49 protein-coding genes, 1 tRNA gene and 1 riboswitch (1 of these 51 running past the window's edge) are annotated in these 57,295 nt (G+C 57.6%); of the genes, 25 read left to right on the top strand and 25 right to left on the bottom strand.

Going from position 1 to position 57,295, the window contains the following annotated elements; all coding sequences use genetic code 11:
- On the top strand, positions 1–386 hold the final stretch of the coding sequence (locus ACXAEW_RS01675) for a SpoVR family protein (protein WP_474939651.1). 1,129 nt of this gene lie to the left of the window's left edge; 386 of the gene's 1,515 nt are visible here — the last part of the coding sequence; the start codon falls outside the window, past its left edge; its stop codon occupies positions 384–386.
- 80 nt (positions 387–466) lie between these two features.
- Here ACXAEW_RS01675 and ACXAEW_RS01670 read toward each other — a convergent pair whose 3' ends face one another.
- A complete protein-coding gene (locus ACXAEW_RS01670; protein ID WP_474942980.1) occupies positions 467–1,600 on the bottom strand; it encodes an S-(hydroxymethyl)glutathione dehydrogenase/class III alcohol dehydrogenase in 1,134 nt (377 codons plus the stop codon).
- A 331-nt stretch (positions 1,601–1,931) separates the two neighbouring features.
- On the opposite strand from ACXAEW_RS01670, the gene ACXAEW_RS01665 reads away from it, so the two are divergent.
- From ACXAEW_RS01665 to ACXAEW_RS01650, 4 genes are all read left to right on the top strand, one after another.
- On the top strand, positions 1,932–4,376 hold the full coding sequence (locus ACXAEW_RS01665; protein WP_474939650.1) for a heavy metal translocating P-type ATPase: 2,445 nt from the start codon (positions 1,932–1,934) through the stop codon (positions 4,374–4,376).
- 50 nt (positions 4,377–4,426) lie between these two features.
- Positions 4,427–4,834, top strand: coding sequence for a Cu(I)-responsive transcriptional regulator (cueR, locus tag ACXAEW_RS01660; RefSeq protein WP_474939649.1), 408 nt, complete (start codon positions 4,427–4,429; stop codon positions 4,832–4,834).
- A gap of 387 nt (positions 4,835–5,221) precedes the next feature.
- Positions 5,222–6,859, top strand: coding sequence for a transcriptional regulator (locus tag ACXAEW_RS01655; RefSeq protein ID WP_474939648.1), 1,638 nt, complete (start codon positions 5,222–5,224; stop codon positions 6,857–6,859).
- Between the two features lie 179 nt (positions 6,860–7,038).
- Positions 7,039–8,790: a sugar phosphorylase gene (locus tag ACXAEW_RS01650; protein ID WP_474939647.1), complete on the top strand. Its 1,752-nt coding sequence runs from the start codon at positions 7,039–7,041 to the stop codon at positions 8,788–8,790.
- On the opposite strand, the gene ACXAEW_RS01645 is transcribed toward ACXAEW_RS01650, so the two are convergent.
- Positions 8,768–10,003, bottom strand: coding sequence for a glycosyltransferase family protein (locus ACXAEW_RS01645; RefSeq protein WP_474939646.1), 1,236 nt, complete (start codon positions 10,001–10,003; stop codon positions 8,768–8,770). The two genes, ACXAEW_RS01650 and ACXAEW_RS01645, sit on opposite strands and share 23 nt — an antisense overlap.
- A gap of 13 nt (positions 10,004–10,016) precedes the next feature.
- Positions 10,017–10,784 (bottom strand): HAD-IIB family hydrolase, encoded by a 768-nt coding sequence (locus ACXAEW_RS01640; protein WP_474939645.1) that lies wholly within the window; start codon positions 10,782–10,784, stop codon positions 10,017–10,019.
- A 290-nt stretch (positions 10,785–11,074) separates the two neighbouring features.
- A riboswitch (guanidine-I (ykkC/yxkD leader) is annotated at positions 11,075–11,185 on the top strand.
- A 98-nt stretch (positions 11,186–11,283) separates the two neighbouring features.
- On the opposite strand from ACXAEW_RS01640, the gene ACXAEW_RS01635 reads away from it, so the two are divergent.
- The 6 genes from ACXAEW_RS01635 (at position 11,284) to ACXAEW_RS01610 (ending at position 15,863) form a co-directional block, all read left to right on the top strand.
- Positions 11,284–12,351 (top strand): putative urea ABC transporter substrate-binding protein, encoded by a 1,068-nt coding sequence (locus ACXAEW_RS01635; protein ID WP_474939644.1) that lies wholly within the window; start codon positions 11,284–11,286, stop codon positions 12,349–12,351.
- 67 nt (positions 12,352–12,418) lie between these two features.
- Entirely contained in the window at positions 12,419–13,231 is an 813-nt protein-coding gene (locus tag ACXAEW_RS01630) for an ABC transporter permease (protein ID WP_474939643.1), read from the top strand.
- A complete protein-coding gene (locus ACXAEW_RS01625; RefSeq protein ID WP_474939642.1) occupies positions 13,228–14,001 on the top strand; it encodes an ABC transporter ATP-binding protein in 774 nt (257 codons plus the stop codon). The genes ACXAEW_RS01630 and ACXAEW_RS01625 overlap by 4 nt, the downstream gene beginning before the upstream one ends.
- The gene (locus ACXAEW_RS01620) at positions 13,976–15,250 is read left to right on the top strand and encodes an agmatinase family protein (RefSeq protein ID WP_474939641.1); all 1,275 of its coding nucleotides are present in this window, start codon (positions 13,976–13,978) and stop codon (positions 15,248–15,250) included. Before ACXAEW_RS01625 ends, ACXAEW_RS01620 begins: the two co-directional genes overlap by 26 nt.
- A complete protein-coding gene (locus ACXAEW_RS01615) occupies positions 15,247–15,708 on the top strand; it encodes a hypothetical protein (RefSeq protein ID WP_474939640.1) in 462 nt (153 codons plus the stop codon). The genes ACXAEW_RS01620 and ACXAEW_RS01615 overlap by 4 nt, the downstream gene beginning before the upstream one ends.
- A complete protein-coding gene (locus ACXAEW_RS01610) occupies positions 15,705–15,863 on the top strand; it encodes a peptidase M23 (protein ID WP_474939639.1) in 159 nt (52 codons plus the stop codon). The genes ACXAEW_RS01615 and ACXAEW_RS01610 overlap by 4 nt, the downstream gene beginning before the upstream one ends.
- A gap of 285 nt (positions 15,864–16,148) precedes the next feature.
- Here the strand turns inward: ACXAEW_RS01610 and ACXAEW_RS01605 are convergent.
- Both ACXAEW_RS01605 and trpS read right to left on the bottom strand, forming a co-directional pair.
- Positions 16,149–16,225, bottom strand: a tRNA-Met gene (locus ACXAEW_RS01605).
- A 206-nt stretch (positions 16,226–16,431) separates the two neighbouring features.
- Positions 16,432–17,460 carry a tryptophan--tRNA ligase gene (gene trpS / locus ACXAEW_RS01600; RefSeq protein WP_474939638.1) on the bottom strand — a complete coding sequence of 343 codons (1,029 nt, stop codon included), beginning with the start codon at positions 17,458–17,460 and terminating at the stop codon, positions 16,432–16,434.
- Positions 17,461–17,562: 102 nt separating this feature from the next.
- Between trpS and ACXAEW_RS01595 the strand changes: the two genes are divergently transcribed.
- Positions 17,563–18,246 carry a rhomboid family intramembrane serine protease gene (locus tag ACXAEW_RS01595; RefSeq protein ID WP_474939637.1) on the top strand — a complete coding sequence of 228 codons (684 nt, stop codon included), beginning with the start codon at positions 17,563–17,565 and terminating at the stop codon, positions 18,244–18,246.
- Here ACXAEW_RS01595 and murJ read toward each other — a convergent pair.
- From murJ to ACXAEW_RS01580, 3 genes are read right to left on the bottom strand one after another with little or no spacing between them, the layout of a single operon-like run.
- A complete protein-coding gene (gene murJ / locus ACXAEW_RS01590; RefSeq protein ID WP_474939636.1) occupies positions 18,243–19,790 on the bottom strand; it encodes a murein biosynthesis integral membrane protein MurJ in 1,548 nt (515 codons plus the stop codon). The two genes, ACXAEW_RS01595 and murJ, sit on opposite strands and share 4 nt — an antisense overlap.
- A complete protein-coding gene (locus ACXAEW_RS01585; RefSeq protein ID WP_474939635.1) occupies positions 19,787–22,618 on the bottom strand; it encodes a [protein-PII] uridylyltransferase in 2,832 nt (943 codons plus the stop codon). Before ACXAEW_RS01585 ends, murJ begins: the two co-directional genes overlap by 4 nt.
- Entirely contained in the window at positions 22,578–23,750 is a 1,173-nt protein-coding gene (locus ACXAEW_RS01580; RefSeq protein ID WP_474939634.1) for a penicillin-binding protein activator, read from the bottom strand. The genes ACXAEW_RS01585 and ACXAEW_RS01580 overlap by 41 nt, the downstream gene beginning before the upstream one ends.
- Before the next feature lie 88 nt (positions 23,751–23,838).
- On the opposite strand from ACXAEW_RS01580, the gene rsmI reads away from it, so the two are divergent.
- From rsmI to gshB, 3 genes are all read left to right on the top strand, one after another.
- A complete protein-coding gene (rsmI, locus tag ACXAEW_RS01575) occupies positions 23,839–24,699 on the top strand; it encodes a 16S rRNA (cytidine(1402)-2'-O)-methyltransferase (protein ID WP_474939633.1) in 861 nt (286 codons plus the stop codon).
- 1 nt (position 24,700) lies between these two features.
- Positions 24,701–25,078, top strand: a complete 378-nt coding sequence (locus ACXAEW_RS01570; protein ID WP_474939632.1) for a YraN family protein — start codon at positions 24,701–24,703, stop codon at positions 25,076–25,078.
- Positions 25,079–25,141: 63 nt separating this feature from the next.
- Positions 25,142–26,074, top strand: a complete 933-nt coding sequence (gshB, locus tag ACXAEW_RS01565; protein ID WP_474939631.1) for a glutathione synthase — start codon at positions 25,142–25,144, stop codon at positions 26,072–26,074.
- A 6-nt stretch (positions 26,075–26,080) separates the two neighbouring features.
- Here the strand turns inward: gshB and ACXAEW_RS01560 are convergent, their stop codons facing one another.
- The 4 genes from ACXAEW_RS01560 to cobU all read right to left on the bottom strand — a co-directional run bounded on the left by ACXAEW_RS01560 (position 26,081) and on the right by cobU (position 29,704).
- The gene (locus ACXAEW_RS01560; protein ID WP_474939630.1) at positions 26,081–27,589 is read right to left on the bottom strand and encodes a YifB family Mg chelatase-like AAA ATPase; all 1,509 of its coding nucleotides are present in this window, start codon (positions 27,587–27,589) and stop codon (positions 26,081–26,083) included.
- Positions 27,590–27,717: 128 nt separating this feature from the next.
- Positions 27,718–28,395, bottom strand: coding sequence for a glutathione S-transferase (locus tag ACXAEW_RS01555; protein WP_474939629.1), 678 nt, complete (start codon positions 28,393–28,395; stop codon positions 27,718–27,720).
- Positions 28,396–28,475: 80 nt separating this feature from the next.
- Positions 28,476–29,054 carry a histidine phosphatase family protein gene (locus tag ACXAEW_RS01550; RefSeq protein WP_474939628.1) on the bottom strand — a complete coding sequence of 193 codons (579 nt, stop codon included), beginning with the start codon at positions 29,052–29,054 and terminating at the stop codon, positions 28,476–28,478.
- Positions 29,051–29,704 carry a bifunctional adenosylcobinamide kinase/adenosylcobinamide-phosphate guanylyltransferase gene (gene cobU, locus ACXAEW_RS01545; RefSeq protein ID WP_474939627.1) on the bottom strand — a complete coding sequence of 218 codons (654 nt, stop codon included), beginning with the start codon at positions 29,702–29,704 and terminating at the stop codon, positions 29,051–29,053. Before cobU ends, ACXAEW_RS01550 begins: the two co-directional genes overlap by 4 nt.
- A 116-nt stretch (positions 29,705–29,820) precedes the next feature.
- Here cobU and ACXAEW_RS01540 point away from each other — a divergent pair, with 116 nt between their 5' ends.
- The 5 genes from ACXAEW_RS01540 to ACXAEW_RS01520 all read left to right on the top strand — a co-directional run bounded on the left by ACXAEW_RS01540 (position 29,821) and on the right by ACXAEW_RS01520 (position 35,735).
- Positions 29,821–30,699 (top strand): RNA polymerase factor sigma-32, encoded by an 879-nt coding sequence (locus tag ACXAEW_RS01540; protein ID WP_474939626.1) that lies wholly within the window; start codon positions 29,821–29,823, stop codon positions 30,697–30,699.
- Between the two features lie 114 nt (positions 30,700–30,813).
- Complete coding sequence (gene coaBC / locus ACXAEW_RS01535; protein ID WP_474942979.1) at positions 30,814–32,016, top strand: bifunctional phosphopantothenoylcysteine decarboxylase/phosphopantothenate--cysteine ligase CoaBC; 1,203 nt, start codon at positions 30,814–30,816, stop codon at positions 32,014–32,016.
- A gap of 11 nt (positions 32,017–32,027) precedes the next feature.
- Entirely contained in the window at positions 32,028–32,498 is a 471-nt protein-coding gene (gene dut / locus ACXAEW_RS01530) for a dUTP diphosphatase (RefSeq protein WP_474939625.1), read from the top strand.
- The gene (locus tag ACXAEW_RS01525; protein ID WP_474939624.1) at positions 32,498–33,550 is read left to right on the top strand and encodes a HesA/MoeB/ThiF family protein; all 1,053 of its coding nucleotides are present in this window, start codon (positions 32,498–32,500) and stop codon (positions 33,548–33,550) included. The genes dut and ACXAEW_RS01525 overlap by 1 nt, the downstream gene beginning before the upstream one ends.
- 166 nt (positions 33,551–33,716) lie before the next feature.
- The gene (locus ACXAEW_RS01520) at positions 33,717–35,735 is read left to right on the top strand and encodes a M3 family metallopeptidase (protein WP_474939623.1); all 2,019 of its coding nucleotides are present in this window, start codon (positions 33,717–33,719) and stop codon (positions 35,733–35,735) included.
- Positions 35,736–35,822: 87 nt separating this feature from the next.
- On the opposite strand, the gene ACXAEW_RS01515 is transcribed toward ACXAEW_RS01520, so the two are convergent.
- The 7 genes from ACXAEW_RS01515 to ACXAEW_RS01485 are packed head-to-tail and all read right to left on the bottom strand — an operon-like array spanning position 35,823 to position 42,815.
- On the bottom strand, positions 35,823–36,749 hold the full coding sequence (locus tag ACXAEW_RS01515; protein ID WP_474939622.1) for a 2-hydroxyacid dehydrogenase: 927 nt from the start codon (positions 36,747–36,749) through the stop codon (positions 35,823–35,825).
- Positions 36,746–37,156 (bottom strand): VOC family protein, encoded by a 411-nt coding sequence (locus ACXAEW_RS01510; RefSeq protein WP_474939621.1) that lies wholly within the window; start codon positions 37,154–37,156, stop codon positions 36,746–36,748. The genes ACXAEW_RS01515 and ACXAEW_RS01510 overlap by 4 nt, the downstream gene beginning before the upstream one ends.
- 18 nt (positions 37,157–37,174) lie before the next feature.
- A complete protein-coding gene (gene rodA, locus ACXAEW_RS01505) occupies positions 37,175–38,314 on the bottom strand; it encodes a rod shape-determining protein RodA (RefSeq protein ID WP_474939620.1) in 1,140 nt (379 codons plus the stop codon).
- The gene (mrdA, locus tag ACXAEW_RS01500; protein ID WP_474939619.1) at positions 38,311–40,260 is read right to left on the bottom strand and encodes a penicillin-binding protein 2; all 1,950 of its coding nucleotides are present in this window, start codon (positions 40,258–40,260) and stop codon (positions 38,311–38,313) included. Before mrdA ends, rodA begins: the two co-directional genes overlap by 4 nt.
- Positions 40,260–40,796 (bottom strand): rod shape-determining protein MreD, encoded by a 537-nt coding sequence (locus ACXAEW_RS01495; protein WP_474939618.1) that lies wholly within the window; start codon positions 40,794–40,796, stop codon positions 40,260–40,262. The genes mrdA and ACXAEW_RS01495 overlap by 1 nt, the downstream gene beginning before the upstream one ends.
- Positions 40,789–41,721 (bottom strand): rod shape-determining protein MreC, encoded by a 933-nt coding sequence (gene mreC, locus ACXAEW_RS01490; protein ID WP_474939617.1) that lies wholly within the window; start codon positions 41,719–41,721, stop codon positions 40,789–40,791. The genes ACXAEW_RS01495 and mreC overlap by 8 nt, the downstream gene beginning before the upstream one ends.
- Before the next feature lie 47 nt (positions 41,722–41,768).
- Entirely contained in the window at positions 41,769–42,815 is a 1,047-nt protein-coding gene (locus tag ACXAEW_RS01485) for a rod shape-determining protein (RefSeq protein ID WP_474942978.1), read from the bottom strand.
- Between the two features lie 257 nt (positions 42,816–43,072).
- Between ACXAEW_RS01485 and ACXAEW_RS01480 the strand changes: the two genes are divergently transcribed.
- Positions 43,073–43,861 carry a 23S rRNA (adenine(2030)-N(6))-methyltransferase RlmJ gene (locus ACXAEW_RS01480; RefSeq protein ID WP_474939616.1) on the top strand — a complete coding sequence of 263 codons (789 nt, stop codon included), beginning with the start codon at positions 43,073–43,075 and terminating at the stop codon, positions 43,859–43,861.
- A gap of 16 nt (positions 43,862–43,877) precedes the next feature.
- Here ACXAEW_RS01480 and ACXAEW_RS01475 read toward each other — a convergent pair whose 3' ends face one another.
- The 3 genes from ACXAEW_RS01475 to pdxR all read right to left on the bottom strand — a co-directional run bounded on the left by ACXAEW_RS01475 (position 43,878) and on the right by pdxR (position 48,638).
- Positions 43,878–45,302 (bottom strand): tetratricopeptide repeat-containing sulfotransferase family protein, encoded by a 1,425-nt coding sequence (locus ACXAEW_RS01475; protein ID WP_474939615.1) that lies wholly within the window; start codon positions 45,300–45,302, stop codon positions 43,878–43,880.
- Between the two features lie 153 nt (positions 45,303–45,455).
- A complete protein-coding gene (locus ACXAEW_RS01470; protein ID WP_474939614.1) occupies positions 45,456–47,030 on the bottom strand; it encodes a 2-isopropylmalate synthase in 1,575 nt (524 codons plus the stop codon).
- A gap of 210 nt (positions 47,031–47,240) precedes the next feature.
- The gene (gene pdxR / locus ACXAEW_RS01465) at positions 47,241–48,638 is read right to left on the bottom strand and encodes a MocR-like pyridoxine biosynthesis transcription factor PdxR (protein WP_474939613.1); all 1,398 of its coding nucleotides are present in this window, start codon (positions 48,636–48,638) and stop codon (positions 47,241–47,243) included.
- A 100-nt stretch (positions 48,639–48,738) separates the two neighbouring features.
- Here pdxR and ACXAEW_RS01460 point away from each other — a divergent pair, with 100 nt between their 5' ends.
- Complete coding sequence (locus ACXAEW_RS01460; RefSeq protein ID WP_474939612.1) at positions 48,739–49,401, top strand: pyridoxamine 5'-phosphate oxidase family protein; 663 nt, start codon at positions 48,739–48,741, stop codon at positions 49,399–49,401.
- A 68-nt stretch (positions 49,402–49,469) separates the two neighbouring features.
- Here ACXAEW_RS01460 and ACXAEW_RS01455 read toward each other — a convergent pair whose 3' ends face one another.
- The gene (locus ACXAEW_RS01455; protein WP_474939611.1) at positions 49,470–50,909 is read right to left on the bottom strand and encodes an MORN repeat-containing protein; all 1,440 of its coding nucleotides are present in this window, start codon (positions 50,907–50,909) and stop codon (positions 49,470–49,472) included.
- 167 nt (positions 50,910–51,076) lie between these two features.
- Between ACXAEW_RS01455 and ACXAEW_RS01450 the strand changes: the two genes are divergently transcribed.
- Positions 51,077–52,735, top strand: coding sequence for an NAD+ synthase (locus ACXAEW_RS01450; protein WP_474939610.1), 1,659 nt, complete (start codon positions 51,077–51,079; stop codon positions 52,733–52,735).
- Positions 52,736–52,916: 181 nt separating this feature from the next.
- Here the strand turns inward: ACXAEW_RS01450 and ACXAEW_RS01445 are convergent, their stop codons facing one another.
- Complete coding sequence (locus tag ACXAEW_RS01445; RefSeq protein WP_474939609.1) at positions 52,917–53,849, bottom strand: MBL fold metallo-hydrolase; 933 nt, start codon at positions 53,847–53,849, stop codon at positions 52,917–52,919.
- A 417-nt stretch (positions 53,850–54,266) separates the two neighbouring features.
- Here ACXAEW_RS01445 and gltX point away from each other — a divergent pair, with 417 nt between their 5' ends.
- Positions 54,267–55,592: a glutamate--tRNA ligase gene (gene gltX, locus ACXAEW_RS01440; RefSeq protein WP_474939608.1), complete on the top strand. Its 1,326-nt coding sequence runs from the start codon at positions 54,267–54,269 to the stop codon at positions 55,590–55,592.
- Between the two features lie 68 nt (positions 55,593–55,660).
- Here the strand turns inward: gltX and ACXAEW_RS01435 are convergent, their stop codons facing one another.
- Entirely contained in the window at positions 55,661–56,227 is a 567-nt protein-coding gene (locus ACXAEW_RS01435) for a gamma-glutamylcyclotransferase family protein (RefSeq protein WP_474939607.1), read from the bottom strand.
- 95 nt (positions 56,228–56,322) lie between these two features.
- Between ACXAEW_RS01435 and ACXAEW_RS01430 the strand changes: the two genes are divergently transcribed.
- Positions 56,323–56,772, top strand: a complete 450-nt coding sequence (locus tag ACXAEW_RS01430) for an RrF2 family transcriptional regulator (protein WP_474939606.1) — start codon at positions 56,323–56,325, stop codon at positions 56,770–56,772.
- Positions 56,773–57,295 lie beyond the last annotated feature (523 nt).

Here is a 57,295-nt window from a genome sequence, read left to right as displayed (position 1 = left end):
TTCTGCGCCATGCCTGGGCGAATTACCGGGATGAGAGTTTCATCCAGCAGTTCTTGTCGCCCAATCTTATTCGCAAGTTCAAGCTGTTCACCCTGACGGATGAGGCGACACAGCCCAACCTTGTTGTCAGTCAAATTCATAACCGGGCGGGATACAAGACAATCCGCAGGGATTTGGCCAAGCAATACGACCTGGCCTATATCGAGCCGGATATTCAGGTGACGGATGCGGATCTTAAAGGGGATCGTGAGCTGAAGCTGACCCATACCGTGCGAGATGGCATTCATTTGCACGAGGAAGACAAGGAACACGTCCTGCTGCATCTGCGCCGCCTTTGGGGATATGATGTCAGTATGGATACAGTGGAGTTGGAGGTTTCCTCCTGAACATCGGGTCCAGATGTTCAAAACGGAACAGCCGCAGGAGCGATCCTGCGGCTGTTTCAGATAGAACGCTACTGGGGAGCTCAGAACTCCACGACGGCGCGGATGGATTGGCCCTTGTGCATGAGGTCGAAGCCCTCGTTGATCTGATCCAGGGTGAGCTTGTGGGTGATCATCGGGTCGATCTCGATCTTTCCATCCATGTACCAATCGACAAAATGCGGCACATCGGTGCGGCCCTTGGCGCCGCCAAATGCGGTGCCTTTCCAGACGCGGCCGGTGACCAGCTGGAAGGGGCGGGTGGAAATTTCGGCTCCTGCAGGGGCCACGCCGATGATCACCGACACGCCCCAGCCCCGGTGCGAACATTCCAGCGCATCGCGCATCACCTTCACATTGCCGGTGGCGTCAAAGGAATAATCCACGCCGCCAAACTGGTCCTGCTCGGTTTTGGTGAGCGCGATGATCGCCTCGGTCACAGTCTGACCGTCCAGCTTGGACGGGTTCACAAAATCGGTCATGCCGAATTTTGTGGCCATCTCTGCCTTGTCGTCGTTCAGATCCACACCGATGATCTGACCCGCGCCCGCCATCCGCAGACCCTGGATCACATTCAGCCCGATGCCGCCGAGGCCAAAGACCGCCGCCGTTGCGCCTTTTTCTACTCCGGCCGTGTTGATCACCGCACCGATGCCGGTGGTGACGCCGCAACCGATGTAGCAGATCTTGTCAAAGGGCGCGTCCTCGCGCACTTTCGCCAGTGCAATCTCGGGCAGGACCGTGTGGTTGGCAAAGGTCGAACAGCCCATGTAGTGATAGATCGGCGTGCCATCCAGCATCGAAAACCGGGTGGTGCCATCGGGCATCAGACCCTGACCCTGCGTGGCGCGGATCGCCGTGCACAGGTTGGTCTTGCCCGATTTGCAGGCATGACAGGTGCCACATTCCGGTGTGTAGAGCGGGATCACGTGATCGCCCGGCTTCAGCGTGGTGACGCCTTCGCCCACTTCCAGCACAACCCCCGCGCCTTCGTGACCCAGAATACAGGGAAAGATCCCCTCGGGGTCATCGCCCGACCGGGTGAATTCATCCGTGTGGCACAGGCCCGTGGCTTTTACCTCGATCAGAACCTCGCCCTGTTTCGGGCCCTCAAGGTTCACTTCCATGACTTCCAACGGTTTACCGGCCTCAAGGGCAACGGCCGCGCGTGTACGCATCATAATCGGTTCCTTTGTTTTGGTCGGAGCGGCTGGGCCTTGTCTTGACCGGTGCGCAGAAATTAACAGATTTTGCATCTATGATCAGCGTCACCGCTACCCCGCAAAGAAGGGGCAGGCAATATCTTGTCTCTTAACCCGTCATTTAAAAACCTTATCGCGAGAAGCTGTTTCGGAAGGGACTTCTGGGTGGTTGCTTATTGCGTCAGGAAGCTCTGTCCAGAATTTGCGTTAAATCGACGTTGTCATTCTTGACCTTCCCCTTGCTGGAACCCCCATATCCAGCCAGTGCGAGCAATCGTTCAGACTGTTCACCTACTTAAAGGACACGATGGTGACACATCAGGAATATAGGCTGCCTGTGACCGGGCTGAATTGTGCAGGTTGTGCAGGTCGGGCAGAGCGTGCCTTTCAGGCCGTCCCCGGTGTGCGGGTGGCCGCTGTCAATTTTGCCACGTCAGTTGCGACAATCGAGGCAGAGCGCGACCTTACGGCTGAAACATTGGTCGCAGCCGCCAAGGCGTCGGGATATCCCATTGGCGAGCGGGATGTCGTTCTGAAACTTGACGGAATGCACTGTGGGTCCTGTGTTCGGCGTGTTGAAACCGCGCTTTCTGCGGTGAGCGGCGTGTCTTCGGTCAGTGTAAACCTCAGCGATGAAACGGCGCGCATTCGGATCGTCGAGGGCGTCGTCTCTGTTGAAGACCTACAGAACGCGTCGAAGCAGGCAGGATATGACGCGATCGAGCGGGCTGAGGCTGCTGGGCCAGATGCCTCTGCCCATGACAAGCTGCGGCGGGACTCTTGGCTGGCTCTTGTTCTGACATTGCCTGTGTTCCTTGCAGAGATGGGCGGCCATGCCATTCCAGCCATTCATCATTGGCTGATGAGCAATGTCGGACAGGTTAACAGCTGGACGGTGCAGGCGGTTTTGACAGCGGCTGTCTTGATCGGTCCGGGGCGTCGGTTTTTTGCCCGTGGCCTCCCAAGTTTGTTGCGGGGCGCGCCGGATATGAACACGCTGGTTGCCATCGGAACGGCTGCCGCGTTTGGCTATTCGGTCCTGGCAACCTTCCTGCCTGCGGCGCTGCCGGGCGGGGCTGTCCAAGTGTATTATGAATCCGCTGCGGTCATTGTCACTCTGATCCTTCTGGGGCGCCTGCTGGAATCGCGGGCAAAGGGGCGCACTGGGGCAGCCGTTCGGGCGCTCGCGGGTCTCCAGCCCGAAACCGCGATCGTTGTGACCAAGGAGGGCGCGCAGGAGCGACCAATTTCCCATATTCAGCCCGGTGACCGCGTACGGTTGCGCCCGGGAGAGCGGGTTGCGGTGGATGGTTCGATTGCTGCCGGGCAAAGCGATGTGGATGAAAGCATGTTAAGCGGTGAGCCGCTGCCCGTGCAAAAGTCGGTTGGCGACCCGGTCAGCGCTGGAACGGTTAACGGCTCTGGCGTTCTTGAGATCGCCGTGACAGGCATTGGGGCTGATACGCGTCTGGCGCAGGTCATCTCTCTTGTTGAGCGGGCGCAGGGGGCGAAACTGCCAGTGCAGGCCGTGGTCGACCGGATCACCTTGTGGTTCGTGCCTGCTGTACTGGCCGTGGCGCTGTGCACCGTTCTGGTTTGGCTTGCTCTTGGGCAGGGGCTCGCCCCGGCGCTGGTCTCAGGTGTTGCGGTGCTGATCATCGCGTGTCCCTGCGCCATGGGGCTTGCGACCCCGACCTCAATCATGGTGGGGCTGGGGAGAGCGGCCCATCTTGGAGTGCTGTTCCGCAAAGGGACTGCGTTGCAGCAGCTGGAGCGTGTGAAACTGGTGGTATTTGACAAGACAGGGACATTGACCGAAGGGCGGCCCAGCCTGTCCGGGGTTCTTTGTGAACCAGAGTGGAGCAGGAGCCAGGTTTTGCCAATTGTTGCCGCTGTTGAAGCGCAGTCTGAACACCCGATTGCCCGTGCGATCGTGGCAGCTGTCGCAGAAGGGGATGTGCCAACGGCCGAGGATGTTGTTGCAGTTCCAGGCAAGGGCGTTCTGGCCCGTGTGGCGGATCAAGAGGTTGTGATTGGGCGACTGTCGTTTGTTGCAGAACATGTTTCAATTCCTGACGGATGGCAGCAGGAACTGGACGTTATGACCGCGCGTGGAGAGACGCCAGTGGCGGTGGCCATTGGCGGAAGGGCGGCTGCGATGATTGCTGTAAGCGATCAAATTCGCGAGGACGCAGCACAGACCATTGCCGCTCTGAGGTCGCAGGGGCTCGCGGTTGCTATGATCTCGGGGGACGCAGAAGGGACCGCCCGGCATGTGGCCCGCCAACTGGGGATCGATATTGTCCACGCCGAGTGTCTGCCAGATCAGAAGCTGGCGGCTCTGGAGCAGTTGATGGATCGTTTCGGGCGGACTGCATTTGTCGGAGATGGAATCAACGACGCGCCTGCGCTTGCGGCCTCTGACTGTGGGATCGCCCTGGGCAGCGGAACTGACGTCGCCATTGAGGCCGCCGAAGTGGTTCTGTCGTCGGGCTCCCCTCTGGGCGTGCTCAATGCGCTGGCGATCAGCCGCGCAACCTTGCGAAATATTCGTCAAAATTTGGGCTGGGCCTTTGGGTATAATATTCTTCTGGTGCCTGTTGCAGCCGGCCTGTTGGTGCCATTTGGCGGTCCGCAGCTGTCTCCGGCCCTGGCGGCCGGCGCGATGGCAGCCTCCAGTGTTTTGGTTCTGACAAATGCCTTGCGCTTGCGAAAATTAAAACCGCGCATACATGAAAGAAGACACGCGTAAGGCAGGGTTGGGACGTTTTGAGTCCGTAGCCCGTGTAAGGAGGGCTCTAAATGAATATCGGTGATGTTGCAGAACGTTCGGGCCTGCCTGCAAAGACGATCCGCTACTATGAGGATATCGGACTGATCCGCCCCCATCGCAGTGCAAATGGATACCGGTGTTTTGCTGACGCGGATCTGCATAAACTGGCGTTTCTGGCGCGCGCACGGGCCTTGGGCTTTACAATAGAAGACTGCCGCACGCTTTTGGGATTATATGAAGACGAAACCCGCGCCAGCGCTGACGTCAAACACCTGGCGCTGGAGCATTTGAAGAAGATCGAGGCAAAGATCACGGATCTGCAGGCGATGTGCGACACGTTGACAGATCTTGTTCAGTGCTGTGCCGGTGATAGCCGCCCGGACTGTCCCATTTTGAAAGATCTGGCCCGCGAATCTCGGTGTTCCGAGGACCTGTAGCGAACGGTTCGAGTGCCAAGTTTCCTGCGCCCGAGGCATCGGTGAAAAACGGAGTTGGCAAGACTTTGCCACTGTCAGGGGGAGAGTGGTGAAATTCCGCTTGTTTCGCAGATGAAAACAGACTTTTGCGAAAATTTGAACGTTCCCGACGTGTTTACCGCCTCTCTTATCAGGCTGTATTGATGGACACAGGTCAACCTTTGCGGTATTTTTTCGGACATGGAACGTAAAATTTTGATTTTTTAAATTACGTCAGTGCATTTTTTTTGCACTGCTTTGTTGTTGTCTTGATTTATTTACACAATTATAGGTTGCATGGGTTGTGGAGGGGTGATTTTTGCACAATACTCAATTTAAAGGTGTTTTTGCTTATGGCGGGGATATGAGATGGTTGTATTATTAAAAGTGCGTCACTTTGGAGCGTTTGGCGTCTTTGACGCGAACGGGCGTAGCATTCCGCTTGGGGCAAAGCATCAAGCGCTACTGGCTCTGCTTACCACCGGAGAAGGAGGGGTCAGAACACGTAGCTTTTTGGAGAATACCCTTTGGTGCCTGTCGCAACCGGAACAGGCCAAAGCCAGTTTGCGGACCGCTCTGTCGACGTTGAAACGGTATCTGGGCCCGGAAGCCGCCAAGTTACTGGTGGCAAACCGCGAAAGAGTCACATTGAATATCGAATGTGTCGAAATCGACGATGATACCAGTAAGGGTGAGTTCATGGAGGGCTTTGAGCTTTCTCATGAAGAAAAGTTCGCCCAATGGTTGGAAAAAATGCGGGGGCAGACCCAGAAAACTTCGCGTGTGTCTTTTGGTCACGCCAATAGCGGAGCTGGTGGGCTGCGGCGGAGTAAAGACGGTGTTTTGCCCTCCATCACAGTGTTGCCGTTCCAGATAAATGTCTCGGACGGTGCGCCGAAACCGAATGTATCCTTCCTAACCGAGGATCTGACACGCTGTTTGGCACGCTCGCAGGCCTATAGTGTGACCTCTTACATGGTGGCAAAGGACTATGATCCAACCGCGCCCTCGCAGACAGCTGCCGCGCGGGACCAGGCCGCTTTTGTTGTTGGCGGGTATGTGTCGATCGAACGGGACCATGTTACCATTGATTTGGACCTGCATGATACGCGGCGTCAGAAACTGATTTGGTCGCGTCGCTATGAGGATGACGCATCAACGCGTCAGGGAGGAACCTTTGTCCATACACAACGAATGGTGCGTGATATCTCGCGCACAATTTGGGGTGATGCGATGGATACGGTCTCACTGTCTCAGCTGGATGATCTTGAAAACCACACGTTGCTCTTGTCCGCCATTTCCATGATGCAAATGGGTCAACGGGCGATGTTTGATCAGGCCAAGGAAATTCTGAATACCTTGTCCGAGCGCGAACGGAATCACCCCACGGTGCGCTGTTGGCGCGGTATTTGGCATGTGCTGCGCTTTGAACATGGCCTTTCGGAAAGCCGTGCGGCAGATATGGCTGCTGCACGACATCACGCCGAAGCGGCGCTGGCTGTGGATCCGCTCTATTCCCTGGCCCATGCGCTTAACGGGATGATCGACTGTCAGATGGCGTATAACTTTGATGCGGCCTATGCGTCGTTTGAGCTGGCGTTGGAAGACAATCCCAACGAGGCGCTTGCGCTTGGCCTGAAAGGGTTGACCTGTGCCTATCTTGAAATGTCGCAGCAAGCGATCGATTTGACAGAGGCTGCACGGGAATTGCTGCCGATTGGCCCGCAAAAATACTATTTCGAGACCCTGTCAGCGGTTGCTCATCTGTCGGCAGGCTCCTTTGACAAAGCCTCGGAGCGTGCAGAATCCGCCTTGTCTGAAAACCCCGGTTTTGCACCTGCGATCCGGGTTCTGAGCGTGGTCAATCAGGCGCGGAGAACCGGCGGCAATGGTCGGGATGCGCTGCGCTTGTTGATCAGCATGCTGCCAGAGTTTTCCATGCGTGCGCCACGCCGTGGATTTGGCGATATACCAATTGCAGAGCCTGCGATAACCGGTATCAGATAAGATCGCGGTTTGTCGGTCTCGGGCTCAGGTCGAGAAATGATTACAGAATGGACGCAACCCGTGCTTTTGGCGCGGGTTGCGTACTTTTCGGCTCAGTTTTTCGGCATCATATTGACAGCCTCGTGAAAGGGCCAAACACTTCAGCTGTAGTTTTCACCACCAGAATTGAAATAGGCCCAGTGTCCCCTTCCAGTCTTTCTCTATCTCGCCGCCTGTGTGACCTTCTTGGTCAGGTTTATACCGAACACGATGTTGAAACGCTGGCGGAGCAGGTGATCGATGCCTTCTGGCCGGAAGGCTCTCATCGGCGCAAACAGGGGCGAAAGCCCGGAAACAACCTCTGGTCCGAGAAAGACAGCGTTCTTATTACCTATGGGAACTCCATTGTCGACAAGGCGCACAAGCCGCTGGATGTGTTGCATGATTTCTTGAAGCGGCACCTCAAAGGGGTGGTCCACGGCGTTCATATTCTGCCGTTCTTCCCGTATACGTCGGACGATGGTTTTGCGGTAACCGATTATCGGTCGGTGAACCCGCAGTTAGGGGATTGGCCGGATATTCAGCGGATTGCCGATGATTTCCATTTGATGTCGGATCTGGTGCTGAACCACATGTCCAGCCAGAGCCCCTGGTTCAACAATTACCTGCAGGGCAAGCCACCTCATGATCAGTTCTTTTATGAGGCTTCGCCCGAGGATGATCTGAGCGCGGTTGTTCGGCCCCGGACGACGCCCCTGTTGCGGGAGGTCGAAACCAGCAGCGGCACGCGGCATGTGTGGTGCACGTTCAGCCATGACCAGATTGATCTGAATTTTGCAAATCCGGAAGTGCTGTTGGAGATGCTGCGGATCATCCGGATGCATATCGACAATGGCGTGCGGATTTTGCGGTTGGATGCGGTGGCATTCCTGTGGAAAGAGGTGGGTACGACCAGCATTCACCTGCCACAGACCCATGCAATTGTTCAGCTGATGCGCGTCCTCTGCGACTACACCCAAGAGACGGTGGTATTGCTGACGGAAACCAATGTGCCGCGGACGGAGAACCTCAGCTACTTTGGCAACCGGAACGAGGCGCACGCGGTCTATAACTTCCCGCTGCCGCCGTTGATCCTGCATGCGATGCAGTCGGGGTCTGCGGAATATCTGCTGCGCTGGCAATCTGCGATGCCGCCCGCGCAACTGGGATGCGCCTATCTGAACTTTACCGCAAGCCATGACGGTATTGGAATGCGCCCGGCCGAAGGTGTGCTGCCGCCGGAAGAAAAAACACGCATGATTGAAACCGTGCGCGGCATCGGCGGTCTTGTCTCTATGCGGGCGCTGCCGGGTGGGGGCGAAGAACCCTATGAGCTGAACTGCAGCTTTTTCGAAGCGATGCGGGCGACCTTCAAGGGTGAAGATGTCTATCATCTGGCGCGGTTTATTTCGTCCCAAACGATTGTGATGTCCTTGGAAGGCATTCCGGCGTTTTACATCCATTCCCTGCTTGCAACGCCCAATGACCACGAGGCCGTGGAGCGGCGGGGCATGAACCGGGCCATCAACCGCCACCGTTGGGATTACCCCGAATTGAACGCGCGTCTGGCGGATCCGGGCTCGAACCAGTCCCTGGTTCTGGCGGAGTTGTCCCGGCGTCTGCGCCTGCGCGGAGAACAGCCCGCATTTCACCCCAATGCAACCCAATTTACCCTACGTCTGGATGACCGGGTCTTTGGCCTGTGGCGGCAAAGTCTGGACCGGGATCAGTCGATTTTTGCCCTGCACAATGTCTCGGATGAAACCGTTGGGATCAGTCCGATGGCGGTCAATCTGATTGAGGGGGATGATTGGATGGACCTTTTGACCGGTGAAGTGATTTCCCCCACCGGTGAAGACATTGTTCTGGCGCCGTATCAGTGCCGCTGGATCACGAACCGGAAGGCGGGCTGAACTCGGTCAGATCCTCATCAACAGCGCGGTGCATATCCGGCAGGAAGCTCATGTCTGCGGAATGCACCCGGTTCCAGGTCGGGATAAACGGCGTCTCATGGGGATTGTCCAGGAACACCTGACCCGCCACCAGAATGTTTTCGGCAAAGAGCTCAATGGATTTTTCTTCCTTGTGGCGGTCAAGCTCCAGCCCGTTCATCTTGGCATCGTTGTAATAGCCTTCCAGAAGATCCAGCGCAGAGCGATAATAGGTCGCCTTGAGCGTGCGGAAGATATTGGGGGTGAACACCGTTCCGTCAGCGGCCAGTTTGCGAAAGATCGCCTTGCAGATATCAACCGACATGCGGCTTAGCCCCTTGGTGGCATCTTCGGGGGACAGATCTTGGTGCTTGTGGTCATAAGCATCTGAAATTTCGACCTGACAGACGGATTTGGGGGCCAGATTGCGCCAAGCCTCGGACAGGACGCCGATTTCCAGGCCCCAGTCGGAGGGGATGCGCAGATCCGGCAGGATTGGCGTGCGCATGGCAAATTCGCCGGACAGCGGGTAGCGGAAGCTGCGCAGGTAATCAATGTAATCCCGATCTCCGATGACCCGTTTCAAAGCAATCAGCAGGGGGCTGACCAGCAGGCGTGTGACCCGACCGTTCAGCTTGCCATCTCCGATGCGCGGATAGAAGCCTTTGGACATTTGATAGGGGAAGGCCGGGTTGACCACGGGATATACAAGGCGCGCCAGCATTTCGCGATTGTAGGTGACAATATCGCAGTCGTGGATTGCCATGATGGAACTGTCTGCGCAGGCAATGAGATAGCCGATGCTGGACCAGACATTCTTGCCCTTACCCGGTTCCTGCGGGCCAAGGCCAAGGGCCGTCAGCCGGTCTTGCAGGGCCAGCATGCGCGGACTGTCGTTCCAGATGACCACATGCTCCTGCGGCAGCCGGGAAAAGAAAGCGCGGGCCTTGCGATACTGGTCTTCGTCCGCACGGTCGAGGCCGATGATGATGCGGTGGAGGTAGGGCACCTTGGCCAGCTCGTCCAAAATGTTCGAAAGCGCAGGCCCTTCCAGTTCCGAATACAGGCAGGGCAGGATCAGGGTGATCTTGCGCGCTTCTGCGACGACCGAGATTTCATGGTCCAGGCTGCCCAAGGGACGCTGCCGCAGATTGTGCAGGGTGGTGATATTGCCGTTTTGGTGAAAGTCAGCCATGTGCGGATGTGCCTTAGGTCAGGTTTAGGTCGTTCAAAAGAGACAGAATAGCAAGGTTCCAGCCCAGCGGGCCGTGTTCGGTGGTGCGGATCAGCCGGCTTTCGTCTGCAAGCGGTGGAAGGGTCGGGGCAGAGGGGTTTGCCACCAGCACGCCATGGTCTGCTGCGGCCAGCATTTCGAGGTCGTTGGGAGCATCGCCCAGGGCGATTGTGGTTTGCGGGTGCAGCCGCGCGACAACTTCGGCCATCGCATCGGCCTTGGTCCGACCAAAGGAGAGGGTCAGAAACCGCCCGCCCTGGCGCGCATGAATACCGACCGCGCTGGCGGCATCCAGAAATTCGGGCAGGGCGTCCTTGGGACCGCGCCACAGACCGGGTTCACTAAAGCAGCGTTGACGCGCATTGCGCGCGCCCTCAAGCGACAGGCCGGTTTCATTTACCACATCCTGATCGGACATATCGCCGAAACCCACAAAGCCCCGTGGCAGGTCCTTCAGATGACTGCGGAGCTCGTGGTATTTAGAGGTATCAAATGTTCCATTGCCCGCATCCCAGATCACGCCTGAGCCGTTTTCGACAATGGCGGGCCAGGCCAAAAGCCCCATGTCGTGCTGTAAGACCTGAATTTCAACCGCGGTTTTGCTGCTCGCCAGAACGACGGCTGCTCCGCAGTTTGACAGGGCGCTCAGCGCGGGCCTTGCGGCCTCCCAACTGTAGCTTTGGTGATCCAGTAATGTGCCATCAAGGTCGGAAAAGACCATCAGGGGAAGTGCGCTCGTCATAACTCTACCCTAACAAGGTGCATCTGCTCTGGCCATCGCAGGGCGAAAAAGCGACAGTGGCGACCTTGTATGAGTGCCTAAAAAGTGAGCAAACAAGGGTGCTGGGCCAAAGGTGTTGGGGGACAATAGCGGCTCCCAATGTCTGTTTGGCGACAATTTTCAGTCAAAACATGCTCAGCTGCTGTGCATTTGGCTCCACGCAGGGGCGAAATTTCATGCAACGGCGTTTTGGCGGGGGCATTTGGGTGCCCCATTTTTGACAGAATCCAAGGGATTGCCGCCTACTGGAACTGCAGGGTGCTTAGGGTTCCGTTGTCGTAAACTGACAAGTCTGGTCCGAGAAGCGCCACCTGTGGGGCAAATTCCCCTTAGGCACACGGCGGGCCAAAATCCCGGGAGAGTACTGCGTAGGTTTCGTCCGCGCCCTATCTCTTTGTTCCGCCAGCGGCCCGAAATCCAACCAAAAAAACTTGGGCGGGACGCGACAACGGGGAAAGTCATGACAAAGACCAAGTTTCTGTCCGCCACCGCACTGGCATTGGGTGTGCTTGCTGGCGCTGCCTCGCCGCTGGCAGCCGAAGAAAAGTCCGAATTTAAACTGGCCTGGTCCATCTATGTGGGTTGGATGCCGTGGGGCTATCTCGAAGAGAGCGGCATCATGGACAAATGGGCCGATAAATACGGCATCGACGTCGAGATCGTACAGATCAACGACTACGTGGAATCGATCAACCAGTACACCGCCGGCGAATTTGACGGGGTCTCGGCCACAAATATGGACACGCTGTCGATCCCCTCGGGCGGTGGTGTCGATACCACTGCGCTGATCATTGGCGATTACTCCAACGGCAATGACGCGGTAATCCTCAAGGGGGCAGGCACGCTGGAAGACCTGAAAGGCGCGCCGGTCAACCTCGTGGAGCTGTCGGTCTCACACTACCTTCTGGCGCGCGGGTTGGACACCGTTGGCCTGAAAGAGGCGGACCTTGGCGGGGTCATCAACACTTCGGACGCGGATGTGATCGCGGCCTATGCGACCTCGGACGTGAAATCGGTGGTGACCTGGAACCCGCTGGTGTCCGAGATCACAGGATCAAACCCCGATGCAACTGTGCTGTTTGACAGCTCAAAAATCCCCGGTGAAATCCTGGACCTGATGGTGGTGAACACCGAAACCCTGGCCGACAATCCGGCGTTTGGCAAAGCAGTGGCGGGCGCATGGTATGAGGTCATGTCGCTTATGGCAGCGGGTGATGAAGCCACGTTGACGGCAATGGCAGAAGCATCGGGCACAGATCTGGCGGGCTACAAAGCGCAACTGGCCGCGACCGAGATGTTCTTTGATCCCGCAGATGCCGTCGCGCAGGCTCAATCAGCCGATTTGCCCACCACGATGACCAATGTGGCAGAGTTCCTGTTTGACAAAGGGATCCTGGGCGAGGGCGCGCCAAGTGCGGATTTTGTGGGCATTGCGTACCCCGATGGCAGCACAACCGGTGATGCGGGCAATGTGAAGTTCCGGTTTGACGCGACCTATATGCAAATGGCGGCCGACGGCGCGCTCTGATCCCTCGCGGGGCTGCGGCTATGCGGTGGCCCCACCACTCACGGACCAACTTAGCGAGGGTTTCACCATGCGATTGATGAACCAAATTCCGGCGCGTCCCGGGGCGGTGGCCTTGGCAATGCTGCCATTTATACTTGTGCTGGCCGCCTATGCCATCGGCTCTGAGATCCGATTGACGGCCAACCCGTCGGACAAGCTGCTGCCAGCGCCAAGCACGATCTGGGACACGGCGGTGCGGTTGTTCACCGAACCCGACCGGCGCAGTCAGGACATTTTGTTGTGGAAAGACACATTCGCCAGCCTCGCACGCCTGATGGGGGGCGTTGTGATCTCGGCCACGATTGCGCTGATAATTGGTATGGCGATCGGCCTTTTGCCTTATGCCCGCAGCGGCCTGTCCGGCTTTGTCGCGGTTCTGTCCATGGTGCCACCTTTGGCGCTGTTGCCGATCCTGTTTATTGTCTTTGGGCTGGGCGAAGTGTCCAAAGTGGTGCTGATTGTCATTGGCATCACGCCCTTCATGACGCGAGATCTGTCACAGCGGGTGCTGGATATTCCCCGCGAACAATTTGTGAAGGCGCAGACCCTTGGCGCATCCACCTGGATGGTGGCGCTGAACGTGGTCTTGCCGCAGCTGCTGCCGCGTTTGATTTCAAACATCCGTCTGTCGCTGGGGTCGGCCTGGCTGTTCCTGATCGCAGCCGAGGCGGTGGCGTCAAACGTGGGCCTGGGCTACCGGATCTTCCTGGTGCGCCGTTACCTCGCGATGGATGTGATCCTGACCTACGTCATCTGGATCACGCTTCTGGCCTTTGTCATCGACTGGCTGTTGAAGGCCCTGTCCCGCAAGGCCTTCCCATGGATGGAGGCGGGTCTATGAGTTTTGTTGATGTCTCAAACGTCTGGCAGGCTTATGGCGACCGCTCGATCCTGGAACGGGTCAATGTCACCGTGGACGAGGGGGAGTTCATCTCAATCGTTGGCGCGTCAGGCTGCGGCAAATCCACCTTCCTGCGGATGCTCTTGGCCGAGGAAACTCCCAAGAAAGGCACCATCCGCATTGATGGCGGTGAACCGGCGGTGGAGCCCAACCTGGAGCGCGGCGTTGTGTTTCAACGCTATTCCGTGTTTCCGCATTTGACCGTGCGCGAAAATCTGATCGCAGGCGAAGGGTTCAAGACGCCATGGGGGCGGTTGTTTGGCAGCGCCCGGCGCGCGGCTGTTGAACGCGCGGATGAGATGCTGGAGCGGATCGGTCTTAATCATGTGGCCGACCAATACCCAGCCGCGCTTTCGGGGGGGATGCAGCAGCGTTTGGCCATTGGGCAGGCGTTGACAGCCAAACCCAGAGTGTTGCTGCTGGATGAGCCTTTTGGCGCGCTGGATCCCGGCACCCGGTTGAAAATGCACGACTTTCTGCAAGAGCTGCGGGCCGAGACCAATATGACCGTCTTTATGGTCACCCATGATCTGGAAGAAGGCTTCAAGCTGGGCGACCGTTGCCTGGTTTTCGACAAGCCCCGCTGGGACCCGCATGATCCGGGGCGTTACGGCGCCACGATCACCTATGACTTTGATGCCCGTAACAACGGCATTCCTTTTCAAACCACCAAGGAGAACGAAAATGTTGTTCACGCAGCGACCGCATAACCGATCGCACCATCCGGCCGATCAGCGGGCGCGATTGGACCGGCGCGACAGACGCGCCCACCACCCGGATCTGACTAAGCTCGCGGGTTGGAAAGCCATGCAAAAAGAAGCCGACCTGCCCGAAGGTCGCCATGAGGAGGAGCGGCGCTGGGCGCTGCGCATGGGGCTGACAGGGGCGGACGCGATCGAGGATAAGTCGATTCCGACCTTTGCCCGTGGTGAGCTGCCGCATTTTGCGGGCATCAACACCTTCCTCAAGGCGCCCTATGCCGAAGACGTTCTGGATGTTGCGAATTACGATGCAACGGTTCTGGGCATTCCGTTTGACGGCGGCACCACCTACCGTCCGGGCACACGGTTCGGCCCGCAGGGTGTGCGCAAGATCTCGGCGCTTTATACGCCCTATAACTATGAGATCGGCGTCGATCTGCGCGAACAGATGACGCTGTGTGATGCGGGGGATGTGTTCACGATCCCCGCCAATATCGAAAAGAGTTTTGACCAGATCAGCCGCGGCGTCAGCCATGTATTCTCGTCCGGGTCCTTGCCGATCATGATTGGGGGCGACCATTCCATTGGCTTCCCTTGTGTGCGCGGGATTGCAGAATGTACGTCCAAACGGATCGGTATCGTGCATTTTGACCGCCACGCCGACATTCAGGAGAAAGACCTGGACGAGCGGATGCACACCACGCCCTGGTTCCATTCGACCAATCTGCCCAATGTTCCGGCCACCAATCTGGTTCAGATCGGGATCGGCGGCTGGCAGGTTCCGCGCGAGGCGGTGAAAGTCGCGCGCGAGCGTAACACCAATATCATCACCATGGGCGACGTTGAGAGGATGGGCATCGCCAAGACCATCGAAATGGCTTTGGAGATGGCGTGGAAAGATGTGGACATGGTCTATATGTCCTTTGACATCGACAGCATCGACTGTGGCTTTGTCCCAGGCACAGGCTGGCCTGAACCCGGTGGTTTCCTGCCGCGTGAGGCGCTGGCACTGGCCTCTGGCATCGCTGCCGAAGGCATCTGTGGCATGGAACTGGTCGAGGTCTCACCACCTTATGACACGTCGGACATCACGGCGCTGATGGGCACGCGTGTTATCGTGGATGTGCTGGGTGCGATGGTTTCAAACGGCAAACTGGGCGCGCACAAGCGTCATATCGACAAGCCGGTGTCGCTCCCTCATGGCGAGTTTGAGGGCAACCGCTGGGCCAATGCTGAACCCCATAAGATAGGTGAATGATGCCCCACGATCACCCACACGACCATCACCACCATCATCATGACCACCACCATCATGGGGCAGGGCATAACCACGCTCATGGGGATCACCTGCATTCTCATATGCATGCCGAAGATGTGGCGGCAGATCTACAAGTGCTGGCGACCCAGTTTATCGAAGGGTTTCTGCAGGCCACAGACAAGGCGAGCTATCTGAAACTGGCCGGCGTGCCGTTTGAGCGCCCGTCCAAAGATGGGGCCAGGGCGCTGAAGCTGATTGATATCGAAATGAAGACCGAATGGCAGGTGGGGACGGCTTCACCTTCCTTTGGCTCGCGCGAGCTGAGCTATCTGCCATTTCCCGGTGAAATGGTGGCGGAGCGGACCAATATGGCCTTGGTCTATGTCTCGATGGACGAAAAACAGACACGCGACATCCGCGCGTTTCTCCTTGAACGCAAACAGGAAATTGAAACATGAGAACCGTATTTTCAGCCGCAACGATCCTTGCCTTGAGTGCCCCTGTTTGGGCCCATGAGGGCGCACATCTGCACCCACATGGGACAGAGTTCACGCCCGTTCTGGCGGTGCTGGCGTTTCTGGCAGCAGCCTATCTGTTGTACCGCGCGCGATAATCGCCCGCAGATTCACGTGAGACGAAGTGCAGTGCCCCTGGCCGCATAGGCTGGGGGAATTCCATTTTTGTGCTTTGGTTTGTTAAGTCGGTCTTCCTGCGCAACCGGCCCTTTCAAAAGAGCGTGGCTCGAAGAAGGTGCCGCGTGAATGCCCCCTCCCTTTTGGCGCATAACTCCCGAACAAGGGGGATGTCACTGGATGTCTTCGCGCCTGTCCTGTCGCACGCCAAAGAGCTCGCGCAAAGATGCGGCTATCATTTTCCATGGCGATCTTCAGGGAAGGAATGGTAGCGGAGGAGGGACTTGAACCCCCGACACGCGGATTATGATTCCGCTGCTCTAACCAGCTGAGCTACTCCGCCACAGTGACATTCACTGTCTCAGTGACTGTGAGGGGCGATTTAAGGAATAGCGCCGGGGCGGTCAAGCGCGAAATGAAAAGAAATCGGGTTTTCTTGTCAAATTTCTGAAGGCGGGGAAAACCCCGCGCCTTTTCAATGGTTTCGCGAGACCCCGCCACAAAGAAAAATGCCGCCCCTTTCGGAGCGGCATGCGGAACCCTCGGGGATCAAACTTCGACCGGGGGAACCATTCCCATGATCTCGTAGGTTTTGCGCAGGATGGGGGCGGTGATGGCACGGGCCCGTTCGGAACCGCGGGTCAGGATCTTGTCGATCTCATCCTGGTTTTCCATCAGGCGGGCCATTTCGGTCGTGATGGGTGACATTTTGGCGACCGCAAGTTCCGCCAGCATGGGTTTGAATTCCGAGAACTGTTTGCCGCCGACGTCCGCCAGAACCTGATCCACGGTCTGGTTGTTCATGGCCGCATAGATATTGACCAGGTTGCGGGCCTCGGGGCGCTCTTCCAGACCTTTTGCCTCGGACGGCAAGGCGTCCGGGTCGGTTTTGGCTTTGCGGATCTTCTTGGCAATAGTGTCGGCGTCATCGGTCAGGTTGATCCGGCTTGCATCCGAGGGGTCGGACTTCGACATCTTCTTGGAGCCGTCGCGCAGGGACATAACGCGGGTGGCTGCCCCTTCGATCACCGGTTCAGTGATCGGGAAGAAATCGACCCCATAGTCATGGTTGAACTTGGTTGCGATGTCGCGGGTCAGCTCCAGATGCTGCTTCTGATCCTCGCCCACCGGAACATGGGTTGCGTGATAGGTCAGGATATCCGCGGCCATCAGCGCCGGGTAGGCAAAAAGGCCAAGTGAGGCGTTCTGCGCGTTTTTGCCTGCCTTGTCCTTGAACTGGGTCATGCGCTGCATCCAACCCATGCGTGCCACGCAGTTGAACACCCAGGCCAGTTGGGCATGCTCAGGCACCTGGCTTTGATTGATCAGGATCGACTTCTCCGGATCAAGGCCAGAGGCGATGAAACCGGCACACAGTTCGCGGGTGGATTGCTTCAGGTCTGCTGGATCCTGCCAAACGGTAATGGCATGCAGGTCAACCATGCAGAAAATCGATTCCACATCGCGGTCCTGCCAATCCACAAACCGCTTCAATGCGCCCAGGTAATTGCCCAGGTGCAGGTTGCCCGAAGGCTGGATGCCCGAGAAGACACGCGGGGTGAAGCTGGTTTCGCTCATGTCAGGAAACTCCCGTCTGGAAAATTGCACCTCAGTCGCTTACCCATGGCGCACCCTATCGTCAACAGCCAGCCCGAACGGCGTGGCAGAGGAGCCCAGCGGATGAGCAATCCAGACACGCAATCGCCCTTTAACACCATCCCCGCTGCCGTGGTGGCGCTGGCGCTGATCATAATGGGGATTGAGGCCGCGTTCTCCCTGGGTGCGCGAGGAATTGTCGGTGGGCCCACAGCGGTTGGCTGGCGGCTGGATGCGCTGCAATCCTATGCGTTTTCCGCCGACATCTTCTGGTGGATGATCGATACGCAGCGCTGGTCGCCGCAGCACCTGCTGCGCTGTGTCTCTTATCTTTTTGTGCAGGGTTCCTTTACGCAAGCACTGTTTGTCTGTGTGTTCCTTCTGGCCCTTGGCAAGATGGTTGCCGAAGTGTTTGGCGAAGTGCGTATGCTGGTGGTGTTCCTCGTTTCGGGCATCGCAGGTGCGCTGGTTTACGCATTGGTCGGGCCTGAATATCCGCTGATTGGCGGGTTCCCTGCTGTTTACGGGTTGATCGGAGCCTTCACATTTGTGCGCTGGATTGCGCTTGGCGCGATGGGGGAACAGCAGGCGCGTGCCTTCAGCCTGATTGGCATGTTGATGGGCGTCCAATTGATCTTTGGGCTGCTCTTTGGGGGGCGCCCCGATTGGATCGCGGATCTCAGCGGGTTTGCAGCGGGGTTCGGCGTGTCATTCTTTCTGGTGCCCGGAGGCTGGCAGCGGATCCTCGAAAAGATCCGCCGCAATTAACCGCGGTTGCGGCGCAGCGACTGTTTTATCTCGCGGAGTTTCATGGCACCCAACACTTGTGCCGCAGTGAAATAGCTGACTGCGCCAAGGGTGATCAGCGCCAGCAGCGCGAGGTAGCGCCAGCTGGGGAGAGAGAACAGCCAGTCAAACTGCTGATATGCGGCAAAGACCATGCCCCCCATGACAAGCGATGCCAATAGGATCCGCCAGCTGCGGTCATAGAAACGTTTGTCAAACTGTGCCACGTCGCCCATGCGGCGGGCGCCCCACCAGAGCAGGAAAACCATAGACCAACCCGCCGCACTGGCCGCAATTGCAGGCGCGATCCAGCCGACAAAAGGTTTGAGACCAAAGGCAAGACCGGCATTTACCGTCATTCCAACCAGCGCATAGTAAAAGGGAGAGCGGGTATCTTCCCGGGCAAAGTAAAGCGGCTGCAGCACTTTTTGCAGAACAAAAGCCGGAAGGCCGATTCCGTAGATTGCCACAGCCAGCGCAATCGCCTCCACATCCGCAGCATCGGTTGCCCCGCGTTCGTAAAGAACAGAAGTCAGAGGCAAGGGGATGGCGACAAAGGCGATCATCGACGGGATCGTCAGCAACAAAGAGAACTCACCAGCCCGCGACAATGCGCTTTGTGCACCGATCTCGTCCCCGGCCCGCAATCTACGCGACAGATCCGGCAGCAAGACAATGCCAACGGCGATGCCGACAACGCCAAGCGGGAGTTGATAAAGACGGTCCGCAATAAACAGCCAGCTCAGCGCATTTTCGATATCTGATGCCACCTGTTGCCCAACCACCAGGTTGACCTGTGTAACCCCCATAGCCAAAGCTGCAGGCAGGGCCACGCGCACCAGTTGGCGCATCTCGGCTGTGACACGGGGGCGACCGGGCCGCATGCGGTAGCCAGCCTTCTCGGCGGCCACCCATACAAGCAGCAATTGCGCAACCCCTGCAACAGGAATGGCCCAGATCAGCCATTGGATAACCGGATCGCCCAGGATTGCCCCTGCGACCATGGCGGAACAGGCAATAATATTCAGCAGGACGGGCGCTGCGGCAGCTGCTGCAAACCGACCGGTCGCATTCAGGATGCCGGAGAATAGCGCGGCCAGGGACATGCAAAGGATGTAAGGAAAGGCAATACGCCCGAAACCGACCGCAGCAGAAAACCGATCATCGCCTGCCTCGATCCCGGAAGTGAACCAGATCATTGCAGGCATAAAGATCATGGCAACGCCAACCAGGATCAGGACCGCAGTTGACAGCAAATTGAACGCATCCTGTGCAAAACGCCCGGCATCGCTGTTGTCTTCCAGGCGTTTGGAAAACATCGGCACAAAAGCCGCATTAAAGGCACCTTCGGCAAAGAAGCGGCGGAACATGTTGGGCAGGCGGAAGGCTGCCACAAAGGCATCCATCATCGGCCCCGGACCGATATAGGCCGCAATCAGGATCTCGCGCAGAAATCCCAGAACACGGCTGGCCAGGGTCCAGAACCCGACGGTCAGGAACCCTGACAAAAGTTTGATTGGCTTCATGTTTCTGCCCGTTTGGCGCCTTCTTTTATCGCCTCCTGCAATTTCTTTTTGAGGGTGCGTTGTTTGGATTCGGAATAGTATTTCAGCCCAAACATGTCTTTCACATAGAAGGTGTCGACAACCTGTTCCCCATAGGTGGCGATCACAGCATTGGCCACATAGACATTCATATGCGCCAAAGTCCGGGCAAGATCATAAAGCAATCCGGGTCGGTCGCGGGTGTCCACTTCGATGATCGTGTAGATCTCGGAGCCTTCGTTATCAAAGGTAATATGGGTGGGCACATTGAAGGCGCGCTCTCGTTTTTTGATCTTGTCCCGCGATTTCAGAGCTTCGGCCGCAACAACTTCGCCCCGCAAGGTCTTGCGCAGCATTTGTTCAAGCCGCAGCAATCGTGAGGCTTCAAACGGGTGGCCGTCCGCATCCTGAATCCAGAAAGCATCTGTGACATACCCATCCTTGGTCGTATAGGATCTGGCGTCGACTACGTTGGCACCGACCAGAGCCAATGCGCCTGCAACCCTTGCAAAAATTCCGGGGTGATCCGCCATCGCAAAACAAGCGCGGGTGGCGTCACGATCTTCGTCAGGAAACAGACGTATTTTGATCGCGGCCAGGTTGTCGCTTTCCTGCAGCTCACGCAGCATCTCTGCAAAATCTACATGCGCAGTAATATGGAGCCCTTGCCAGTAGGGCGGATAGTGACGGTTCGTTTCACGTTTGAGCAAAGCCTTTGGCCAATCGGGCAGGGCCGCACGCAGTTTGGTCTTGGCCTCATGGCCGCGCTGCTCGCGACTGAGCGCCTCCATACCGCCTTCCAGCGCCTTGCGGGTCTGGCCGTAAAGCGCGCGCAGCAGAACCGCTTTCCAGTTGTTCCACGTGTCCGGGCCAACGCCGCGGATGTCACAGACTGTCAGCAACAACAACAGGTCCAACCGCTTTACCGTTTTCACTGCCTTGGCAAAATCACGCACCGTGCGCGGATCTGCGATGTCCCGCTTCTGTGCCATGTCCGACATCAGCAGGTGATAGCGCACCAGCCATTCAACGGTTTCACTGTCGGCCTTGTTCAGTCCGAAGCGCGGCGCCAGTTTGCGCGCAATACGAGCGCCTACGATCGAGTGGTCCTCTTCACGTCCCTTGCCGATGTCGTGCAAAAGCATCGCGACGAACAGAACCTTGCGGCTGAGACCATTGCGCAGGATCTCGGACGACAGTGGCAATTCATCTTCCAGTTCACCACGTTCAATGGCGGCAAAGTTGGAAATGACCTGAATAGTATGCTCGTCCACCGTGTAGGAGTGATACATGTTGAACTGCATCATCGCCACGATCTGATCGAATTCCGGGATGAACGCGCCCAGGACGCCCAGTTCATTCATCCGGCGCAAGGCGCGTTCTGGATTGCCGTGTTTAATCAGAAGGTCCAGGAAAATCCGGTTGGCTTCCTTGTCCTGGCGCATGGTGTCGTCAATTAGGTGCAGGTTGGCAGTCACCAGCCGCATTGCATCCGGGTGGATCAGCATGCCAGTGCGCAACCCTTCCTGAAACAGGCGCAGAATGTTCAGGCGGTCCTCCAGGAAGGCGTCTGGATCCTCGACCTGCAGGCGGTTGTGAACAACTTTATAACCCTGTTTGACGCGAGGTCTGCGGCGGAAGATCCGTTCGAGCAGCGGCTCTTCCTTCTGCTGGCTGGCTTCGAGTTTGGTCAGAAAGATCCGGGTGACATCGCCAACGCGGGTTGCATGGCGGAAATACTCCTGCATGAACACCTCCACCCCGCGCCGGGCGGCTGTGTCCTTAAAGCCCATGCGTCCTGCAACTTCCACCTGCTGATCAAAGGTCAGCTGTTCCGTGGCGCGACCGGCCGCAAGATGCAGATGTGAACGTACAGCCCACAGGAAATTCTCGGCCTTGGTGAAAACATCGAACTCTTCGGGGCTAAACAATCCAAGTTCCACCAGCTCCTGGGTGTCCTGGACGCGATAAAGGTATTTTGCGATCCAGAACAGTGACTGCAGATCGCGTAGGCCGCCTTTGCCCTCTTTTACGTTTGGTTCCACCACATAGCGTTCCCCTTGCTTGTTGTGGCGGTTCTCCCGCTCGGCCAATTTGGCCGAGACGAACTCACGCGCGTTATGGGTAAAAAGGTCGCTGTTTAGTTTGTCTTCCAGTTCTTCCGCCAGGGCCGCAGCACCAGTCAGGAAGCGGTGCTCCAGCATGGCTGTGCGGATGGTGAAATCTTCTTTTCCAAGGCGAATGCAGTCGCGAATGGTGCGGCTGGAGTGGCCGACCTTTAACCGCAGATCCCAAAGCATATAAAGCGTCGTTTCAATCACGCTTTCTGCCCATGGCGTGATCTTGTAGGGGGTCAGGAACAAAAGATCGACGTCTGAAAACGGGGCCATCTCCCCCCGGCCATATCCGCCCACGGCCATAACCGCAATGCGTTCAGACAGCGTCGGTGTGGCGTTTGGATGAAGGTATTTTGTGGCCGTAAACAGCGCTGTTTTAACGATGCAGTCGGTCAGATAGGTATAGGATTGTGTCACGGCCCGCGCGGCAAAAGGCGCCTCTGAGAAGGCTTTTTCGATCGCCACACGGCCAGTTTTATTGCCGTCACGCAAAAGGTCGACAACGGCGTTGCGCAGATCGGCATCCGATTTTTCTTCTGCCTGTTTGGCAATATTTTCCTGGATGGCGGACATATCGAAAATCAATTCAGGTGCCAAAATCAATGGCACCTGATCTGATGTGGATGTGTCCGCTTGCGAGGTATTCGACGCTTTAGAAGCCGGGGCCTGCGAAACTTTTTGGGGCTGGGTCAATTACGACAACCTTTTTTTCTTTGATCGTGGCAACAGCCAGACCACGTTCGTTCGTACCATCTGCTCGGAGGCGGAAAATCCCGCCGGTCCCTTGGAAACCTGCACCTTGGGTGAGGGCTGCCGCGGTCAATGCATCGGTTTTGCCTTGTTGTGCAAGCGCGCCGATAGCAGCGATACCGTCATATGCGAGGCCGCCAATGGGGTGCGGCGCAGCACCATAGGTGGCGGTGTAGCGGTCGCGGAATTTATTCGATTGGTTCTGGTCCGGCAGGGCAAACCAAGCACCTTGAACCCCCGGCAGTTCAAGCGTCTGTGGCGGAATGTCCCAACGGGTCAAGCCGATATACTGAAACTGCTGCGGCGGGACACCGGCTTCTGGGAGCAGTTGTGTCAGCAAGGGCAGGGCGCCGGCCGTGGTGGCCGTCATAAAGACCGCATCAACCCCGCCACGGTTGGCTGCGTCCCGGATTGTCGGGATTGCATTGATCACACCCTGTTGCGAGAGCTCATAACTCACGGCCCCCGTCACGCGAGCAGACGAACCACCTGCCGCGCGATTGATCGCCTCACGGCCAGCCGTTCCTGCGGCGTTATCACCGGCGACCACCAGAATATCCGGCTTGCCTTGTTGGGCGGCGTATCGCGTCAGGCGGCGTGCGGTGTTGTCAAAGGTCGATCCAAGAATGAACACATTGCCACCGGCGATGGCCGTATTGTTGGAAAACGCCAGAACATTAACGCCTTTTTTCGCTGCAACGAGACCTGCAGCATTTGCCGCCTCAGCATAAAGTGGGCCAAGGATGATCCTGGCACCGTCATTAATCGCTTGCCCTGCAACAGTTGCGGCCACCTCGGGGGAACCCGCCGTATCGTAGACACGCAGATCAATCTGCACGTCGTTCAGGTCTCCGATCGCCATCCGCGCCGCATTTTCAAGGCTTTGGGCCAGGACGCTATCACCAGCTTGAGCCGAACCCCGCGGCACCAGCAACGCGACTTTGACAGGTTTGGAAGGATTAATCGTTGGTCCCGAGTTCAATGCAACCGGGTCGCACGCGGCCAGGGCCAAGGCGGAAATTGCCAATGCGGCGCCACATGCCATCTTGCGGGCGTTCTTGAAAACAGCAAACATAATAAGGCTTTTGCTCCATGTTCCGACCGGTTAGGTCGTTTGGGGTTTCAGGCGTAAATAATAAACAACCGAATAGGCGGGTCCAGAGTTGAATCACCAGAATGTCCGATTGCAGGCGGGACTGTATTTTGTTGCCACACCTATCGGGACCGCACGCGACATCACTTTGCGGGCGTTGGACGTGTTGGCTTCGGCTGATGTGATCGCCGCCGAAGACACCCGAAGCCTGCGCAAGCTCTTGGAAATACATGGTGTCCCCCTTGGGGATCGCAATGTGGTTGCATATCATGATCACAGCGGGGCAGGCACGCGCGCCCGTTTGATGGAGGCCATCGCAGCAGGGCAGTCGGTGGCCTATGCATCCGAGGCGGGCATGCCATTAATCGCCGATCCGGGATATGATCTGAGCCGAGCCGCAGCCGAGGCCGGATATTTGGTGACCTGTGCGCCCGGAGCCTGCGCCGCGGTGACGGCTCTGACACTTGCCGGGCTGCCCACAGACGCGTTTTTCTTTGCCGGCTTCCTGCCAAACGCCACCGGGGCCCGGCGCAAACGGCTTGAGGAGGTGAAACAGGTTCCAGGAACCCTGGTGTTTTACGAGTCGCCAAAACGGGTGCAAGCCTCGGTTCAGGATATGGCGGAGGTGCTTGGCAACCGTCCGGCAGCGCTGTGTCGTGAATTGACAAAGAAGTTCGAAGAGGTCCGGCGTCTGCCGTTATCTGAACTTGCGGCCAGTCTCGCCGACAAACCCGTAAAGGGGGAAATCGTCTTGCTGGTGGAGCGCGCAGGAGAGGTTGAGGTCAGCGCCGACGATCTGGAAAGCGACCTGCGGGCCGCTCTCAAGGAGAATTCGGTCAAGGACGCCGCCGATCTTGTGTCAAAGACCCATGATCTGCCGCGCCGCAAAGTGTACCAGTTGGCGTTGAAACTGGCCAAGGACGCGGATTGAGATGCGTAAAACACCCCGACAGCTTGGCGGAGAACGCGCGTTTCTGTCGGGAGCCTCCGCCGAAGACGCGGTGCGGCGTCAGTATGAAGCACATGGGTATACATCAGTGGCAGACCGCTGGCGCGGACAATCCGGAGAGATTGATCTGATCCTGCGCACAGATGCACAGCTTGTGTTCGTCGAAGTCAAATACAGCAAGACACACGCCAGCGCCGCACAGCATCTGTCTGCTGCGCAACAGATGCGAATTTACCGAGCAGCCGAAGAGTTTCTGGCGCAATTCCCGGAATTGTCGGGATGCGAAATGCGTTTTGACGCGGCTTTGGTGGACGGGCAGGGTCGGATTGAGATCCTTGAAAATGCCTTTGGTTTGGGATGACCCCATTGAACAAAACAAATCGGTACGCCATTTAGGTCAGCAACACGACAGGGAACCATTGCCATGAAAATCGCCTTCCAAATGGATCCGATCCTTGGGGTCGACATTAACGCTGACAGCAGCTTCCGTCTGGCCGAGGAAGCCCAGGCCCGCGGGCATGAGCTGTTTTACTATGCTCCGGACCATCTCGCATTTCAGGAAGGGCGCATCACGGCCCGTGGTCACGACATGAAGGTGCAGCGTGTCGCGGATGCCCCCGCAGTTCTAGGCGAGATGCGAGAGGTTGATCTGGCCGATTTCGACGTGATCTGGCTGCGCCAGGATCCGCCGTTCGATATGCATTACATCACCTCTACCCATTTGCTGGACCGGCTCAAAGGGCAGGCCCTGGTGGTGAATGACCCGTTCTGGGTACGTAATTATCCGGAAAAGCTGCTGGTTCTGGATTTTCCGGAGCTAACCCCGCCAACCACCATTGCCCGTGATCTGGACACCATCAAAGCGTTCAAGGAAAAACACGGCGACATCATTTTGAAGCCTTTGTATGGCAACGGCGGTGCTGGTGTATTCCGGCTTGATCAGAATGATCGCAATCTTTCCTCGCTCTACGAGCTGTTCACCGGTTTCAGTCGTGAGCCGTTGATCGTGCAGAAATTCCTGCCGGATGTCTCCAACGGTGACAAACGGGTGATCCTGGTGGATGGTGAACCTGTCGGGGCGATCAACCGTGTGCCAGCCGTTGGGGAAACGCGCTCCAATATGCATGTGGGCGGACGGCCTGAAAAAATCGGTCTGACGGAACGCGATCTGGAAATCTGCGCTGCCATTGGGCCGTTGTTACGTGAAAAAGGCCAGATCTTTGTGGGGATCGACGTGATTGGCGATTACCTGACCGAGATCAACGTGACGTCGCCGACGGGCATTCAAGAACTTGAGCGTTTTGACGGCGTGAATATCGCTGAAAAAGTCTGGCAGGCGATTGAAGCCAAACTCTGAGGCACATCAGGAAACCGGGTTGAGGCGATAGCTGATCGCCTCGGCCACATGGGCGTGTTCCACCCGATCCGAGGCGTCCAGATCTGCAATCGTACGCGCCACACGCAAAACCCGGTGATAGCCTCGTGCAGTCAGGCCAAAGCGTTCCGCCGCCCGCTTCAGGAGTTCGCGCCCGTCATCACAGGGGCGTGCGACGTTCTCCAGAACCTCACCTTCGGCATCAGAATTCAGATCCATTCCCTCATAAAGCGCATATCGCGCCTCCTGGATCTCTCGTGCCATGGCAACGCGGGGCGCAACTTCGGCGGACCCCTCCTGTGGCGGGGGGATGTCCAGGTCATGAAAAGCCACCGGTGGGACATCCACGCGCAGATCGAAGCGATCTATCAACGGGCCTGAAATACGTCCAAGGTAGTCCTGCCCACAGACCGGAGCCCGGCCGCAGGCGCGTGCGGGATCGGACAGGTGGCCACATTTGCAAGGGTTGGCGGCCGCCAACAGCATGAACTTACATGGGTATTTCACATGAGCGTTCGCGCGCGCCACCATGACTTCCCCGGTTTCCAAAGGCTGGCGCAGGGTCTCCAGTACGGTGCGGCTAAATTCCGGTAGCTCGTCCAGAAACAGAACCCCGTGATGAGCCAGGCTAATTTCACCGGGGTATGCCCGCCGCCCGCCGCCCACAATTGCGGCCATGGATGCGGTGTGGTGGGGCTCTCGGAAGGGGCGTGTACGACTGATGCCCCCTTCATCCAACAAGCCACAAAGCGACTGAATCATCGAGGTTTCCAGCGCTTCCCGCGCGGTCAAGGCGGGCAGCAGAGAGGGGAGCCGCGCAGCCAGCATGGATTTTCCCGATCCCGGCGGGCCAATCATCAGCATGTGATGGCGACCGGCAGCTGCGATTTCCAGCGCGCGTTTGGCGCGTTCCTGACCTTTGACATCGCGCAGGTCCTTGTGAGCCGTGTCGCGCGTGACCTCTCCGGCAGTGGCAGGTGGCAACACCATCTGGCCTGTAAAATGGCGGACCACATCCATCAGGGTGGAGGCGCCAATCACCTGGGCCGCATCCACCCAGGCGGCTTCCGCACTTGAGGCCTTGGGACATAACAGCGTGCGGTTTTCTTCGGCAGCGGTGAGGGCAGCGGGCAAAGCCCCAAGGACGGGCATCAACTGGCCGTCCAGAGACAGCTCACCCAATGCAACCGTCTCGGCCGCCATGTCCGAGGGGATGATTTCGATTGCAGCAAGCAGGGCCAGTGCTATGGGCAGGTCAAAGTGGCTGCCTTCCTTTGGAAGGTCGGCCGGTGAAAGGTTCAGGGTGATCCGTTTTGACGGCAGTGCAATCGACATGTTTGAAAAGGCCGCGCGCACCCGTTCGCGGGCTTCGCTGACGGCTTTGTCGGGCAGCCCGACAAGATTGAAGGCAGGTAACCCCGGCGCGACGGCGCATTGAACCTCAACCAAGCGGGCCTCGACCCCTTGGAAAGCAACCGTGTAGCAACGTGCAACCATACCTGTCTCCCTGGCTGGGAAACAGGCTTGTCAATCATGGTTTACAGCTCGTTAATCGGCCCGTCAGGCGTTCGTTAAATCCGCCATGCCAGCCGGACCCAAGCCAACCGGTCCCGAACTGACCAATCTTAGACCGGCCAATCGCTATGGGGCAGGTCCAGATCATAGGGCATCGGATCATAGGTGGTTTTTAATGCCTCAGTGCGCCATTCCTGAACGACAGGATCCGACAAAAGGGCCAGACAATAGGCGCGGTCCTCATCGGAAACTGGTAGCCCATATCCGATAATCCGGGCCGCTACAGGGGTGTAAAAGACATCCGCCAAGGAATAGCTGCCAAAAAGCCCCGGACCCTGACCGTCCGAGAACTTACGCGCATTGGCCCAGAGCTCCGCGATCCGGATCAGGTCTTTTTGTACCGCCTCGGACACGGGAAAGCCTTGCCAGACATGACGCAGCTGCATGGCACACTCGCCGCGCAGGGACGAAAACCCGCTGACCATCTCCGCACACAGCCAACGCGCGGTGGCCCGTGCTGCGGCATCTTTGGGCCACAGGCCCGCATTAGGGTTCTCCTCGGCGAGGGTTTCAGCCATGGCAAGGCTTTCGCCAATCACAGTGCCATCAGCTGTACGCAATGTCGGAACCAATTTGGCCGGAGCCAGAGGCGCCATATCCGCCGACATCGTGCCAGCATACAGCCCGATCATTTGGACGTTGTGTGGCAGGTCGAACTTGCGCAGCATCAACCACCCTCGCATCGACCAGCTGGAAAACAGGCGATCACCAATAAAAAGCTCGTACATGATTGTCCCTTTTGATAATACTGTCAGGCAGGATATGCAAAAGAGATGCATTATCAAATATTATATTTTGTGACCTTGCATCACAAATTTTGATTTATCGCACGAAGGCTCCAGCCACTTTTGTCATGGGTAATCTCGGTTACCGATAGATTGTCGATCCGGTGGGACATGGCTTCTGTGGCGGTCAGACGATCAGACCGCTGGACCTGGCTCAGAATCTGGCCGAAATGCCCGACAACCAAGAGGTTCTGTCCGGCATATTGAAGTGCCAAGTCGTCGAAAACACTGTCAACACGAGCACATAGATCGTTCCAGCTTTCTCCATCCGGGGCGCAAACATCGCCCGGCGTTTCCCAGAATGCGCGGATATGGTCTGGGGTTTCGGCCTCCAGTTCGGCCCAGGTGCGCAGCTCCCATGCGCCAAAGTGCATTTCCCGCAAACGCTGGTCGTGGGACAGACGTTGCCGTGTCCCTTGAACCGCATGTGCTGTTTCAACCGCCCGACTGAGGTCAGAGCTCACCACCAGCGCGTCAGCCGGAACATAGTCGTGGATACGTGCCAAAGCCGCTGTATCGCTCAGATCGGCGGGCAGGTCGGACCAGCCAACCATGGATTTTGCATGTGTCGGACCATGGCGCAGCAGAAAGAAACGGGTCACTCAGGCAGACCTTTCAATGTGAGGGGGAGGCCGGCAGCCACCAGAACAACGCGATCCGCGCGCGCAGCCAGGGCGATGTTCAGCCGCCCTTGTGCTTCGCGAAAACGGCGGGCGAGGGCATTTTCAGGAACAATGCCCATGCCGGTTTCGTTGCTGACAATGACAAGGTCGCCAGCACAATCGTCGATTGCCGCAAACAGTTCCGCCGCGCACTCTTCCAGATCGTGATCCGCCAGCAGGTGGTTCGTGAGCCACATCGTGGCGCAATCCATCAGGCAGATCTGGCCGTCGCGGAGCCCTGAAAGGACAGTTCGCGCAGAGAAGGCTTCTTCGACTGTGGTCCAATTGGGGCCGCGCTGGTCGATGTGGCGTGAAACCTTTGCCTGCATCTCGTCATCGAAAATTTGTGAAGTGGCCCAATAAACTTTTTGTTTTCCGGAGCTTGTACAAAAGTTTTCGGCAAATCGTGATTTGCCAGAGGCCGCTCCGCCAAGAATGAGTGTGACAGAACCGGACAATTTTAGTACCCTGAGGTTACGAAAAGGATGTTCCAGTGGGTATCCGCAAGGCCCGTCAAAGACAAGCCCGCCACCGCGCAACGCACCCCGAAGGCCAGGTTCACGGCTAAAGCCCGGGTGCTGTGAATACACTGAAGATCGCTCGGCAGTTGCATCGCGGATGTGCTGCCAAATATCGGGTCATACAAAAACTAATCCAAACCTCCCCACAGGGCGTATTCGCTTTATCTGATTTCGGAGGAAAAGACATGGCACTTGATGACTCCAGTCCCAATCCGCTGCCAAAAAAGGCGATGAAAGCGGAATTGTTGGATGCAGAAACAGAATTGAAATTGGCCTATGCGTGGCGTGATGAGCGTGACGTTGAATCGCTTCATCGTTTGATAAATGCCTATATGCGCTTGGCGATATCCATGGCAGCAAAATTCAAACGCTATGGCGCGCCGATGAACGACCTGATCCAGGAAGCCGGTCTGGGCCTGATGAAGGCCGCAGATAAGTTCGATCCTGATCGCGGGGTGCGCTTTTCCACTTATGCGATTTGGTGGATCAAGGCTTCGATCCAGGAATATGTAATGCGCAACTGGTCGATGGTCCGCACCGGGTCGACGTCTTCGCAAAAGTCCTTGTTTTTCAACATGCGCCGTATACAAGCCCAGCTGGAGCGGGATGCGTTTGCAGATGGCAACAGCCTGGACAAACATCAACTGCACGAAAAAATTGCCGCAGAAATCGGGGTTCCCCTTCGTGACGTTCAGATGATGGACGGACGTTTGGCGGGGGCTGATTTCTCTCTTAATGCGGTGCAGTCGGCGGATGAGGAAGGCCGAGAGTGGATTGATGCGCTGGAAGATGAAGGGGTGCAGGCCGCGGAATTGGTGCAGGACACACTGGATCGGCGCCAACTGCGCAAATGGTTGACCACAGCAATGATGGATCTGAGTGAGCGTGAACGTTTGATTATCCGGGCGCGCAAACTCCACGAACCGGCCCGGACATTGGAAAGCCTAGGAAAAGAGCTGGGGTTGTCCAAAGAGCGCGTGCGCCAGCTGGAAGCCGGGGCCTTTGTCAAAATGCGCAAAAAACTGCAATCCCAGTCGCGGGAAGTCGAAGACCTTCTGGCGTGACGCCCAGGCAGTGTTGGCCGGCGATGGCACCTTGCGCTTTTTGTGCAAAAGCGTTTCCCTCTCGCCTGTCCGGGCGGTAAGGTCGAAACCGTTGCGCAACAAGGGGCTATGGGAATGCTGACAGGCAAACGGATCCTTCTGATTATCGGGGGTGGCATTGCGGCCTATAAAGCACTGGAACTGATCCGGCGTGCGCAGGATCAGGGGGCGTCCGTGACACCTGTTTTGACCCGGGCAGGCGCAGAATTTGTGACACCTCTCTCTGTTTCAGCGCTTGCCGGTGCGCAGGTGCATCAGGATCTTTTTGATCTGACCTCCGAGTCCGAGATGGGCCATATTGAATTTTCCCGCAGTGCCGATCTGGTTGTGGTGGCCCCAGCCACTGCGGACCTTCTGGCCAAGATGGCAAATGGCCATGCCAATGATCTGGCGTCTACACTGTTGCTGGCAACGGATACCCCTGTATTGGCGGCCCCGGCGATGAATGTGCGGATGTGGGACCATCCGGCGACGCAGCGTAACATCAAACAGCTTGGTGCGGACGGTGTGTCCTTTGTTGGCCCGGACGAGGGCGGGATGGCCTGCGGAGAATTTGGTCCCGGACGTCTGGCTGAGCCGGAAGCGATCCTGGCCGCGATGACCTCCCTGCTTTCGGACGGGCCACTAAAGGGCAAACGGATCCTTGTGACCTCGGGGCCGACACATGAACCGATTGACCCGGTTCGTTACATCGCCAATCGGTCTTCCGGTGCGCAGGGGACAGCGGTGGCCCGTGCTCTGACCGCGCTGGGAGCGGAGGTGGTATTTATCACAGGCCCGGCAGCGGTTTGGCCCCCCGCAGGCGTGGAAGTGGTGCCTGTGGAGAGCGCGCTTGAAATGGAAGCCGCAGTGCAGGCGGCGCTTCCTGCTGATGCCGGGGTCTTTGCCGCTGCGGTGGCCGATTGGCGTGTGGCTTCGGCATCCGACCGAAAACTGAAAAAGTCAAAAGACGGGATGCCCGCGCTTGAGTTTGCGGAGAATCCCGACATTCTGCGTGGTGTGTCCCGGATGGAAGACGGTCGGCCGACCTTGGTTGTCGGGTTTGCCGCCGAAACCAATGATGTTGTTGAAAATGCAACCGCCAAACGGCTTCGCAAGGGCTGTGATTGGATTGTTGCCAATGACGTCTCACCTGAAACCGGGATCATGGGCGGGTCGGAAAACGCCGTTGTGCTGATCACTGATGCAGGGGCCGAGAGCTGGCCTCGCATGAACAAGACCGCCGTTGCAGAGCGCCTGGCTGACCGCATTGCTGACGCCCTGACACATAAGAGCTGAAGGAAAGACCGATGACATTAAGCCCCGCCATCCCGGTCAAAGTCACTTATGAGGACAACGCCGACAGGGATATTTCGCTGCCGTCCTATGAAACCGCGGGTGCGGCAGGGGCAGATCTGCGCGCCAATTTTCCGGGGCGAGATGCTGTGACCTTGGCGCCGGGAGAACGTGCCCTGGTGCCAACGGGCTTGCGCCTTGAAATTCCCGAAGGTTATGAGATCCAGATCCGTCCGCGGTCCGGACTGGCCCTGAAACACGGGATGACGCTGCCCAACGCTCCTGGCACGATCGACAGTGATTATCGCGGCCCTCTGGGCGTGATTGTGATGAACGCCGGGCAAGAGGCCTTTACCATCACCCATGGCGACCGCATTGCGCAGATGATCCTGTCTCCCGTGGTGCAAGCCCGGTTCCAGGTCACGGACAGCTTGAGCCAGACAAAACGCGGTGAAGGCGGATTTGGGTCCACGGGGCGGTCCTGATGATCTCTGTCCTGATCCTGGTTGCGCTGATCTGGTGGGGCGGTGGGTTCATGGGCATGAGCGGTGCCCTGCGGCGTGTTTTGTTACTGCTTCTTTACGGCGCGATTTTGGTGATCCAGCTGACCTTACCAGCCGAAGCGCCTTTGCGCGTGAACCTTGGCGGCTCGGTTTTGCCGTGGATTATCGCAGGGGCTGTTGGCGTACTGATTTACCTCTACGCCTATGGGGTCGGGCGTCTGAAAGAACGGGCAAAGAGCAATACAATGAGCGGAACAGCTGACAAAAAGGGCACTTTCGGCGCGACGGAATTGAACCGATACGCCCGCCACATTGTGTTGCGCGAAGTCGGAGGCGCAGGTCAAAAGAAGCTGAAGGCGGCCAAGGTGCTGGTGATCGGCGCAGGTGGCCTTGGCGCGCCGGCCCTTCAGTATCTGGCGGCCGCAGGGGTGGGAACGATTGGGGTGATTGATGATGATCTGGTGGAAAACGCCAATCTTCAACGACAGGTCATTCACACGGATGCGGCGATCGGAACCCCCAAGGTTTTTTCCGCCCAATCGGCAATGGAAGCGCAAAACCCCTTTGTCCTGGTAAAGCCCTACCACCGGCGGTTGGATCAGGAGATCGCGGCTGATCTTTTTGCAGACTATGATCTGATCCTGGATGGTACCGATAATTTTGACACCCGTTATCTGGCCAACCGGGTTGCGGTGGAGCTTGGCAAGCCTTTGATTTCAGGGGCGTTGACTCAATGGGAAGGGCAGGTGTCACTGTATTACCCAGCCGCGGGTGGCCCGTGTTATCAATGTGTTTTCCCCAAAGCCCCGGCACCGGGTCTTGCGCCGGCCTGCGCTGAGGCGGGCGTGATCGGTCCGCTGCCCGGTGTTGTCGGCGCAATGATGGCGGTTGAGGCTCTAAAAGAAATAACGGGGGCCGGCGAACCTCTGCGTGGGGCTCTGCTGATCTATGATGCGCTTTACGCGGAAACGCGGCGTATCGTCGTGAAGCCAAGACCGGATTGCCCCTGCTGCGGTGGCAAAGGCGCCGCCTGAAACAGTGCCCGGCCGCGCGTCAGCGCGGCCATGCCCAACGGGGGAGGGCGTGTCCGTGAGGACACTTCCGAGACGGGCGGGAGCATTTGCTTTTACGCCTCTTCACCAACGCGCATTGCACCCGCTCAGCCATCTCGTTAGCCTCATGAACAAAGGAGATTTGCTCATGACGAACCCGCTTTTGGCCAGCTGGTCCACCCCTTTTGGCCTTGCACCCTTTGCAGAAGTTTCGGACGATGATTTTGCCCCCGCTCTTGATGTTGCGCTGAACGCTCACAACGCCCAGATTGACGCGATTGCTCAGAACCCGGACGCCCCAGATTTCGCCAATGTCGTAGAAGCGCTGGAGACGCCCTGCATCCCCCTGGAGCAGGTTCTATCTGTCTTTTTCTCGGTGTCTGGTGCGGACAGCAATCCGGCACGCGAAGCGCTACAGCGTGAGTTTTCACCGAAGCTTGCGGCGCATTTTTCAGCAATTACGGCAAACAAGGCGCTTTATGAGCGGGTGAAATCGGTCTGGGACCAACGCGAAAGCCTTGACCTGACTGACGAACAGGCCCGCGTTCTGATGCTCACGCACCGTGGGTTTGTGCGCGGTGGCGCGGCGCTGGAGGGGGCAGAAGATGCGCGCATGCAAGAGATCAAATCGCGCCTTGCCACCTTGGGCACCAGCTTCACCCAGAACTTGCTGGCGGATGAGCGTGACTGGTTTATGGAACTCACCGAAGATGATCTGGAAGGGTTGCCAGAGTTTGTGATCTCTGCCGCGCGCGCCGCAGGCCAGGAGAAGGGGACCAAAGGTCCGGTGGTCACTCTGGCGCGGTCTATCATTACCCCGTTCCTGCAATTCTCCCCTCGGCGTGATCTGCGAAAAATCGCATTTGAGGCCTGGGCTGCCCGAGGAGCAAACGGAGGCAAAACGGACAACCGCGCCATCGCGGCAGAGATCTTGGCTTTACGGGAAGAACGGGCCAAGCTGCTGGGGTATAAGAACTTCGCACACTACAAGCTGGAGACAGAAATGGCGCAAACGCCGGAGGCGGTGCGCAGCTTGCTGATGGAGGTCTGGACCCCGGCAAAGGCACAGGCCGATGCGGATGCCAAAATTCTGACAGAGATGATGCAAGCCGATGGTATCAACGGTCCGTTGGAGCCCTGGGACTGGCGGTATTATTCTGAAAAGCGTCGCGCCGTTGATCATGATCTGGATGAGGCAGAGCTGAAACCCTATTTGCAGCTGGACCGGATGATCGAAGCGTCGTTTGACTGCGCAAACCGCCTGTTTGGCCTGGAGTTTGCACCGTTGGATGAGGTGCAGCTTTATCACCCGGACTGCCGCGCCTGGGAGGTAACCCGCAATGGAGAGCATGTAGCGGTCTTTATTGGGGACTATTTTGCGCGGGGTTCCAAACGGTCGGGGGCGTGGTGTTCAGCGATGCGCAGCCAAGCAAAATTCCCCGAGGTCCAGTCTCCGATTGTGATCAATGTCTGCAACTTTGCCAAAGGGGAACCGGCACTGTTGAGCTGGGACGATGCACGTACACTCTTTCATGAATTTGGCCATGCGCTGCATCAGATGCTGTCCAATGTGACCTATGAAAGTATTTCCGGGACCTCTGTTGCGCGGGACTTTGTCGAACTGCCCAGCCAGCTCTACGAACATTGGTTGTCTGTTCCCGAAGTTCTGCAAAACTTTGCGACGCATGCGGAGACGGGCGAAGCCATGCCAGAGGATCTGCTGCGGCGGGTTTTGGGGGCGGCAACCTATGACATGGGTTTTCAGACCGTGGAATATGTGGCCTCGGCACTGGTGGATCTTGCCTTTCATGACGGCCCCGCGCCACAAGACCCCATGGCGAAACAGGCCGAGGTTCTGGCCGAGATCGGCATGCCTTCTGCCATCATCATGCGCCACGCAACACCGCATTTCGCTCATGTATTTTCGGGCGATGGCTACAGTTCCGGCTATTACAGCTACATGTGGTCCGAGGTGATGGACGCCGATGCATTTGCAGCCTTTGAAGAGGCTGGCAGCGCATTTGACCCTGATCGCGCCAAAGCGCTGGAAGAGCATATCCTTTCTACCGGAGGTTCTGTGGATCCCAAGGCGCTTTATACCAGCTTCCGCGGGCGTTTGCCTGGTGTCGACGCGCTCTTAAAGGGACGGGGGCTTGCCGCAAAGTAGGCGGTTTTGGCAAGCGGCCCACGCGTAGCAGCGTTTTTAAGTATTTAGAAAAAGATGAAAGAGCGGGGGCGTTTTGGCCCCCGTATTTTAATACCCGGCCGAGCGGTCTACACGATAAAGGAGTTCCTCACCGGCCTCGCCCCGGCGGATGTTTTCCGCCACCACCTGTGAGGCCGTGCTGGCGCGGGTTTCGGCGGCAATATGCGGCGTTACCGTAACATTGGGATGGGTCCAATAGGGATGACCCTGGGGCAGTGGTTCCACGCGAAACACGTCCAATGTGGCGTGGCCAATCTGACCGCTGTCCAGCGCAGAGAGCAGCGCATCATCGTCGATCAGTGGCCCACGTCCGGGATTGAGTATCCGTGCGCCTTTTGGCAGCCACGACAGGGTTTCAGCATTTAACAGGTTCTGGGTCGCGGGCGTATCCGGCAGCAGCAGGACCAGAATTTCAGCCGTGCGCAACGCGGATTGGAGCCCCTCATCCCCGTGGTGGCAGGTTACATTCTCCACATCACGCGCTGTCCGGGACCAGCCGCTGACAGGAAAACCCAGCCCGGCCAGCCCTTTGGCGCAGGCCTGCCCCAATTCGCCAAGTCCAAGAACCGCCACCGGGCGGTCACAGGCCAAGGGTGGCACATATGGATCCCATCGGTTCTGCGCGGCAAGGTAACGGTCGATTTCCAGGTGATAGCGCAACGTATGGCCGCAGACCCATTCGACCATCGCTGTCGTCAGACCGGGATCCACCATCCGGCACAGCGGCTTCGTCAGGGTTTTGTTCCCTATGATACGCTCAACACCAGCCCAGAGGTTCAGGACCGCTTTGGCCTTTGTGTAGGGGGTGAAATCCTGTAACTCAGATCCCGGCGCATAGATGATGTAGTCCACGTCCTCGGGCGCGTGGCCCATGCGAAGATCAACTTTGAGCCCTTTTTCTGTGAAGGCGTGTTGCAGCGGGTCTTGATAGGCGTCCCAACGGGTGCTCCCAGCGGCAAATTCGACGGTGATCATGTGGCAAATACTCCTGCCATATTGCGGAAGCCCTTGATTTCGATCGGGTTGCCTGCGGGGTCGTGAAAAAACATCGTGCTTTGTTCGCCCGGTTCACCGGCAAACCGGGTGGTCGGGGGAATGGTGAACTCAATGGCTTCTGTGCGCAGACGATCTGCCAGTTCCGGCCACTCGTCCTGCGACAGGATCACGCCCAGATGTGGCATCGGAACCAGATGTTCGCCAACCTGGCCTGTGTTGGCAGTTGCAAAAACGGGTCCCAGATGCAGCGAGATCTGGTGACCGAAGAAGTTGAAATCCACCCATGTATCGGTGCTTCGCCCCTCGGTACAGCCAAGGGTTTGACCATAAAACGCGCGGGCCGCGTCCAGATCGTCCACATGATAGGCGAGGTGAAAGATGCTCATAAGGCAGAAATTCCTTCTTTAACGCGGGCGGTGAATGTTGGCGCTTTGAACCAGCCCGAATGCGGCCAGAAGCACCAGCATTGCTGACCCGCCATAGGACACCATCGGCAAAGGCACGCCAACAACCGGCGCAAGTCCCATGACCATCGACATGTTCACGGCAAAGAACAGGAAGAACGTCAGGGCAATGCCCATGGTGACCAGGGATGAAAACCGGTCTTTGGTGGCGATTGCTGCGGCAATGCAGAAGACAATGATCAGCATATAAATCGTGAGCAGGGTGAACCCGCCGATAAATCCGAACTCCTCGGCCAGGGTCGTAAAGATAAAGTCTGTGTGTTTCTCCGGTAGGAAGTTCAGACGCGATTGGGTGCCCTGCATAAAGCCACGCCCGGACCATCCGCCAGACCCCAGGGCGATTTTGGATTGTGTGATGTGATATCCGGCCCCCAGGGGATCCTGCGATGGGTCAAGAAAGGTATCAATCCGGCGGAACTGGTAATCCTTGATCAACTGCCACTCTGTTCCACGGCTTTGGAAAACAGTGGCAACCAACCCCACCGCGCCCGAGATCACAGCGGCGAAATAGGCCCAGTGCACCCCGGCCAGGAACATCACCCCTCCGCCCGAAGCCATGAGCAGGATCGAGGTGCCGAGGTCAGGCTGTTTCAGAACAAGTGCTGTGGGGATAAGGATAATCGCAACGGGCAGAAGCACCCAGAAAGGCCGGGAGGTGCGTTCCTGTGGCAGCCAATCGTAATAGGCGGCCAAGAGCATCACCAAGGTAATCTTCATCAGTTCCGATGGTTGCAGCCGCATGAACCCAATGTCGATCCAGCGTTGCGCGCCCATGCCGACAGTCCCAAAGAACTCTACTGCCAGAAGCAACGCAAAAGAGCCAAGATAGGCAACCACAGAAACGTTGCGCCAGAACCAGATCGGCACAAGTGCAACGACCAGCATGACCGCCATCCCCAAAAGGAAGCGTTTGAATTGCGGCTCCACCCATGGAGAAAAGTCGCCTCCTGCCACGGAATAGAGCATCAGGAAGCCCACACTGGCCACAGTTGCCAGCAGCAGGACCAGCGGCCAGTTCAGGTATAGGATCTTGCGTAGGCCGGTCGGCGTGGACTTTGCGTGATAGGCGAGATAGCTCATGCCTGGTCGCTCCCGCTGTGCCGCGCTTTCAATATCTCTCGGGACAGGCGTTCCTGTTGTGCCTGAATGCGGCTGCGATCCGCTTTGGGGTAGGCATCCAGCGGCGGCGTGCCGCCATACAGTGCCTGCAACAAGACATCGCGCGCAATTGGGGCTGCCGCTTTGGAGCCGCCGCCGCCGTGTTCCACCACAACCGAAACCGCATATTTTGGGTTGTCATAGGGGGCAAAACAAACAAACAGCGCGTGGTCCCGGCGCTCCCAGGGCAGGTCCTCGTTTCGGATCACCCCGGCGGCCCGTTCGGCGGCGGTAATGTTGCGGACCTGACTTGTACCTGTTTTGCCGGCCATCCGCATGCCCTCTGACACAATCCGGTTGCGATAGGCCGTGCCGCGCCGCTCGTTGCTGACAGAATACATACCTTTGCGCACAACACGCAGGTTGTTCTCGTTCAGACCAAGGGACTCGCCGGCGCCGGATGGCTGTTCAATCCCGTCAATAGACCGTATCAGACGGGGCGTGACCGCCCGTCCTGTGGCCAGCCGGGCTGACATGACAGCCAGCTGCATAGGGGACGCCAGCATATACCCTTGGCCAATGGAGGCGTTTACTGTGTCCCCCAGGCGCCAGTCCTGTTGGTGGACGCGCGCTTTCCAGGCTTTGTTCGGGGTAAGCCCGGTTGCCACGGCGGACATCGGCAGATCATGGCGTACGCCCAGACCAAACCGGTTGGCCATTTCTGAAATCTTGTCGATCCCCACTTTCAGTGCCAGATCGTAATAGTAGATGTCACAGGATCCTTTGAGCGACCCGTTCAGGTTCACATGCCCATGTCCCGCGCGTTTCCAGCAGTGAAACCGACGGCCAGCAACTTCCAGATGGCCGGGACACCAGACGGTATCCTCTGTGCCGATCAAACCGGCCTCCAAGGCGGCCATCGCAACCACCATTTTGAAGGTTGAACCGGGTGGGTAGACACCCTGCACGGTTTTATTGGCCAGAGGGCGATAGGGGTCCTGGGTCAGCAGGCGATAATCCGCAACTGAAATCCCGCGTACAAAGAGATTCGGGTCAAAACTCGGAGAGGAGCAGATCGCGGCCAAATCACCGTTCTCACAGTCGATCACGACGGCGGCTGCGCTTTCGTTCCCCAGCCTCGCTTGAACATAGCTTTGCAGCTCGGCATCAATGGTCAGCTGCATGTCAGCACCGGCTTCGCCTTCCCGGCGGCTGAGTTCGCGCATCACGCGGCCTGCGGCGTTGACTTCCACCTGTTTGGTTCCTGCCTTGCCACGCAGAACATCCTCGCGTTTGGCCTCAAAACCGACCTTGCCGATCTGGAAACGGGGTTCCTTCAGAATGGGTTCCGGGTCGTCGATCTGGCTCAGGTCATAGTCCGAAACAGGCCCTACATACCCCACCACATGAGCGAGGCTGCTCATCATCGGGTAACTGCGCAAAAGACCGATTTCGGTGGAAATGCCAGGCAGGGCCGGGGCGTTCACCGCCACTTTGGAGATGTCTTCCCAATTGATCTGATCTGCCAAGGTGATCGGCCGGAAAGGGGCATTGCGATTGCGACGCATTTCAGTCCGCGCGCGCTCCAGATCGTCCGGGTCCAGATCAATGAGCAGGCCCAGATCGTGGATGACCTTTTCTACGTCGCCTGCGTCTTCGGGGACAATGTTTATCCGATAAGACGGCGTGTTGCGCGCAAGGATCATTCCGCTGCGATCAAAAATCTCGCCCCGCGCGGGGGGGATCAGCTGGAACTTGATCCGGTTTTCTTCGGCCAGCAGGCGAAACTGATCCGCTTGATCCACCTGCAAAAAACGCATCCGCATCGCCAGACCACCGGCAAAGGCCAGCTGCGTTCCCCCCAGCAGCAAAGCGCGTCGGGTGAAGATGCGATGTGATCCGTCCTGTTCCTGTGGGGTGCGTTTCATTAGCGGGCTCCTATGGCATCAGCTTCGACAGGAGTGAGTTTGCGCACGCCAAATACGCTTTGGCTGATGGCAACCAGAATCGGGTAGGCGGCAATTGTCATGATCATCTGGATTAATGTCAGCGTCAAAGCCGCTTGCGCAACGCCTGTTATGTTCAAAATTATGCGATCCAAAGCGGTGACCGCTGCCACAGTCAGAGCGACTTCGAACCATTCTGCGGCAAAAGTGGTTTCACGCTGTGCAAGCACGCGGGACTTCAGAGCTTCGCAGGCCAGGACAACCAGAACCGCCAAAAGCCCCGGCGGGCGCTGAAACAACAAATCCGTGAGCAGTACAATTGCAGCCACCAGGAAAGCAGGCACGTAATCCGGTCGCCGCAGGGACCAGACAAAGGCAAACCCCATGATGAGATCGGGTGGAGCCCATTTGCGTGGTAATGTCTCCAGAGGCAAAAGCTGGAAAAAAATAATTGCCAGGGCGAGCAAAGAAAACACTCCCCGCATCAGCCAGGCCTTTGCGCGCCGTCCGCTAGCCATTGTTGCCCTCGTCCTGAACCAGATCGTCCAGGCTGTCGGGGCGCTCCCGTGGGGTGGTCGCTCCGGGATTTGGCACAACCAGCGCGCCTGGGTCCGTGATCACCTCGGTGCCGTGGTGGCGCAGAACACGTAGAAATTCCAAGCGTTCGTAATCCGCAGACAGGCGCACCCTCAGACGGCCTGTGGGGTCTTGGGCAACTTGCCCGATCAGCAGCCCAGCCGGGAAAACGCTTCCGTCCCCGGATGTCACTACCCGGTCACCTGGTCTGACAAGGTCTTGGTTTTCTAGGAAATTCAGCACCGGCGCGGCTGTATTGTCGCCAGTAACCAAAGCGGTTTGCCCCGATGGCTGGATGGTCGCAGGAACCGCCATTGCCGTATCTGTAAGCAGGATAACCCTGGCTGTATTGCGTCCGGTGCCCGAAATGCGCCCAACAAGACCGATCCCGTCCATCGCCGCCCAGCCATCTTGAATGCCGTCGCGCGAACCGACATTCAGCAACACCGACTGCCGGAACGGAGAACCGCTGTCGGCCATAACCACACCGGTGATATATGTCAGGCGCGGGTCCAGGCGGACGTTGTTCAGATCCAGCAGGCGTGCATTTTCCTGTTCCAGTTGCAGTGCTGCCTCTTTCCACGCGCGCATCTGGCGCAGTTCTGAGCGCAGCTCCTGGTTCTGCTCTGACAGGCGTTGGTAGCTTTGAAAGTCACGCAGCAGATTAATGGTGCCCGTGACCGGTGCCATTGCCCAATCCATATTTGGCACAAAACGGTCGATCACCTGAGCGCGAAACCGTTCTACGCGCGGGTTGTCGATCCGCCAAACCAGAAAAATGGCGGCAAGGCACAAACACAATATCCCGATGAGCAGGCGGCGCAGCGGGGTGGTATAGTCTTCACGCTGAGTCCGGTCTCGGGACACAATATTCCTTTCGGGAATGACCCAGCCCTGTTTAAAGGGCCGGTGCCTCAGCTGTCATAGTCGATTGCGTGGGCCAGTTGCTTTTCAAACTCAAGCGCCTTACCGGTGCCAAGCGCCACGCAATTCAGGCTTTCATCGGCGATGGAAACAGCCAGTCCTGTCTGTTCGCGCAACGCCAGATCCAGATCCCCAAGAAGCGCACCGCCGCCGGTCAGCATAACGCCACGGTCCACGATGTCCGCCGCCAGATCCGGTGGTGTGGTTTCCAGTGCGGTCATTACGGCTTCGCAGATCTGCTGCACCGGCTCAGCCAGAGCTTCGGCAACCTGAGCTTGGCTGATTTCAATTTCCTTGGGCACACCGTTCAGCAGGTCACGGCCACGGATCTGCATCGACTGGCCGCGGCCGTCGTCCGGCATCCGCGCTGTGCCGATTGAAGTTTTGATCCGCTCAGCCGTGGCTTCACCAACCAACAGGTTCTGTTGACGTCGCAGGTAAGAGATAATCGCCTCATCCATCCGGTCTCCACCTACACGCACCGAACGCGCGTAAACGATGTCGCCAAGGGACAGCACCGCAACTTCGGTTGTACCACCGCCGATGTCGACCACCATGTTGCCGGTTGGATCCGTGATCGGCATCCCGGCACCAATGGCTGCTGCAATCGGTTCCGCGATCAATCCGGCACGGCGTGCACCTGCGGAAAGAACCGATTGGCGGATCGCACGTTTTTCAACCGGTGTTGCCCCATGAGGCACGCAGACAATGATCTTGGGTTTTGAGAAGGTGGAGCGTTTGTGCACTTTGCGGATGAAGTGTTTGATCATCTCTTCCGCAGTGTCAAAATCCGCAATCACACCTTCGCGCATGGGACGGATCGCTTCGATTGAACCCGGTGTCCGGCCCAGCATGAGCTTTGCATCCTCGCCAACGGCCAGCACTTTCTTTACGCCATCTTTTACGTGATAAGCCACTACCGATGGCTCTGACAGGATCACGCCGCGTCCTTTGACGTAAACAAGGGTATTTGCGGTGCCAAGGTCGATGGCCATGTCCGAAGTGAACAGACCGCCTAGATTTCCGAAGAACGCCATATAGTCGGGATCCTGTAAGTGCTGCAGTTGCGCGCCGACTCCCACATTGGAGAGTTGCATTGTGATCTTATAAGCGGCGCGGCCTGCGCGCGAAAGACTGGAATCGGTTGCAACAGCGCCTTTTCGCTTGCATCCGAGATTTGACTTGGCAGCAAAGGGGATAGAGCGCGCCTTTCGGCACCAAAAGGGTGTCAGATTCGCGTAAAAACTCAGCAGTTTTCCATTTCTTCGCGCGGGCTAAGGCGGTAGAGGGGGGTATGCTGTCGTATCAACACATCTACCACGCAGGCAATCTGGCGGACGTTCAAAAACACGCGTTGCTTGCCTTCATGCTGTCCTATTTGACCCAAAAGGACAAACCCCTGACCTATATGGAGACCCATGCGGGCCGGGGGCTTTATCATCTGGATGCGCCAGAGGCGGTCAAAACGGGTGAGGCGGCGGCAGGTGTCGAACGTGTGGTCAACACGGGAATTCTGCCAGCAGAACATCCTTTGATGACAACGCTTGCAGATGTGCGCAACCAGCATGGAGCTTCGGCCTATCCGGGATCGCCTTTGATTGCCGCGTCGCTTTTACGGGTGCAAGACAGCCTGCATTTTGCAGAACTTCACCCGCAGGAAAATGCGGCCTTGCGCGCCGCGCTCAAGGGGCATCGGGCCAAAGTGCACAAGCAGGATGGATATGAGCTGGCGGTGTCACTTGCGCCGCCCACTCCCCGCCGGGGCATGCTGCTGATTGACCCGAGTTATGAGGTGAAGACCGAATACGCCCGCTTGCCGGGGAGTATTGCTAAGGTCCATAAAAAGTGGAATGTCGGCATCATCGCGCTGTGGTATCCGATCCTGCGCGATGGACGTCACGAGGCAATGGTAAACGCGCTGGAACATCAGAGCTTGCCAGGTGCCTGCCGCCACGAAGTCCGCTTCCCGGCCGCACGAGAGGGCCACGGGATGATCGGATCAGGCATGTTCATCATCAATGCCCCTTATGGGATCGACAGTCAGATGGCCGATCTGGACAAGTTGTTCACGCAGCTCCGGTAGCGCGGGTAAGCTCCCATTAGCCCCGGTCAGCGTCTTTTTCTTCCCAGTCCCTGATCCAGTCCCATCCGCCAAGCGCTTCAACCAGCGGTGCAAGCTGCTTTTCAAAGTTTTTCCATTTTCCAAGACCGGAGGCGTTTACTCCGGCACGGACCCGATGGGCATAAGCTGTCACCATCGCGTGTTCCGATTGCTCCGGCGTCAGGCATGCCGGGTCCCAATCCATGCCGAGATGGCTGAGAATGGCCCGCATCTGCGTTTCTGTATCAGTTACCAAGGCCCTGTAGGACTGAACCCGCAAACTGCTGCCGAGCTTGGATTGGAAGTCGTCCAGGCTGCGGTAGGTTTGTCGGATCATATGACCGATCCACTCGAACCTGCGCGTATATTCATAGCCATCTTTCAGGTTTGTCGTAAAAAGCGACAGGCCAACGTCCAAAGGATGACGTGTCAGAAAGATGGACCGGCTTTGCGGTAGAATCATCTGCGCAAATCCAAGCTCAAAGCGGTTGTGGGGCAGCTTGTTGATGACGAGGCTTGGCGTGGCACCAATGGGCAGATGGATGTTTGAAAAGAAGCTGGTCCGCGCCTGCTCTAGAACTGATTGTTCTACGGAATTTGTCCAGGACCAGAAATCCGACGGCTGATCTCCATCTTGGAGCTGGGATAAAGCCTGCGCCATCTTTCGGGCGCTAAAAAGTGCTCTGCTTTCGTCCGTGCTTGCGATTTCGCGATGGCAGGAAAGCATAGCATCCAGAAGGGTTGTTCCCGAACGCGGCAAGCCAACAATAAATGCGAACTGTGGCACAGCCCCTTGCGGAGGAGAGGCAATTACAACGGGTGGGTCGAATGCCTTTATTTGTGCGTCGACCTGTTCTTCGATCTCAGTAGGGGAATAGGGGGTCTCCTGCAGGGCATTTGATTGCGCGAAATATTCAAATGCCTCATCCGGGTTTTGCGTCTTCAGAATGTGCCCCAAGGCTGTCAGCAAAGTGTACCGATCCTTACGAGACAGAGTGCTGTCCATCAAAAAATGGCGAAGCCGTTCCACCACCGGACTGTCTGGTTGTAGATCGTCCACAAATGTCAGGCCGATATAGGCGTCGACCTTGTTTGGGTGATCCTGAATAAGCGCGTGATAGATAGCTTTGGCGTCGTCAAGCCTGCCGATCTGGCCTAGCCGGCCTGCCAAACAGTAGATATTCTGTTGCCTGTCAGGGCGCATCTGAACCACCATCTGCAATACAGACAGCGACCGTTCTTTCATGCCAAGCTGCCAGTAACATTCAGACACGGCTTCCAAAAGGTCTGGGTTTTCAGGATCCTGTGCGACAAGGGGCTGAAGGTATGAAAAAGCAGCCCGGTAGCGGCCTTCGTTGGCGAAGCTAAGATAAGTCTCGATATCGAAATGTGCTGGCAGTTTTTCGAGTGCTGCGTGTGACATGTTACCTCCACGTGCCCTTGGCAGCCCGGAGCGTAGGGCGACAATTTTAGGATTGTCTTAAAAAATGTCACAAGCGGTCTGAGAAAGAGAGCCGACCGCAGAGAAAGAAATTGGGCGCTCTGATGAAGCGCCCAATTTGGTGTCAACTTGTGCTTAGTGCACGTCTTTGTACGAGATCTCGCGTTCGTCGACGCCTTCGCCGATTTTTTCGCGGCGCACGATCAAACGGTTCAGCGCGTGAATATAGGCCTTGGCGGATGCCACAACCGTGTCGGTATTGGCGCTTTCGCCGGTTGCAATGGTTCCTTCCTCAGCGAGGCGTACCGTAACCGTTGCCTGGGCATCTGTGCCAGCCGTGACGGCGCTCACCTGATAGAGCTGCAGGCGTGCCGTGTTCGGGTGGATCTTGCGGATCGCTTTGAATGCGGCGTCAACAGGGCCATCTCCCTCACAGGTCGCGCTGACGTCCTTGCCGTCCACTTCCATTTCAACCGTGGCTTCGGCCGGGCCGCCTGTGCCACAGACCACTTTCATGGAGACCAGCTGCAGGTGATCCTCTTCGGCATTCTCGCTTAACCGCATCAGGGCGATGATGTCATCGTCCAGCACTTCTTTCTTGCGATCCGCCAACTCTTTGAAACGAACAAACAGGTCCTTCAACTGGTTGTCACCGATCTCATACCCCAGCTGGCTGAGCTTGTCGCGCAGCGCAGCCCGGCCAGAATGTTTGCCCAGCGGCAGCGATGTGCCCGACAGGCCCACATCTTCGGGGCGCATGATCTCAAAGGTTTCCTTGTTCTTCAGCATGCCGTCCTGGTGGATGCCGCTTTCATGGGCAAAGGCGTTCTTGCCGACGATCGCTTTGTTCGGCTGGACCACAAACCCCGAGACGGTCGAAACGCGGCGGGAGATATGCATGATCTTTTGGGTGTCGATCCCGGTGGTGAAGGGCATAATGTCGCCGCGCACCTTGAGGGCCATTACCACCTCTTCCAGCGCCGTATTGCCGGCCCGTTCGCCAAGACCGTTGATGGTGCATTCGATCTGGCGGGCGCCGCCCGCAACAGCCGCCAGCGCATTGGCGGTCGCCATGCCGAGGTCATTGTGGCAATGGGTGGCAAAGATCACGTCATCGGCACCCGGCACGGTCTCGATCAGCCGCTTGATCAGGTCGGCGCTTTCCACCGGTGCGGTGTAGCCGACGGTGTCAGGGATATTGATGGTGGTGGCACCGGCTTTGATCGCAATCTCGATCACGCGGCACAGGTAATCCCACTCGGTCCGGGTCGCATCCATCGGGGACCATTGGACATTGTCCACCAGATTGCGGGCATGGGACACGGTTTCATGGATCTTGTCGGCCATCTCATCCATGGTGAGGTTCGGAATGGCGCGGTGCAGCGGCGAGGTGCCGATAAAGGTGTGAATGCGCGGGCGGGCCGATTTGCGCACCGCTTCGGCGCAGCGGTCGATGTCTTTGAAGTTGGCACGCGCCAGACCGCAGATGGTGGCGTTCTTTGAGCGTTCCGAGATCTCGGACACCGCACGGAAGTCGCCTTCTGAGGCGATCGGGAACCCGGCTTCGATAATGTCGACGCCCATATCGTCCAGAAGCTCGGCAATTTCCAGCTTCTCGTCGTGGGTCATGGTCGCGCCCGGGCTTTGTTCGCCGTCACGCAGAGTGGTGTCGAAGATCAATACGCGATCTTTGTCAGATGCAGTTGTCATGTCGGTAGCTTTCTGTGTCTCTGTCCTAAAATCCATTTCTGGCGCGCAATCCAAACCCTCTGAGCGGGCGCGCCGAATGGCACGCTCAGAGGCGGATTAGGAGCAGTAGGCCGCGCGAGAGCGCACCGCAAAAGGCGGTGTCGGCTTTGGGGATATCTGCGCGCTTAGTCATGTGCCGATTTATACAGGGGACGCAGCAAATGAAAAGGGTCAAAACGCAGGATCAATCACGCGCGCGACGTGACGGCCCAGTTGGTCAATCAGAGGCGGGATCTCTGCGGCGTCTGTGGTGCAAAATCCGATCAATATGCCGGATGCCTTCCCCTGGGGATCAAAAAGCGACAGAGGTTGCACCGCAAAGCCCTGCCCGGCGGCGGCGTGACAGATTGCGCGGTCGTCGGTTCCTTTGGCCAGATGAAAGGCGATCTGCATTCCGGCACGGTGGTGTCGGAAATACCCCCAGGGCTCTGGCCACAATCGCAGCGCATCCACGGCCGCTGCATAACGCGTCGCATATTGCCTGCGGGTGCGGCGGATATGGCGGTCATATTGGCCTTCTGCCATGAACATGGCCATGGGGCGCTGCGCTGTGACGCCTGCGCCTGCACTGGGATGAATAAACCTGTCGCGCATTTTGCTGACCAGAGCCGGAGGCAGGACAAGGTAGCCCAACCGGATCGCATGTGAGAACGTCTTGGAAAAGGTCCCCACATAAAGACACCGGCCAACTTGATCCATCCCGGCCATCGCAGGCAGGGGCTGACCCGCATATCGGAACTCGCTGTCGAAATCATCCTCGATCAACCAGGTGTTCTGCGCTGCCGCAGCCGCCAGAAAAGCGCGGCGGGCGGCCACAGGTAATGCGCCGCCCAATGGGAATTGATGCGACGGCGTGAGTACCGTGGCTTTGGCCAGCTGCGCGGGCAATTCGGGGCCGCTTGCGCTTGGCCTTAACCAACGAACCTGCCATCCCCGTGTGACCGCGTACCGGTGCAGGGGCGGAAATCCCGGGGTTTCAAGCCCGATATCTCCGTCTTCGATCACAAGTTCCATTGCCAGTTCAAGGGCTTCGCGCGCGCCAGAGGTCACTACAATCTGCTCTGGTCCACAGGCTACACCGCGCCAGCGGTGCAGATATGCGGCGATCTCACTGCGCAGCATGTCATCGCCAAACGGATCGCTGAGTGCACAAAGCGCCTTGGGTGTGGTGCGGGCGGCGCGTGCCAGTGTTCGGGCCCAGGCGCGTGTGGGGAACAGGTGCGGGTCAGGCTCTCCTGGGCGCAGTAGCTTTGGGCGATCCGTGCCGGGCGCTTCTGTCTTCCGTATTGGCGCCGGTGCGTCGGAAACATCTGCAAGCGGTGCAATGTCTGCCACAAACATGCCTGCACCCCGACGCGCCACCAAATACCCCTCGGCGGCAAGTTGGTCATAGGTCTGGATAACGGTGCTGCGTGAAATGCCGAGGTCCTGCGCCAGCGCCCGCGAAGAGGGCAGGCGTGCGTCCTCTGCAATGCGCCCATCCGCAATTGCGCGGCGCAGCGCTTTGGCCAGTTGCACATAGATCGGAGCAGAATCATCTGCATCGAGGAGCGTAGACAGATCAAGCATATTGGTATGCAAAAATAGTTCAAAACTGGATCTTATGAAAGAACCATTTCCGAAATACTTCTGCTCCAGAACTCCGAAAGACCAAGCAAGGAAGTAGGCCATGTCTAGTGCAACCGACACAGCTGATCTGAAAACAAACCGCAGCCGACTGCGCCGGGCGCATGAACGGGGGCATTTTGACCGTGAGACGATCGACACGGTTCTGGCTGCCATTCCGATGGCCCATATCGCATATGAGATTGACGGCGCCCCGTCCGTTTTGCCGACCCTACAGTGGCGCGAAGGGGATTATGTCTATTGGCATGGCTCCGCCGCCAGCCGGGCCTTGCGCGCGATGGAGGGCAAGCCCGTTTGCCTGAGTGTTTCCTGTCTGGATGGCTATGTCCTGGCGCGGTCCGCCATGCATCATTCGGTCAATTTCCGGTCGGTCATGCTGTTTGGAACAGCTGAACGGGTCCATGGTGACCACGCCTTGGCAAGTCTGGAGCGGATGTTTGACGCGTTGTTTCCAGGCCGTTGGGAGACCCTGAGGCCCATGACAGATCAGGAATTCAAGGCAACGGCCGTCATGCGCATGCCGATCTCCGAGGGGGCGGCAAAGATCCGCACAGGTGGCCCAAAGGATGACGAGGAAGACTATGCGCTGCCGATTTGGGCCGGTGTGGTGCCGGTGTCCATGACCCTGCAGCCACCGGTGGATGACGCTGATACCAAGATCGACGTCCCGCAACCCGATCACCTGAGCCGCATTCGTATCGGATAAACAAAACTGCCCGCCAAGACTGTCTTGGCGGGCGGGTTTACAATCCTGTGTCTGTCTTTTGTCTGTCTTTATTCGCTGACTGCCTCGGCAGGTGTGTCAGCTGCTTCGGCTTCTGGTGCCTTCACCAGCTCACCGTTTTCCCAATCTCCTGCGGCTTCCTGACCGCTGGCATATCGGATCACCCCCGGACCCTGGCGTTTTCCGTTCAGGAAGCTGCCTTCATAGATGTCGCCATTGCTGTAACGGGCGATACCTTTGCCGGTGATCTTGCCCTGATCCCAGTCCCCGTCATAGCTAAAGCCATCTACGGTCACAATTTTGCCGCGGCCGTGGCGCTGCCCCTCGACAAAGCCTCCGGTATAAACAGAGCCATCTGCATAGGTCACAACCGCCTCGCCATGGCGCAGGTTGTCTTTCCAGCCGCCTTCATAGCGATATCCGTCGGAATAGGTCATCACGCCGCTTCCGTCGTGTTTGGCGTTTTTGAAAGTCCCGATATAGGTCACACCGTTGGGATAGATCGAGGTGCCTTCGCCTTCGATGACCCCTGCGGTCCAGCTTCCTTCATAGGACGACCCATCAGGGTAGGTCACCTTGCCCTGACCATCTGGCAGGTCCGCCCGGAACTCGCCTTCATAGATCGATCCGTCCGGGTATGTGACCTTTCCGATCCCTTCGATCTGACCGCCAGACCATGCGCCGGAATAAGAATAGCCATCAGTACCGGTGAATGTGCCTGTTCCGTGTCGCAGGTCGTCCTCGAAATCCCCTTCGTAGGTGGAACCTTCCGCATAGCTCAGCTTGCCGCGCCCCTGGCGCCGACCAGCCACCAGCGGCCCTTCGTAAACATCGCCGTTGGGGAGTGTCAGCTTGCCTTGCCCATGCATCTGATCGTTCAGCCATTCGCCTTCATAGATCAGACCGTCCGGCAGTATCAGTTTGCCAAAACCATCCAGCTTGCCGTCACGGATGTCACCTTCATAGGTCGCACCATTGGCTTGCAGGATCTTGCCTTTGCCTTGCTTGTGGCCCTCGCTCCAATTGCCGGAATATTGGTAGCCGTCCGGGTTGGTCATGGTGCCGTGGCCGTGGTGTTTGCCATCGGCAAAGGCGCCCTCGTAGCGCATCCCGTTGGCATAGACGGCGATACCCTGACCGTTGATCACACCGTCTTTCCATTCCCCCTCATAGGTGCCGCCGTCCGCAAAAGTGATTTTGCCCAAACCTTCGGGTTTGCCATTTGCAAACTGGCCTTCGTAGATGGAACCATTTGGGAAACGGGCAACTCCATTGCCCTGAATCTCTCCCTCGACCCATTCGCCCGAATACTCATAGCCGTTTGGCAATGTGTAGGTCCCGGTTCCGTGCTGAAGCCCACCTTTGAAGGCACCTTCATAGATGCCGCCAATTTCATCCTGGGTTCGAACCGCGTCACTGTCCTGAGCCCAGGCGGTACCGCTGAGTATCAGCACGGTCGAAAGTGCGGTGAATGTGCCAATACGGATCATGTTAACCTCTGCCTGCCTTTTGGGACGCGGCGCCTGGCCGCTGTCGATGCTTGGGCAAAAACTATGCCAGCACCACGCGCGTCGCAATCTCTTTTGCGCATCAGGCTTCCACTTGGCGGCTGATCTGGTAAATGGCATGGGGAACGACCGAAAAGGTGTAGAGAAGAATGGCTGATCGTTTTCGCATTACCCTTGCGCAGTTGAACCCTACTGTGGGTGACATCCCAGGCAACGCGGCCAAAGCCTTTGCCGCCTGGGAGGAAGGGCGCGCTGCCGGGGCCGATCTTGTGGCCCTGCCGGAAATGTTCCTGATCGGGTATAATGCTCAGGATCTTGTCATGAAGCCCGCATTTCACAAGGCTGCCATGGCGGAAGCGGAAGCACTGGCCGCGCGGTGTGCCGACGGTCCGGCGCTGGCGATTGGCTCTCCCTGGGCTGAGGATGGCAAACTTTACAACGCCTATTTGATTCTAAAGGGCGGCAAGATCGCGTCCAAAGTCTATAAATATCACCTCCCCAATGAGACTGTTTTTGACGAGGTGCGGATCTTTGATGCGGGTCAGCTTGGTGGGCCCTATGTTGTTGGGGAAACCCGTGTGGGATCGCCCATTTGTGAAGACGGCTGGCATTCGGATGTGGCGGAAACGCTCGAAGAAACCGGGGCAGAGTTTTTGCTGATTCCGAATGGTTCGCCCTATTACCGTAACAAAATGGAAGTCCGGCAGAACCACATGGTGGCGCGCAGTGTCGAAACGGGACTGCCGGTGATTTACCTCAATATGGTTGGTGGGCAGGACGATCAGGTTTTTGACGGCGGCACCTTTGTTCTGAACCCCGGCGGTCAGCTGGCTTTGCAGATGCCGGTGTTTGACGAAGCTGTGACTCAGCTGGATTTGGAACGTACCGCAGAAGGTTGGCGCGCGCGCGCCGGTGAAAAGGCGCATATCCCCGACGAGTGGGAGCAGGATTACCGGGTGATGGTCGAGGCCCTGCGCGACTATCTGCGCAAAAGCGGCTTTGGCAAAGTGCTTCTGGGACTTTCAGGCGGTGTGGATTCGGCACTTGTTGCTGCTATTGCGGTGGATGCGATCGGGGCGGAAAACGTCCGCTGTGTGATGTTGCCATCAGAATATACCTCGGCGGCCTCCCTGGCGGACGCCGAAGCGGTCGCCAAGGCGCTGGGTGTTCATTATGATTACGTGCCGATTTCAGAAGGACGGGCGGCAATCACCAATACGCTTGCCCCGCTGTTTGCCGGTCGGGATGCGGATCTGACCGAAGAAAACATTCAGTCCCGCCTGCGCGGCCTCCTTCTTATGGCCATGTCCAATAAGTTTGGCGAGATGCTCCTGACCACCGGAAACAAGTCCGAGGTTGCAGTGGGCTATGCCACGATTTACGGGGATATGAACGGCGGGTATAATCCGATCAAGGACCTCTATAAGACCCGGGTGTTTGAAACATGCCGCTGGCGCAATGCCAATCACCGCGACTGGATGATGGGCCCAGCCGGAGACGTGATCCGGGCCAATGTCATCGACAAGCCCCCGTCAGCCGAGTTACGGGATGACCAGAAAGACAGCGACAGCCTGCCGGATTACCCGGTTCTGGATGCGATGTTGGAGATCTTGGTAGATCAGGATGGCTCCGTTGAAGACTGCGTCGCCGCCGGGTTCGACCAGGCCGAGGCGAAACGTGTCGAGCATCTGATCTACATCAGCGAATACAAGCGTTTTCAATCCGCGCCAGGCGCGCGTTTGACCATGCGGGCTTTCTGGCTGGACCGTCGCTACCCAATTGTGAATCGCTGGCGGGCCCCAAACTGAGGGTGTCACCCAACAACGGGGTAAAGCTCCCGCCCGGCTTCGGTTTGCACGCAAACCTGTGCCAGTTGGGCGTAGCGCCGCGCAAAGCGCGGCGCTACGCCCAAGGCTGAGGTCGGGGCCCGCCGAACAGGCGGGCAGGGGCCGAGGGCGCGGGAGACGCCCCCTCAACCAGATGCAAGCGTCAGATGGCGAATTGATAGCTAACGGGGACAAACCGGAACCCGGACCCGCGCGTTTCCACAAATCCCATACCCGGGAAGGGCATATGATAGCCAATCATCGGGATCCGGTCTGCTGCCAGCATGTCAAAGTTTCTGCGGCGGGTTTTGGCTGCCATATCCTTGTCTCCATCAAAAGAGATCGCCCAGTCCGGGTTCTGGAAGGCCCAGACGTAGTGATTGGCCATATCAGCAGTCAGCAGAAGCTGCTGCCCTTCGCTTTCCAGCATATAGATAGTGTGACCAGGCGTGTGGCCTGCCGCCGAAATAGCGGTGATGCCGGAAACAACGCTGTCTCCGTCCTTGATGAAGGAAGTCTTTTCCGCCAGGGGCGTGACGTTTTTCTTCACCAGCCCTCCCACGCGGTGTGTTTCGTCAAACCCTGCCCAGAAGTCGTATTCCGCTGCTGCCGTAACGTAACGCGCGTTTGGGAAGGTTGCGCTGCCTTCGGTCATCAGCCCGCCGATGTGGTCCGGGTGCATGTGGGTGATCACCACCACGTCGATCTGCTCCGGGCTCACGCCAACTTCACCAAGACCTTTCTGAATGCCGCCGTTCCCAAGCCCGGTGTCAAACAACACCAGTTCGGATCCTGTATCCACCAGCGTTGGTGTGAAATAGAACTGCGCTGCATCGGCAGAGATAAAGTTGGCGGCAGAGACCGATTTGAATTCTTCCTCGGTGGTGCTGATACCAAAAATGCTCATGGCGTCTTCGCGCACGGCTGAACCATCAAGCAATGTTGTGACGACAAACTTGCCAATGGCAAAGCTGCGCGCAATGGGGCTGTTGGCTGGGGTGACGTTGCCCTTGGCCAGAAGGGGTGTTGCTGCCATGGACAGGGGCAGCGCTGCAGCTGCTCCAAGGGCGGCGCGGCGGGAAAGTTTAAACGACATAATGGAACCTCATTCCAAATGGGGGAATTCGAACATGTGTAACCTAGTCTATTATAGGGCCGTGGCGACTAAAGCGTGATGACGAGCGCGTGAGGTTTGCTACAGTTTCATAAGCGCCTGCTGGCGCTCGTTCTAATCACCTATTTCTGGTCTTTTGTGCATACTTACGCCGATCATACCCAAGGGGGCAGAGAGGGCTGGTTGCAAGGGCCTGCGCGGACTAATTAAGCTCCGGCCTGTATCCTCGACCTGATGTACTCTTGGTCATCTGCGGTAATAAACGACCGTATGGCGCGACGGCTGCCCCAGTTGCGCCAGATCGAAAGCCTCAGTTGTACAGGCGTGGTTGTGCCAAGGCGGCTCAACTGGACAAATCATCCCGCATATGACAGAGCAAACCGCAACAGGAGATGCTTGATGACCACCACCCGATTTGCTCCGTCGCCCACCGGATATATTCACGTGGGCAATCTGCGCACCGCGCTGATGAACTATCTGATTGCCCGCAAGGCAGGCGGCACCTTTATCCTGCGCATCGATGATACTGATCCCGAGCGCTCCAAGGAAAAATATGTCGATGCGATCAAACAGGACCTGGAATGGCTGGGCCTCACCTGGGACCGCGTTGAACGTCAATCTGAACGTCTGGATCTGTATGTGGATGCAGCGAACAAGCTGCGTGAGGCCGGACGCTTCTATGAGGCGTTTGAAACCCCGGTCGAACTGGATCTGAAGCGCAAGAAACAACTGAATATGGGTAAGCCTCCGGTCTATGACCGTGCTGCGCTGAACTTGTCCGATGAAGAAAAAGCAGCCCTGCGCGCCGAACGTGGTGACGGAGTCTGGCGTTTCAAGCTGAACCACACCCGTATCGAATGGGCGGACGGCATCGGCGGGGATACCTCGATTGACGCGGCATCTGTCTCGGACCCGGTTCTGATCCGCGGGGACGGGCAGTTCCTTTATACGCTGGCGTCTGTTGTGGATGATACCGATATGGGTGTTACCCATGTTGTGCGTGGCTCTGATCACGTGACAAATACGGCAACCCAGATCCAGATCATGGAAGCCCTGGGCTTTGGCCACCCTGAATTTGCTCACCATTCGCTGCTGACCGGTCCCCAGGGAGAGGCGCTGTCCAAACGCCTTGGCACGCTTGCTCTGCGTGACCTGCGCGAACATGGTGTTCAGCCGATGGCGCTTCTGTCACAGATGGCACGTCTGGGCTCTGCGGATCCGGTTGAACTGCGCACTGACATGGCTGAGCTGATCGACGGCTTTGATGTCTCCCGTTTTGGCACCGCGCCGACGAAATTCGACGTGCAGGATCTCTTCCCGCTGACCGCACGCTATCTGCAGGCACAATCCGCCGAGGATGTAAAAGGTGAACTGGATGCGCTTGGCGTTCCCGGCGAGCAACAGGCTGCCTTCTGGGACGTTGCCCGCGAAAACATCACCACCTTGTCGGATCTTTCCCAGTGGTGGACGCTGTGTCAGGAAGGCGCAGAGCCGCTGATTGCCGAGGAGGATAAGGAATTTGTGGCCGAGGCGATGAAGTTGCTGCCCGAAGGTCCCTATGGCGCCGACAGCTGGAAGAGCTGGACCACGGCGGTCAAGGATGCAACCGGGCGCAAAGGCAAAGGCCTGTTCATGCCGCTTCGCAAAGCTGTGACCGGGATGGAACGCGGCCCCGACATGGGCGCGCTTTTGCCCTTGATGAAAGTGGTGCGCGCACGCGGCTGATCGCTCGCTTGTTCCGGAAGATAAAAAGGCGCGCTGAACCAGTGTGCCTTTTTTGCGTCTTGATGGGGCTAGGTTGACGTACGAATTGCAGCTGTCCGCGCCAGGTGGTGGTCAACCACGGCCTGCTCGCGGGGCGTCAAGATCTGCGCACGCGGATAGCGGGGGGCACTGCGGTCGTCTATAAACGGCCTGTCCCAACCGTCTGTTGTGGCAAAGAAGGCGGCCACACCCTCGTCGCCAAAGACTCGCAGATACCCCTGGACCACCACATCCAGATAGCTGATCCAGACCGGGTAGGGGGGAGTGGCGCTGTTTTGCGCAGCTTCTGGCACGGCATAAACCTGAATATCCGTATCTTCCGCCAGATCGTGGTGCACGGCCTGGCTTGCGGGGAGGCGACCATAAGCATATTCCCGTTCGTCAAGGGCGGCCCAATCGGCATTTGGTACGGCAGCAATCAGCCCGTCAATCGCGGTGTTCTTGTCTGCAACAGCCGTCAGAAAAGCCAGGTCGCGCAGGCTTGTTTGCACCCATGCCCGTTTCCAGCCAGTCAGCCGGGCCGGGCGCGGATCGCCGTAAGTATGGGTCTCCACGTTCACAAGACTGCCATATCCAAAGAAATAGGGACTTTGCATGTAAGGTTTCTCCGGTTTCTATTGATGTATGTCAAACCGGCCTTTGCGGGGCTGTGCAACCTTTTTGCACCCATTGCTCAACCCGGAGATGATTCATGCGGATTACCAAGCGCACAAATATTGCCGTTCGCCTTTTGATGTATTGTGCGGCCAACAGCGACCGCCTTGTGACCAAGGCCGAGATCGCCGAATGCTGTAAGATCTCTGAGAACCATCTGGCGCAGGTCATCAATCAGCTGAGCCAGCGTGGTTTTCTGAATACCCATCGTGGCCGCCGCGGCGGGATTGCCTTGGCGCGCCCCGCCAGCGAGATCCGTGTCGGGGATGTCTTCCGCCAGATCGAAGGACCGGTCCCAATCGTCGAATGTCTCGGGGATGGCGATAATACCTGCCCGCAGCTGAACGTGTGCCGTCTGCGCACGGCATTGTCCGATGCGGCCCAGGCCTTCTTTCAGGCATTGGATGAGGTGACGCTGGATGCGTTGATCTGCGATCCGACCCAAATGATGGATGCCCTGCGCCCGGCCGCCTGCGTACGGGCCTGAGTTTAAAGCGGGTAAACCGACTTCAAACACCCATCTCCTGGTTCGGAGTTGGTCCATCCCTCTTCTGACGCCGTCTCCATTTGGAGGCGGCGCTTTCGATTCTGTTCATGCGCGCGACTCGACTTTTGGGTCATATGTTTTGTTTCTGTGGATAAGTATGTGAGTTATTTGGTCTTATGTTGTTTTTGGGTGGTTTTGGTCTGGTTTTGGGGTGTGGTTTTGTGTGTTTTGGATTTTTTGAGGGGGTTATCCCGTTGATATTGTTTATTATTTTGTGATTTTGTTGATTTCTTTTATGTTTTTGTGATTTTGGGGTTGCGGGTGGTTTGGGTTGGGACTAGAACCCCCTTCACCGGCGGCGCTGAGGCGCTACGGGGCGCGGCGGAGACGCTGCGGGACACACCGGAGAGACGGTGGTGACGGGTCGGAAAGACGATCTTGGCGCTCAGGGAAGACTGAGGGACACCTGGGAGAGGCTGGGGCATTTGGGAATGGACTGAGGCGGTGGCGCAGGAAGATTTTG

It is taken from the genome of Epibacterium sp. ABZ3_068 (genome assembly GCF_056159265.1).
Note: the sequence above shows the minus strand (reverse complement) of the source record. Positions and strands in the feature narration are given on the sequence as shown.

What these genes read in the sequence shown, in the direction of transcription:
- pdxR (WP_474939613.1), bottom strand. Translation starts at nt 48,638, where the DNA reads ATGCTTGATCTGTCTACGCTCCTCGATGCAGATGATTCTGCTCCGATC.
- ACXAEW_RS01495 (WP_474939618.1), bottom strand. Translation starts at nt 40,796, where the DNA reads ATGGCTAGCGGACGGCGCGCAAAGGCCTGGCTGATGCGGGGAGTGTTT.
- gltX (WP_474939608.1), top strand. Translation starts at nt 54,267, where the DNA reads ATGACCACCACCCGATTTGCTCCGTCGCCCACCGGATATATTCACGTG.
- gshB (WP_474939631.1), top strand. Translation starts at nt 25,142, where the DNA reads ATGAAAATCGCCTTCCAAATGGATCCGATCCTTGGGGTCGACATTAAC.
- coaBC (WP_474942979.1), top strand. Translation starts at nt 30,814, where the DNA reads ATGCTGACAGGCAAACGGATCCTTCTGATTATCGGGGGTGGCATTGCG.
- ACXAEW_RS01580 (WP_474939634.1), bottom strand. Translation starts at nt 23,750, where the DNA reads ATGTTTGCTGTTTTCAAGAACGCCCGCAAGATGGCATGTGGCGCCGCA.
- ACXAEW_RS01515 (WP_474939622.1), bottom strand. Translation starts at nt 36,749, where the DNA reads ATGATCACCGTCGAATTTGCCGCTGGGAGCACCCGTTGGGACGCCTAT.
- ACXAEW_RS01445 (WP_474939609.1), bottom strand. Translation starts at nt 53,849, where the DNA reads ATGTCGTTTAAACTTTCCCGCCGCGCCGCCCTTGGAGCAGCTGCAGCG.
- ACXAEW_RS01475 (WP_474939615.1), bottom strand. Translation starts at nt 45,302, where the DNA reads ATGTCACACGCAGCACTCGAAAAACTGCCAGCACATTTCGATATCGAG.
- mrdA (WP_474939619.1), bottom strand. Translation starts at nt 40,260, where the DNA reads ATGAAACGCACCCCACAGGAACAGGACGGATCACATCGCATCTTCACC.
- dut (WP_474939625.1), top strand. Translation starts at nt 32,028, where the DNA reads ATGACATTAAGCCCCGCCATCCCGGTCAAAGTCACTTATGAGGACAAC.
- ACXAEW_RS01670 (WP_474942980.1), bottom strand. Translation starts at nt 1,600, where the DNA reads ATGCGTACACGCGCGGCCGTTGCCCTTGAGGCCGGTAAACCGTTGGAA.
- ACXAEW_RS01520 (WP_474939623.1), top strand. Translation starts at nt 33,717, where the DNA reads ATGACGAACCCGCTTTTGGCCAGCTGGTCCACCCCTTTTGGCCTTGCA.
- rodA (WP_474939620.1), bottom strand. Translation starts at nt 38,314, where the DNA reads ATGAGCTATCTCGCCTATCACGCAAAGTCCACGCCGACCGGCCTACGC.
- trpS (WP_474939638.1), bottom strand. Translation starts at nt 17,460, where the DNA reads ATGAGCGAAACCAGCTTCACCCCGCGTGTCTTCTCGGGCATCCAGCCT.
- ACXAEW_RS01485 (WP_474942978.1), bottom strand. Translation starts at nt 42,815, where the DNA reads ATGGCGTTCTTCGGAAATCTAGGCGGTCTGTTCACTTCGGACATGGCC.
- ACXAEW_RS01570 (WP_474939632.1), top strand. Translation starts at nt 24,701, where the DNA reads ATGCGTAAAACACCCCGACAGCTTGGCGGAGAACGCGCGTTTCTGTCG.
- ACXAEW_RS01625 (WP_474939642.1), top strand. Translation starts at nt 13,228, where the DNA reads ATGAGTTTTGTTGATGTCTCAAACGTCTGGCAGGCTTATGGCGACCGC.
- ACXAEW_RS01640 (WP_474939645.1), bottom strand. Translation starts at nt 10,784, where the DNA reads ATGACGAGCGCACTTCCCCTGATGGTCTTTTCCGACCTTGATGGCACA.
- ACXAEW_RS01430 (WP_474939606.1), top strand. Translation starts at nt 56,323, where the DNA reads ATGCGGATTACCAAGCGCACAAATATTGCCGTTCGCCTTTTGATGTAT.
- ACXAEW_RS01455 (WP_474939611.1), bottom strand. Translation starts at nt 50,909, where the DNA reads ATGATCCGTATTGGCACATTCACCGCACTTTCGACCGTGCTGATACTC.
- ACXAEW_RS01470 (WP_474939614.1), bottom strand. Translation starts at nt 47,030, where the DNA reads ATGACAACTGCATCTGACAAAGATCGCGTATTGATCTTCGACACCACT.
- ACXAEW_RS01655 (WP_474939648.1), top strand. Translation starts at nt 5,222, where the DNA reads ATGGTTGTATTATTAAAAGTGCGTCACTTTGGAGCGTTTGGCGTCTTT.
- ACXAEW_RS01510 (WP_474939621.1), bottom strand. Translation starts at nt 37,156, where the DNA reads ATGAGCATCTTTCACCTCGCCTATCATGTGGACGATCTGGACGCGGCC.
- ACXAEW_RS01610 (WP_474939639.1), top strand. Translation starts at nt 15,705, where the DNA reads ATGAGAACCGTATTTTCAGCCGCAACGATCCTTGCCTTGAGTGCCCCT.
- cueR (WP_474939649.1), top strand. Translation starts at nt 4,427, where the DNA reads ATGAATATCGGTGATGTTGCAGAACGTTCGGGCCTGCCTGCAAAGACG.
- ACXAEW_RS01595 (WP_474939637.1), top strand. Translation starts at nt 17,563, where the DNA reads ATGAGCAATCCAGACACGCAATCGCCCTTTAACACCATCCCCGCTGCC.
- ACXAEW_RS01560 (WP_474939630.1), bottom strand. Translation starts at nt 27,589, where the DNA reads ATGGTTGCACGTTGCTACACGGTTGCTTTCCAAGGGGTCGAGGCCCGC.
- ACXAEW_RS01620 (WP_474939641.1), top strand. Translation starts at nt 13,976, where the DNA reads ATGTTGTTCACGCAGCGACCGCATAACCGATCGCACCATCCGGCCGAT.
- murJ (WP_474939636.1), bottom strand. Translation starts at nt 19,790, where the DNA reads ATGAAGCCAATCAAACTTTTGTCAGGGTTCCTGACCGTCGGGTTCTGG.
- ACXAEW_RS01460 (WP_474939612.1), top strand. Translation starts at nt 48,739, where the DNA reads ATGTCTAGTGCAACCGACACAGCTGATCTGAAAACAAACCGCAGCCGA.
- ACXAEW_RS01540 (WP_474939626.1), top strand. Translation starts at nt 29,821, where the DNA reads ATGGCACTTGATGACTCCAGTCCCAATCCGCTGCCAAAAAAGGCGATG.
- ACXAEW_RS01435 (WP_474939607.1), bottom strand. Translation starts at nt 56,227, where the DNA reads ATGCAAAGTCCCTATTTCTTTGGATATGGCAGTCTTGTGAACGTGGAG.
- ACXAEW_RS01615 (WP_474939640.1), top strand. Translation starts at nt 15,247, where the DNA reads ATGATGCCCCACGATCACCCACACGACCATCACCACCATCATCATGAC.
- ACXAEW_RS01525 (WP_474939624.1), top strand. Translation starts at nt 32,498, where the DNA reads ATGATCTCTGTCCTGATCCTGGTTGCGCTGATCTGGTGGGGCGGTGGG.
- ACXAEW_RS01635 (WP_474939644.1), top strand. Translation starts at nt 11,284, where the DNA reads ATGACAAAGACCAAGTTTCTGTCCGCCACCGCACTGGCATTGGGTGTG.
- ACXAEW_RS01480 (WP_474939616.1), top strand. Translation starts at nt 43,073, where the DNA reads ATGCTGTCGTATCAACACATCTACCACGCAGGCAATCTGGCGGACGTT.
- ACXAEW_RS01555 (WP_474939629.1), bottom strand. Translation starts at nt 28,395, where the DNA reads ATGTACGAGCTTTTTATTGGTGATCGCCTGTTTTCCAGCTGGTCGATG.
- ACXAEW_RS01630 (WP_474939643.1), top strand. Translation starts at nt 12,419, where the DNA reads ATGCGATTGATGAACCAAATTCCGGCGCGTCCCGGGGCGGTGGCCTTG.
- ACXAEW_RS01665 (WP_474939650.1), top strand. Translation starts at nt 1,932, where the DNA reads ATGGTGACACATCAGGAATATAGGCTGCCTGTGACCGGGCTGAATTGT.
- ACXAEW_RS01645 (WP_474939646.1), bottom strand. Translation starts at nt 10,003, where the DNA reads ATGGCTGACTTTCACCAAAACGGCAATATCACCACCCTGCACAATCTG.
- ACXAEW_RS01450 (WP_474939610.1), top strand. Translation starts at nt 51,077, where the DNA reads ATGGCTGATCGTTTTCGCATTACCCTTGCGCAGTTGAACCCTACTGTG.